This window comes from Enterococcus sp. AZ167 (assembly GCF_051714025.1).
Lineage (GTDB): Bacteria > Bacillota > Bacilli > Lactobacillales > Enterococcaceae > Enterococcus_D > Enterococcus_D casseliflavus.
Genome location: NZ_JBIORB010000001.1, coordinates 2405001 through 2459956, shown reverse-complemented (window position 1 = coordinate 2459956; position 54956 = coordinate 2405001). Strand labels below are relative to the sequence as shown.

At 45.3% G+C, this 54956-nt stretch carries 54 protein-coding genes and 1 riboswitch (1 of these 55 only partly in view); of the genes, 9 read left to right on the top strand and 45 right to left on the bottom strand.

The window, feature by feature from the left end:
• Positions 1 to 7: 7 nt before the first annotated feature.
• From menA to pplA, 3 genes are all read right to left on the bottom strand, one after another.
• A complete protein-coding gene (gene menA, locus IGJ05_RS11585) occupies positions 8 to 961 on the bottom strand; it encodes a 1,4-dihydroxy-2-naphthoate polyprenyltransferase (RefSeq protein ID WP_015510612.1) in 954 nt (317 codons plus the stop codon).
• A gap of 12 nt (positions 962 to 973) precedes the next feature.
• The gene (locus IGJ05_RS11580; protein ID WP_005230331.1) at positions 974 to 2050 is read right to left on the bottom strand and encodes an FAD:protein FMN transferase; all 1077 of its coding nucleotides are present in this window, start codon (positions 2048 to 2050) and stop codon (positions 974 to 976) included.
• Positions 2051 to 2314: 264 nt separating this feature from the next.
• A complete protein-coding gene (gene pplA / locus IGJ05_RS11575; protein ID WP_016608361.1) occupies positions 2315 to 3253 on the bottom strand; it encodes an extracellular electron transfer flavoprotein PplA in 939 nt (312 codons plus the stop codon).
• A 270-nt stretch (positions 3254 to 3523) separates the two neighbouring features.
• Between pplA and IGJ05_RS11570 the strand changes: the two genes are divergently transcribed.
• The 4 genes from IGJ05_RS11570 to IGJ05_RS11555 all read left to right on the top strand — a co-directional run bounded on the left by IGJ05_RS11570 (position 3524) and on the right by IGJ05_RS11555 (position 7647).
• Positions 3524 to 5464: an NAD(P)/FAD-dependent oxidoreductase gene (locus IGJ05_RS11570; protein ID WP_005230327.1), complete on the top strand. Its 1941-nt coding sequence runs from the start codon at positions 3524 to 3526 to the stop codon at positions 5462 to 5464.
• A 206-nt stretch (positions 5465 to 5670) separates the two neighbouring features.
• Positions 5671 to 6078, top strand: coding sequence for a NusG domain II-containing protein (locus IGJ05_RS11565; RefSeq protein ID WP_010748871.1), 408 nt, complete (start codon positions 5671 to 5673; stop codon positions 6076 to 6078).
• Between the two features lie 10 nt (positions 6079 to 6088).
• The gene (locus IGJ05_RS11560; RefSeq protein ID WP_005232987.1) at positions 6089 to 6649 is read left to right on the top strand and encodes a Gx transporter family protein; all 561 of its coding nucleotides are present in this window, start codon (positions 6089 to 6091) and stop codon (positions 6647 to 6649) included.
• Between the two features lie 11 nt (positions 6650 to 6660).
• Positions 6661 to 7647, top strand: a complete 987-nt coding sequence (locus tag IGJ05_RS11555) for a polyprenyl synthetase family protein (RefSeq protein ID WP_081117091.1) — start codon at positions 6661 to 6663, stop codon at positions 7645 to 7647.
• 162 nt (positions 7648 to 7809) lie between these two features.
• Here IGJ05_RS11555 and gor read toward each other — a convergent pair whose 3' ends face one another.
• The 18 genes from gor to IGJ05_RS11465 all read right to left on the bottom strand — a co-directional run bounded on the left by gor (position 7810) and on the right by IGJ05_RS11465 (position 27881).
• Positions 7810 to 9156 carry a glutathione-disulfide reductase gene (gene gor / locus IGJ05_RS11550; protein WP_081117090.1) on the bottom strand — a complete coding sequence of 449 codons (1347 nt, stop codon included), beginning with the start codon at positions 9154 to 9156 and terminating at the stop codon, positions 7810 to 7812.
• A gap of 93 nt (positions 9157 to 9249) precedes the next feature.
• Positions 9250 to 10491, bottom strand: a complete 1242-nt coding sequence (locus IGJ05_RS11545; RefSeq protein ID WP_008381725.1) for a peptidase U32 family protein — start codon at positions 10489 to 10491, stop codon at positions 9250 to 9252.
• Between the two features lie 13 nt (positions 10492 to 10504).
• The gene (locus tag IGJ05_RS11540) at positions 10505 to 11425 is read right to left on the bottom strand and encodes a peptidase U32 family protein (RefSeq protein ID WP_081117089.1); all 921 of its coding nucleotides are present in this window, start codon (positions 11423 to 11425) and stop codon (positions 10505 to 10507) included.
• Between the two features lie 269 nt (positions 11426 to 11694).
• A complete protein-coding gene (locus IGJ05_RS11535; protein ID WP_266166721.1) occupies positions 11695 to 14175 on the bottom strand; it encodes an ATP-dependent Clp protease ATP-binding subunit in 2481 nt (826 codons plus the stop codon).
• A gap of 5 nt (positions 14176 to 14180) precedes the next feature.
• A complete protein-coding gene (locus IGJ05_RS11530) occupies positions 14181 to 14648 on the bottom strand; it encodes a CtsR family transcriptional regulator (RefSeq protein WP_005230319.1) in 468 nt (155 codons plus the stop codon).
• Between the two features lie 229 nt (positions 14649 to 14877).
• Positions 14878 to 16881: a Stk1 family PASTA domain-containing Ser/Thr kinase gene (gene pknB / locus IGJ05_RS11525; RefSeq protein WP_317756295.1), complete on the bottom strand. Its 2004-nt coding sequence runs from the start codon at positions 16879 to 16881 to the stop codon at positions 14878 to 14880.
• A complete protein-coding gene (locus IGJ05_RS11520) occupies positions 16878 to 17618 on the bottom strand; it encodes a Stp1/IreP family PP2C-type Ser/Thr phosphatase (protein WP_005230317.1) in 741 nt (246 codons plus the stop codon). Before IGJ05_RS11520 ends, pknB begins: the two co-directional genes overlap by 4 nt.
• Before the next feature lie 14 nt (positions 17619 to 17632).
• Entirely contained in the window at positions 17633 to 18991 is a 1359-nt protein-coding gene (gene rsmB, locus IGJ05_RS11515; protein ID WP_208788518.1) for a 16S rRNA (cytosine(967)-C(5))-methyltransferase RsmB, read from the bottom strand.
• Positions 18981 to 19934: a methionyl-tRNA formyltransferase gene (fmt, locus tag IGJ05_RS11510; protein WP_086338833.1), complete on the bottom strand. Its 954-nt coding sequence runs from the start codon at positions 19932 to 19934 to the stop codon at positions 18981 to 18983. Before fmt ends, rsmB begins: the two co-directional genes overlap by 11 nt.
• The gene (def, locus tag IGJ05_RS11505; RefSeq protein ID WP_005230314.1) at positions 19927 to 20418 is read right to left on the bottom strand and encodes a peptide deformylase; all 492 of its coding nucleotides are present in this window, start codon (positions 20416 to 20418) and stop codon (positions 19927 to 19929) included. The genes fmt and def overlap by 8 nt, the downstream gene beginning before the upstream one ends.
• 10 nt (positions 20419 to 20428) lie before the next feature.
• A complete protein-coding gene (gene priA / locus IGJ05_RS11500) occupies positions 20429 to 22831 on the bottom strand; it encodes a primosomal protein N' (protein ID WP_081117084.1) in 2403 nt (800 codons plus the stop codon).
• 128 nt (positions 22832 to 22959) lie between these two features.
• The gene (rpoZ, locus tag IGJ05_RS11495) at positions 22960 to 23265 is read right to left on the bottom strand and encodes a DNA-directed RNA polymerase subunit omega (protein WP_005232977.1); all 306 of its coding nucleotides are present in this window, start codon (positions 23263 to 23265) and stop codon (positions 22960 to 22962) included.
• A gap of 5 nt (positions 23266 to 23270) precedes the next feature.
• The gene (gene gmk / locus IGJ05_RS11490) at positions 23271 to 23885 is read right to left on the bottom strand and encodes a guanylate kinase (RefSeq protein ID WP_005230308.1); all 615 of its coding nucleotides are present in this window, start codon (positions 23883 to 23885) and stop codon (positions 23271 to 23273) included.
• A gap of 124 nt (positions 23886 to 24009) precedes the next feature.
• Complete coding sequence (locus tag IGJ05_RS11485) at positions 24010 to 24291, bottom strand: hypothetical protein (RefSeq protein ID WP_005230307.1); 282 nt, start codon at positions 24289 to 24291, stop codon at positions 24010 to 24012.
• A 13-nt stretch (positions 24292 to 24304) separates the two neighbouring features.
• On the bottom strand, positions 24305 to 25189 hold the full coding sequence (locus tag IGJ05_RS11480; protein ID WP_081117083.1) for a YicC/YloC family endoribonuclease: 885 nt from the start codon (positions 25187 to 25189) through the stop codon (positions 24305 to 24307).
• A gap of 27 nt (positions 25190 to 25216) precedes the next feature.
• Positions 25217 to 25432, bottom strand: a complete 216-nt coding sequence (locus tag IGJ05_RS11475; protein ID WP_005230288.1) for a YdbC family protein — start codon at positions 25430 to 25432, stop codon at positions 25217 to 25219.
• Positions 25425 to 27089, bottom strand: coding sequence for a patatin-like phospholipase family protein (locus IGJ05_RS11470; protein ID WP_208788519.1), 1665 nt, complete (start codon positions 27087 to 27089; stop codon positions 25425 to 25427). The genes IGJ05_RS11475 and IGJ05_RS11470 overlap by 8 nt, the downstream gene beginning before the upstream one ends.
• 75 nt (positions 27090 to 27164) lie before the next feature.
• Positions 27165 to 27881, bottom strand: coding sequence for a class A sortase (locus IGJ05_RS11465; protein ID WP_005230283.1), 717 nt, complete (start codon positions 27879 to 27881; stop codon positions 27165 to 27167).
• 231 nt (positions 27882 to 28112) lie between these two features.
• Between IGJ05_RS11465 and IGJ05_RS11460 the strand changes: the two genes are divergently transcribed.
• Positions 28113 to 28901 carry a hypothetical protein gene (locus tag IGJ05_RS11460; protein ID WP_081117081.1) on the top strand — a complete coding sequence of 263 codons (789 nt, stop codon included), beginning with the start codon at positions 28113 to 28115 and terminating at the stop codon, positions 28899 to 28901.
• Between the two features lie 55 nt (positions 28902 to 28956).
• Here IGJ05_RS11460 and thiT read toward each other — a convergent pair whose 3' ends face one another.
• The 7 genes from thiT to IGJ05_RS11425 form a co-directional block, all read right to left on the bottom strand.
• Positions 28957 to 29529, bottom strand: a complete 573-nt coding sequence (gene thiT / locus IGJ05_RS11455; RefSeq protein WP_081117080.1) for an energy-coupled thiamine transporter ThiT — start codon at positions 29527 to 29529, stop codon at positions 28957 to 28959.
• A 52-nt stretch (positions 29530 to 29581) separates the two neighbouring features.
• Positions 29582 to 29683: riboswitch (TPP riboswitch) on the bottom strand.
• 182 nt (positions 29684 to 29865) lie between these two features.
• A complete protein-coding gene (locus tag IGJ05_RS11450; RefSeq protein WP_005230276.1) occupies positions 29866 to 30840 on the bottom strand; it encodes a ribose-phosphate diphosphokinase in 975 nt (324 codons plus the stop codon).
• A gap of 115 nt (positions 30841 to 30955) precedes the next feature.
• Positions 30956 to 32329 carry a bifunctional UDP-N-acetylglucosamine diphosphorylase/glucosamine-1-phosphate N-acetyltransferase GlmU gene (gene glmU, locus IGJ05_RS11445; protein ID WP_266166725.1) on the bottom strand — a complete coding sequence of 458 codons (1374 nt, stop codon included), beginning with the start codon at positions 32327 to 32329 and terminating at the stop codon, positions 30956 to 30958.
• 179 nt (positions 32330 to 32508) lie between these two features.
• Positions 32509 to 33333, bottom strand: a complete 825-nt coding sequence (purR, locus tag IGJ05_RS11440; protein WP_005230273.1) for a pur operon repressor — start codon at positions 33331 to 33333, stop codon at positions 32509 to 32511.
• Between the two features lie 151 nt (positions 33334 to 33484).
• The gene (locus tag IGJ05_RS11435) at positions 33485 to 34315 is read right to left on the bottom strand and encodes a metal ABC transporter permease (RefSeq protein WP_005230272.1); all 831 of its coding nucleotides are present in this window, start codon (positions 34313 to 34315) and stop codon (positions 33485 to 33487) included.
• Positions 34288 to 34968: a metal ABC transporter ATP-binding protein gene (locus IGJ05_RS11430; RefSeq protein ID WP_005232967.1), complete on the bottom strand. Its 681-nt coding sequence runs from the start codon at positions 34966 to 34968 to the stop codon at positions 34288 to 34290. The genes IGJ05_RS11435 and IGJ05_RS11430 overlap by 28 nt, the downstream gene beginning before the upstream one ends.
• A 12-nt stretch (positions 34969 to 34980) precedes the next feature.
• A complete protein-coding gene (locus IGJ05_RS11425) occupies positions 34981 to 35940 on the bottom strand; it encodes a metal ABC transporter substrate-binding protein (protein WP_034696266.1) in 960 nt (319 codons plus the stop codon).
• Positions 35941 to 36246: 306 nt separating this feature from the next.
• On the opposite strand from IGJ05_RS11425, the gene IGJ05_RS11420 reads away from it, so the two are divergent.
• Complete coding sequence (locus tag IGJ05_RS11420; RefSeq protein ID WP_081117078.1) at positions 36247 to 36426, top strand: hypothetical protein; 180 nt, start codon at positions 36247 to 36249, stop codon at positions 36424 to 36426.
• A gap of 171 nt (positions 36427 to 36597) precedes the next feature.
• On the opposite strand, the gene ispE is transcribed toward IGJ05_RS11420, so the two are convergent.
• Positions 36598 to 37449 carry a 4-(cytidine 5'-diphospho)-2-C-methyl-D-erythritol kinase gene (gene ispE, locus IGJ05_RS11415; protein ID WP_081117077.1) on the bottom strand — a complete coding sequence of 284 codons (852 nt, stop codon included), beginning with the start codon at positions 37447 to 37449 and terminating at the stop codon, positions 36598 to 36600.
• A 174-nt stretch (positions 37450 to 37623) separates the two neighbouring features.
• Here ispE and IGJ05_RS11410 point away from each other — a divergent pair, with 174 nt between their 5' ends.
• The gene (locus tag IGJ05_RS11410; protein WP_005230267.1) at positions 37624 to 38031 is read left to right on the top strand and encodes an Hsp20/alpha crystallin family protein; all 408 of its coding nucleotides are present in this window, start codon (positions 37624 to 37626) and stop codon (positions 38029 to 38031) included.
• 55 nt (positions 38032 to 38086) lie between these two features.
• Here IGJ05_RS11410 and IGJ05_RS11405 read toward each other — a convergent pair whose 3' ends face one another.
• From IGJ05_RS11405 to IGJ05_RS11395, 3 genes are all read right to left on the bottom strand, one after another.
• Positions 38087 to 38842: a DUF6681 family protein gene (locus IGJ05_RS11405; RefSeq protein ID WP_081117076.1), complete on the bottom strand. Its 756-nt coding sequence runs from the start codon at positions 38840 to 38842 to the stop codon at positions 38087 to 38089.
• Positions 38843 to 38850: 8 nt separating this feature from the next.
• Positions 38851 to 39294, bottom strand: coding sequence for a hypothetical protein (locus IGJ05_RS11400; protein ID WP_060791861.1), 444 nt, complete (start codon positions 39292 to 39294; stop codon positions 38851 to 38853).
• A 182-nt stretch (positions 39295 to 39476) separates the two neighbouring features.
• Entirely contained in the window at positions 39477 to 40028 is a 552-nt protein-coding gene (locus IGJ05_RS11395; protein ID WP_081117075.1) for a hypothetical protein, read from the bottom strand.
• Positions 40029 to 40152: 124 nt separating this feature from the next.
• On the opposite strand from IGJ05_RS11395, the gene IGJ05_RS11390 reads away from it, so the two are divergent.
• A complete protein-coding gene (locus IGJ05_RS11390; protein ID WP_081117074.1) occupies positions 40153 to 40665 on the top strand; it encodes a type 1 glutamine amidotransferase domain-containing protein in 513 nt (170 codons plus the stop codon).
• A 135-nt stretch (positions 40666 to 40800) separates the two neighbouring features.
• Here the strand turns inward: IGJ05_RS11390 and IGJ05_RS11385 are convergent, their stop codons facing one another.
• The 13 genes from IGJ05_RS11385 to rsgA form a co-directional block, all read right to left on the bottom strand.
• Entirely contained in the window at positions 40801 to 41100 is a 300-nt protein-coding gene (locus IGJ05_RS11385; RefSeq protein WP_015510628.1) for a hypothetical protein, read from the bottom strand.
• A 175-nt stretch (positions 41101 to 41275) separates the two neighbouring features.
• Positions 41276 to 42424 (bottom strand): mannitol-1-phosphate 5-dehydrogenase, encoded by a 1149-nt coding sequence (locus tag IGJ05_RS11380; RefSeq protein ID WP_081117072.1) that lies wholly within the window; start codon positions 42422 to 42424, stop codon positions 41276 to 41278.
• 22 nt (positions 42425 to 42446) lie between these two features.
• A complete protein-coding gene (locus IGJ05_RS11375; protein WP_008381683.1) occupies positions 42447 to 42884 on the bottom strand; it encodes a PTS sugar transporter subunit IIA in 438 nt (145 codons plus the stop codon).
• 15 nt (positions 42885 to 42899) lie between these two features.
• Positions 42900 to 44672, bottom strand: a complete 1773-nt coding sequence (locus IGJ05_RS11370; protein ID WP_005230247.1) for a PTS mannitol transporter subunit IICBA — start codon at positions 44670 to 44672, stop codon at positions 42900 to 42902.
• 312 nt (positions 44673 to 44984) lie between these two features.
• Positions 44985 to 45419 carry a PTS sugar transporter subunit IIA gene (locus IGJ05_RS11365; RefSeq protein ID WP_081117071.1) on the bottom strand — a complete coding sequence of 145 codons (435 nt, stop codon included), beginning with the start codon at positions 45417 to 45419 and terminating at the stop codon, positions 44985 to 44987.
• 12 nt (positions 45420 to 45431) lie between these two features.
• Positions 45432 to 47462, bottom strand: a complete 2031-nt coding sequence (locus tag IGJ05_RS11360; RefSeq protein WP_081117070.1) for a BglG family transcription antiterminator — start codon at positions 47460 to 47462, stop codon at positions 45432 to 45434.
• Positions 47443 to 49191: a PTS sugar transporter gene (locus IGJ05_RS11355; protein WP_306569688.1), complete on the bottom strand. Its 1749-nt coding sequence runs from the start codon at positions 49189 to 49191 to the stop codon at positions 47443 to 47445. Before IGJ05_RS11355 ends, IGJ05_RS11360 begins: the two co-directional genes overlap by 20 nt.
• Positions 49192 to 49260: 69 nt before the next feature.
• Positions 49261 to 50568, bottom strand: a complete 1308-nt coding sequence (locus IGJ05_RS11350; RefSeq protein ID WP_266166727.1) for a C40 family peptidase — start codon at positions 50566 to 50568, stop codon at positions 49261 to 49263.
• A 186-nt stretch (positions 50569 to 50754) separates the two neighbouring features.
• On the bottom strand, positions 50755 to 51264 hold the full coding sequence (gene mreD / locus IGJ05_RS11345; RefSeq protein WP_010748845.1) for a rod shape-determining protein MreD: 510 nt from the start codon (positions 51262 to 51264) through the stop codon (positions 50755 to 50757).
• Between the two features lie 2 nt (positions 51265 to 51266).
• Positions 51267 to 52124, bottom strand: a complete 858-nt coding sequence (mreC, locus tag IGJ05_RS11340; protein ID WP_010748844.1) for a rod shape-determining protein MreC — start codon at positions 52122 to 52124, stop codon at positions 51267 to 51269.
• A 142-nt stretch (positions 52125 to 52266) separates the two neighbouring features.
• Positions 52267 to 52899, bottom strand: a complete 633-nt coding sequence (locus IGJ05_RS11335; RefSeq protein ID WP_081117068.1) for a thiamine diphosphokinase — start codon at positions 52897 to 52899, stop codon at positions 52267 to 52269.
• The gene (gene rpe, locus IGJ05_RS11330) at positions 52900 to 53553 is read right to left on the bottom strand and encodes a ribulose-phosphate 3-epimerase (protein WP_081117067.1); all 654 of its coding nucleotides are present in this window, start codon (positions 53551 to 53553) and stop codon (positions 52900 to 52902) included.
• 9 nt (positions 53554 to 53562) lie between these two features.
• On the bottom strand, positions 53563 to 54447 hold the full coding sequence (gene rsgA, locus IGJ05_RS11325) for a ribosome small subunit-dependent GTPase A (RefSeq protein ID WP_015510635.1): 885 nt from the start codon (positions 54445 to 54447) through the stop codon (positions 53563 to 53565).
• A gap of 175 nt (positions 54448 to 54622) precedes the next feature.
• Between rsgA and IGJ05_RS11320 the strand changes: the two genes are divergently transcribed.
• Positions 54623 to 54956, top strand: partial view of an ISL3-like element ISEfa11 family transposase gene (locus IGJ05_RS11320; protein WP_438725054.1) — the 5' end (the start) only. The gene runs 962 nt beyond the window's last position; only the first 334 of its 1296 coding nucleotides appear in the window; it begins with the start codon at positions 54623 to 54625; its stop codon lies off the right edge, out of view.

Genomic DNA, 54956 nt, shown 5'->3' with positions numbered 1-54956 from the left:
TTTTCTTTTACAGCAATTGCCACAGCAGGCACAAAAGCAAGCCCAAGGCATAGCTGCTGTTGAATAAAATCATGTTTTTAATCGAATAGCCGAAGCTACGTGGGTGCGGCAGGCTGGCTTGATGTTCTTTCAAGTTTTGGCGGATTTTTGGCAGTGTCAGAAACACGAGCAATATCGGCCATTGAAAGAGTCCAAACAAGAGGCCCAATAAAATAGCGGCATAAGACGCCAACATCATGCCTTGAAACAGACGGATACCTGCTTCGCGACCGATGTAGTACACCAGCGTATAGCGATGGTTTTCGATATCAGCTTCCAGATCCCGTAAATTATTGGCTAACATGATGTCAGCAATCGTGAAAATCAACGGCAAGGATGCCAACACGATGGCGCACACGGCCCAGAGGTTCCCCACTAAGCCAAAGGTTCCGTTCGCAAAATCCAGTGCCAGATAAAACACTTTTTGATCAATGGTATTGATATAGATCGTGATGGCAAAAATCCCTAATCCCATCGTTACACCGCTGAATACCTCGCCTAAAGGCATCCGCGATAACGGAATGGGGCCAAAGGTATAAAAGACCCCGATAAAACAAACCACCAGCCCCATCACTAGCAGCAGCCAGCCGGTAACAAAGGTCAAGTAAAGACCGATCAGTAAGGTTCCTGCCAGCATCGCAAAAATCAGATTGCGAACAGTAGCTTCTGAGATGTTTTCGCGCCCGATCACATTGTGCTGGTATTTGTAGGTCTCTGATTTGGCTTTTTTGAAATCCATATAATTGTTGATGGACGTCGTCGTCAAATCAAACAGCAGCATCCCCAGAAAAAAAATCACAGTATTCAACGGATGAAATTCATGAAAATACACCAACGAGAACAACACACCCATAATGAAGGGGAAGACACTCGCCACCTTGGTGCGGATCTCCACCACTTCTAAAAACACTGAAAGAGACATCTTTCACTCCTCCTATTCTAAATCAGCACGATCACCCATCGTGTAGCCTGATTCCTCTGAAAGCTCAAAGGTATCTTTGATGCCGTCTGTTACGTACACTTTATCTTCTTTTGTGATAAAGATCGCATCGGTTCCCTTTTCGGTATGCTGTTCGATATAAGCCAAGCCTTCTTTGACTCCTTTATCAAACGCCACCGTAGTCAACCCGTCACCATCGATGGATTTGTCAGTGATCACAGTCACACTTGCTACATCGCTATCGTAAGGATAGCCAGTCTCAGAATCAAAAATATGGTGATACGTTTTGCCGTCTACTTCTAAGTAGCGTTCGTAGATCCCTGAAGTAACTACTGTTTTATTGGTTTCTTTGATACTGCCGATAATCGAGCCGCGAGATTTGTTTGGATCTTGGATTCCGACATTCCATGGCTCATCTGCACCGCGGTTGCTATGACCTAACACATAGACATTCCCGCCCAAATCGACGATCGCGGAAGTCACGCCATTGTCCTTCAGCACTTTGACGACTTCATCCGTGATGTAGCCTTTGGCGATCGCCCCAAGGTCAAGGATCATGTCCTTGTCTTTTAAATACACCGTGTGGTCTTCGTCGTTAAACTCGACTTGTTCATAATTGATATGTTTCAACGCTTCATCGATCTCAGATTGTTCTGGCTTGCGGGCATCATCAAAGCCGATTCGCCACAATTGGGTGATCGCACCGATGGCCATATTAAAGCCGCCTTCTGATTTCACACTATAATCATAGGCTTCTTTCAACAAATAATAGATATCATCTGAGACCTTCACTGGCTTGATGCCAGCTTGCGCATTGATTTCATCGATCTCTGACCCTGCTTGGTTGATGGTGATTTTATCGCCTAACTCTCTGATGCGGTCAAAGGCAGGCTTCATAGCGTCCTCTTTGCCTTCATCATAAATGCGAATCCGAGTATACGTGCCTAATAAAAATTCTTCTTGAAAATATGGTTCTTCGCGCAGCGTCGTTGCTTCCTGATCACTGCCACAGGCTGCCAACATTGTGCCTAAAAAAACAAACATCAGAAAAAACGTTACTTTCTTTTTCATGATTTTCCTCTTTTCTATTGTCTTCAACCTTCATATAATAGCCTTTTTTTGGCAGAATGAAAAGGGGCATTCCGTGATTCCTCAACGTATTTTAGGAATCCTTAATCGAACCTTTTCTTCTTTGTAAAAAACAGTTCTTTTTTTAAAAAACCTTCCCACCAGATTGCTTCCTTTTGCACGAACTTGCTTTTGTGACCTTGTTGCCCACGAAAAAAGGACAGCACTCAAAACGAATGCTGTCCTCTTCATGGAAAGAAGTTGTGATTATTCAGTAACGAAGTTATCCACTTCGATTGTTGTTTGGTCGCCTTTTTCAGCGGCATTCAACAATTGTTGTGCATAGATAACAAAGCTGTGGAAGCTGTGGGTTGCCCCTGAAACAACATCCATGTCTGCCACAGAGCCGTCTTCGGCATTGACTGCAGAAACAAAGGCTTCATTGAAGTTTGGAATGAACTCTTCTGGACTTGTACCAGATTTTGCTTCCATGTTTTCGTTGTATGATGCATCATCTTTTTTCGACTCGCCTGCTTCGTTTAGGTAGTCGTAGTTTGATTCAGAGATTTTGCCGTCAGCTACAGTCATTGAGAAGACTACGCGGTAACCGTTTGAGTAGTTCTTTTCTTCTAATGTATAGGTTCCGTCTTTCAAGTCGGCACCATTGTCGATTTCAATGGTTTCCGTGTTGCCTGCTTGCGCCGCTTGAATCAATTGTTGTGCATAGTTTTGGAAGGAATCAAAGGAATGAGTCGCGCCAGAAACTACTTCGATTGAAGAAGGGCTTTGTGCGGCAACTAACTCTTCATTGAATTTAGGAATAAATTCTTCTGGGCTGATGCCTGCTTTTTCTTTCATTGTTTCATTGTATTCAGTGTTTTCTGTTTTTGATTCGCCATCCGCATTGACGTTGTCATATTTTGATTCAACGATTTTGCCGTCTTTGACTGTGATCTCAAATGTGACACGGTAGTCGTTTTTATAGTTCTTTTCTTCTAAACGATACGTACCATCTTGCATTGGCTCGCCTGCAACGACGGTTGCTTCTGAGCTTTCTGTAGTTGCAGAATCGCTTGCAGAAGTTTGTGATGTACTTTCACTAGTTGACGAAGAACCTGTATTGTTGTCGTCTGCTCCGCATCCCCCTAACAATAATGCTGCGAATGAAAATACCGCCATACCTACAATCAATTTCTTTGCTTTCATAATTATCCACCTTTTACTTGTTTATTTTCCCCACAAAAAAGTTTGTGATACATCTAACATTGTAAAGTAAATTTACGAGATGTCAACCGCTTCCTTTCCGCTTTTTCAATAAAAAATGACTTATTTTTTGATTTTCGCAAGTTTTCACGAATTTCAGGAAATATGCGTTTTTTTCATCAGAATCGTTAGACAAATGAACCATTTGTCTATATAATAGGAACGATTGTGTAATTATTATCATAGATTATTTTTATTAAGGAGAGATTTGCAATGGCAAAGAAAAACATTGTCGTTGTCGGTGCCGGTTATGCAGGCGTTTCTGCTACGAAGTACATGGCAAAGAAATTGAAAAAAGACAATGATGTTGAGATAACATTGATCGACCGTCACTCTTATCATACGATGATGACTGAACTGCATGAAGTCGCTGGAGGACGTGTAGAACCTACCGCAATTCAATATGACTTGCAGCGCTTGTTCTCACGCAAGAAAAATGTTCGTTTAGTAACCGATACAGTAACTGGGATCGATAAAGAAAATAAAACCGTCCAAACAAAATTAGGCAGCTATTCATTTGACTACTTGATCTTAGGGATGGGTGGCGAACCGAATGACTTCGGTACACCTGGTGTCAAAGAAAATGGCTTTACTCTATGGTCATTTGACGATGCTGTCCGCATTCGCGAACACATTGAAAAAACTGTCGCAAAAGCAGCGATCGAACCAGATGCAGCATTACGTAAAGCAATGTTGACGTTTGTCGTTTGTGGTTCTGGATTTACTGGGATCGAAATGATCGGTGAACTGATCGATTGGAAAGATCGTTTAGCTTCCGATTATAAATTGGACCCAAGTGAAATCAGCTTGAAAGTCGTTGAAGCAATGCCAACGATCTTAAACATGCTTGATCGTAACGATGCAGCCAAAGCAGAACGTTACTTGAAGAAAAACAATGTTGATCTTGTCTTGAATGCACCAATCGTTGAAGTGGCACCTGACCACATCAAACTAAAAGATGGTTCAACGATCCCAACCCACACATTGATCTGGACTGCCGGCGTCAAAGGAACTAGCGATGCTGCTGATTTCGGTTTAGAAACCGCTCGTGGTTTCCGTCTAGTTGCCAATGAGTACATGGAAGCAAAAGGCTACGAAGACAAAAACATCTATATTATTGGTGACTTGGTTTACTTCGAAGAATTCCCGAACACACCAACACCACAAATCGTGCAAGCAGCTGAACAAACTGGGCACACTGCAGCAACGAATATCGTTTCAGCCATCAAAGGCGGCGAAAAACATAAATTCAAAGGAAACTACCAAGGATTTATGGTTTCCATCGGTGCCAAATGGGGCGTGGCGAACTTATTCAATAAGATTCACCTGAGCGGTTTCTTAGCGATCATTATGAAACATATCGTTAACTTGAAATACTTCTTTGATATTCGTTCTGGTTACTACATGTTCCAATACTTGATGCATGAAATCTTCCACATCAAAGATGACCGGACAGTCGCTCGTGGTCATACGTCTCGTTACGGAAACGTCTTGTGGAGTGTTCCGCTTCGTATTTTCTATGGTCTTGTCTGGTTCGTTGAAGCCTTCAAGAAAATTTTGGGTACGAATGGGGAAGTCTTCAAACCTGGTACTTGGTTCGGTGAAGGTTCTTGGTTCCAAGGCAACAGCGTTTTCCCTTGGACTTGGGAATACCAAACAGTCGCTGATGCAGCAAGTGGTGCTAGTGAAGCAGCCGATGCAGCAAGTGCCGCTAGTGGTGCCGGTGAAGCAGCCGATGCAGCGACACAAGCCGCACACTTCGGTTTGAGCTATGCCTACGGTGAGCAACCAATGATCGTGATTGAAAAATCACCTGACTGGTTCACAAAAGTTATGCAATTTATCATGCCAAACAACGACGTTGCAATGTTCTTCCAAAAATTCATGGTCTTCTTTGAAATTGCTTTAGCTCTTGCATTGATGGCTGGTCTCTTCACTTGGTTAGTAAACGCAACGACTATCGTTTTAGTGTTGACTTTCTGTATGTCTGGTATGTTCTACTGGGTAAACATCTGGTTCATTCCAGTTGCATTTGCCTTGATGAACGGTTCAGGACGCGCAGTCGGTTTAGACCGTTGGGTAATCCCATGGTTGCAACGTACCCTTGGAAAATGGTGGTACGGTACCCCTCGCTCCTTATATGGCAATAAATAAGCCAGCAAAATAGAATACCTTTACGACTTCATGAGACTAAGACATTCTGATTTTCAATCAGTGTCTTGGTCTCTTTCCAAGTACAGAACTTTTTCTTGATCGTCCTTGCACAGAAATCGGTGGATTATTGAGGATTCAGCTAGTAGAATCTTGTCTTCTTATGCTAGAATGAGACACATCACATGAAAGAACAGGAGTCTTTTTTGATGAAATTAAAAGAATTTATCCGCGATGCCCATTTAAAACCATGGGATGGCGTCATCATACTTGTTTTGATCCTCAGCTCTTTTTTACCGATTTTTATTTTTGGCCAGACGCAAACAGCGGACAAAGAAGCCGTCTTGCGGGTCGATGGGACAGAAATCAAACGTTTTGACTTAGTTGAAGGTCAAAAAACGTACACCTATCTTTATGAAGATGAAGATGGCGATACCAATTTACTGGAGATCGAAGGGGATCGGATCCGAATCAAGGAAGCCGATTGCGGCGACCAGATTTGTGTCCGCCGTGGCTGGGCCAGTAAAAATGGGGAAACCATCGTCTGTCTGCCTCATAAATTGGTGATCGAAATCCAAGCCGCAGATGGGAGTGAGACCGACGATCTAATCTATTGATCGTTTGCTTATGAGTCGATTACAACGAATAATTTTCATCTCACTGCTGGTCGCCCAAGGGGTCGTGATTGGTTTAGTTGAAAATATGATCCCTTATCCATTTGCCTTTGCGCCTGGTGCGAAACTAGGTTTGGCAAATTTAATTACCATTATTGCTTTGTTCACCATGCCAAAAAAAGACAGCTTTCTCTTGATTTGGCTAAGACTGATCTTAACGACGTTACTAGGAGGAACGGTTTCGACCTTCTTATATAGTATGAGCGGTTCCTTACTGAGCTACTTTGGGATGTCTTTGGTGAAACAGTTGGGGCCTAAGCGTGTCAGTATCATCGGCATTAGTGCGGCCGGCGGGTTCTTACACAACGTCGGACAGTTGATCACTGCCTCATGGATCGCTCAATCCTGGAGCGTGATGCTCTACTTGCCGGTCCTGTCTTTCTTTGGGATCTTGTCCGGGATCGCTATCGGGATCGCCGCCAACTACTTGCTGCGCCGTGTCGAAACACTGCGCCGTTTTCAAATTGATTATGAACGCCAGACCAAAGTCAAATGGCGCTCGGATTCAGAATAAAGGAGTTAATTATGAAACTTCATTCCATGTGGCAAGAGTATCCAGCACTGCAAGCTGACTTATCTGCCTCCTTGCAATTGATGGAAAAATCATTAAAACTAAAAAACAAAGAGGTCGAACAAGCGATCCTGTCCATGATCCATTCAGGTGGGAAACTGCTGCGTCCTGCTTATCAGCTGCTCTTTTCTGCTTATGGCAGCGACAAAGATCGCGAAAAAGCCGTCGCATTGGCGGCCTCGATCGAAATGCTCCACACTGCCTCGTTGATCCACGACGATATCGTCGATCATGCGGACACCCGCCGCAAGCTGCCGACCATTCGTTCCGAATTTGGCAACGATGTCGCTGTCTATGCTGGTGATTACCTCTTCGTCTGCTGCTTTAAATTGATGGCCGATTATGCCAGCTCCATGAAAAGCTTGCAGATGAATTCCCGTAGTATGGAAAAAATCCTGGCCGGCGAATTAGGACAAATGAGCAAACGATACGATTTGTCCGTCACTGTCGAGGATTACTTAGAAAACATTCGCGGCAAAACCGCTGAGTTGTTTGCTTTAAGCTGCTTCATCGGGGCTTACGAAAGCGGCACCTCCTTGCGCTTTGCCAATCAAGCCCGTGAGATCGGTGAAGCCATTGGTCTTGCCTTTCAAATCATGGATGACGTCTTGGATTACAGCCAAGATGCGGCTGCTTTAGGGAAACCAGTATTGGAAGATGTTCGGCAAGGCGTCTATTCCCTGCCGCTGTTAATGGCACTGAAAAGTGACCGCCAACAGCTGCTCCCATTGTTGGAAAAACAAGACGCTATGACGGACACCGACACCCACGAAATCTATCGGATCGTCCAAGAAAGTGCTGGGATCGAGGAAGCCAAGAAACTCGCAGCCGACTATACGAAAAAAGCTTTGCAGGCGATCCAGAAATTACCTGAGACCAAAGATGAAACCAAAACGTATCTTTACCAGATCACTGCTCAGATCCTTGGGCGTCAGAACTGATCAAGGATCTAGCAAAAGCCTAGCAGCTGGAATCATACTGAAATAAGTCCCCAAGGTTAGATTTTTGATCTACCTTTGGGGGCTTTTTAGTTGATAGATAAAATTTTATACGCAAAAAAAGCCTCAACTGACAAATCATCTGTCAGTTGAGGTTTTTTTCTTTTAACGCATCGTCACAAATTCTTCTGACCCTGTCGGATGAATGGCAACGGTTTGATCAAAGTCTGCTTTTGTAGCACCCATTTTGATGGCTACAGCGAAGCCTTGCAGCATTTCATCGACACCGATCCCGATGCCGTGCAGACCGATGATTTTTTCTTCTTCTCCTAAGCACACCAATTTCATCTCACATTTTTGGCGATACTCATTTAAAGCAAAGTACATCGGTGTAAAGCGCGAGCGATACACCTTTATCTGCTCTTGGCCGTATTTTGCCAAGGCTGCTTCTTCGGATAAACCAATCGTGGCAATCGGTGGATGAGTAAAGATGACCGTCGGTACTAAGTGATAATCCAAGTACGCATCGCTTTGACCGTTGAACAAGCGTTCAGACAAGCGACGACCGGCGGCGATCGCAACCGGGGTTAAATCCAGTTTTCCGATGACATCGCCCACCGCAAAAATCGAGTCAGCTGTGGTATTTTGATATTTGTCCACAATGATAAACCCTTTTTCATCCAATTGGACATCGGTGTTTTCCAGACCTAACTTATCCGTATTCGGCACACGACCACCAGCAAAAAGGACGCAATCGCCGGTCAAGGTTTCGCCATTTTCAAAGTGAACGATATACTCGTCACCTTCTTTAATGATACGAGAGGCCACGTAGCCTGCATAAGTTTCGATTCCTGATTCTTGGTACATCTCCACGAGATTATCCGCAAGCATCCTGTCAAAGGTTCGTAATGGCCGCTCTTTGCGGTACGCCCAAGCCACTTGGCTGCCCAGCTGTTGGCTGACACCGCTGATTTCGGCTGCGATGTAGCCTGCCCCTAAGACGACCATACGCTTTGGTGCTTCTCGCAACGCAAAAAAACCATTCGAGTCAATGGCGTACTCACCGCCGGGAATATTCATCGCGCTAGGTTTTCCACCGGTGGCAATCAAAATCTTTGCTGCATGGTAGTTTTCCCCATTGACGGTAACCGTGTGGTTATCCACAAACTGTGCATAACCGTGGATAACTTCTACGTTGTTGCTGTCTAAGCCTTTTTGATAGGCTGTGTGTAAAAAATCAATGTATTTTTCACGGTTATCCACAAGCTCGGTAAAATTAAATTTATCCACATGTGGATAAATGCCGTAGCTAGTTGCGTCCCGTTTGATCATTTCTAACATCTCACTAGCTTGCCACATGACTTTTTTCGGTACACAACCGACATTGACACAGGTGCCGCCTAATTCATTGCCTTCGATCAATAATACTTTGGCGCCGTGCATCCCTGCCCGATTGGCTGAGGCGATTCCTCCGCTGCCGCCACCAATTACTATGTAGTCGTATGTTTCCATATTTGTTGTTTCCTCCTTAAGATTGTCTATGTTCTCATCGATCCTTTTTGGCTGGATTGATTCAACAAAAAAAGCCGAGAGAAACTCTCGACCTTATTTTTTCTTCCGAATCATGTCTCCGACTTCCACCGGTTCTTTGACCGGCATCGTCAGCAGCATCATAGGATTTGGTGCACGATCGATGGATTCACCGTCTTCATTATACATGACTTCGACGGTTTGGTGAAAGTGATGGAATCCGGGACCGTAAAATTCGATTTCATCGCCGACGGAAAAGTGGTTCCGTTGCCGAATCGTAGCTGTTTTTGTTGCCGGATCATACGCCATGACTTCCCCAATAAATTTGTATTGCGGAATTTTCCGACGTGGACCAAACAACTGCTCATTTTCACTCGGGGTATCGTAGTAAAAGCCTGAGGCAAGCTCGCGCTGCGCAACTTTCCACAGTTCATCGATCCATTCTTGTTTGCAGACATAGTTCTCTGGATCGGCCATGTAACTGTCCACGGCTGCTTTATAAACGTTCGCCACGGTTGAAACATAGTGGATCGATTTCATGCGGCCTTCGATTTTGAAACTATCCACGCCGTTTTCAATCAAATCAGGGATATGTTCGATCATCGACATATCCACAGCACTCATGGAAAACTCTTCTTCCACTGTCCCATTTTTAGTCAAACTGTTTCGTTCCGTTGCAAAGGGCATGTCAAACAGATCATATTTCCAGCGGCAAGATTGCGAACAGCCGCCGCGATTGGCGTCTCGCATCGACATATGATTGGACAAAGTACAACGGCCAGAATAAGAAATACACATGGCGCCATGAATAAAGGCTTCGATCTCCACGCTAGTATTTTTGCGGATCTCAGCGACTTCCTCCATGGACACTTCTCGGGCGAGAACGACCCGTTCTAGACCTTCTTCCCGCCAAAATTCCAATGTTTCATAGTTCGTGGCACTGGCTTGGGTGGACAAATGGATCGGTAGACCTGGCGCTTCTGTTGCGCAGATCTGGATCAAAGCGGGATCAGAAACGATCACTGCCGAAATACCGACATCTCGCAATTCCCGAAAGAATTCCCCTGCACCTTCTTGATTGCCCTCGTGGGTCACCATGTTGGCTGCTACATAGACTTTTGCGTTGTGGGCTTTGGCAAAAGCCACCCCTTCCGCCATTTCTTCATAGGTAAAGTTTCCCGCGCGACTCCGTAGACCATAGGCATTGCCGCCGATATAGACAGCGTCAGCGCCATAGTGGATCGCTGTTTTTAATTTTTCTAACGTACCAGCTGGTGCTAACACTTCTGGTCGTTTCAATGCTTGTTTAACGGTCATTTGTTCTTGCTCCTTACTTGATATCGTCAGGATTGATGGCATAAAATCCAGTGTCCAACCCACGTTCTGCTGGATGAAGTTGGGCAACTTGTTCACTGAGCACAGTTGCTTGCTCTGCTTGCCACTTCCCACTTTCTACAAGGGTCTTGGCTTGGGCAAACAGCTTAGCAATTGCCACAAAGGCAGCCCCTCGTGTATAGATTCCGTCCAGCTTCCAGGTTTGAAAGCCTGTTGCGGCTAATTCCCCCAGCTGCAGCATCAGATTGATGTCGTTATTGGCAAAAATGTGCGTGCCGTGGCTATCTTCATAAATGGAATAGTGGGTTTCTTCTTTTTTCGGTTCGGATAAAAATAACCCACGATCGTGGTTCTTTTCTTCCGATTGTTGGGTATAGTTATAATAATTTTGTAAAAGCGGACGCTTCGATTGGTGAATGCAGGTCGCACCATAAACCAATACTTCCACAGGAATATTTAGTTGTGGTGCCATGATTTTCATTTCCTCGAAAGGAACTTCTCGCGCTAAAACAGCTGCCTTTGCTCCTTTTTGTCCCCAAAAATTGATTTGACGAGCGCTCGTTACTAAGGTTTCCCCTGCATAGATAAATGGCAAGGCACATTCTGGATTTTGCTTCATGCGGTAAATGATTCCAGGATCTCCGAGAGCGATTTGATCGGCTTGATTGGTCTTCAGAAATGCTAGGTATTCTGGAATCCGCTTCATTTTTTCTGGATGCATGATGCCATTGACCGCGATCGTCACTTTCTTTCCAGCTTCGTGGGCCATGTCGATCAGTCTGATTTGCTCTTCACGAGAAAAAGAGGCCGGTAGGCGCAGCCCGAATGTCTCTTCTCCAAAAAACAATGTATCAACATAAGGGATGAGCTGCTGTGCTTGCTCGATCGATTCCACCGTGGCGATAATCTCAACCATAATACTCCTCCTTTTTTCAACTCATTCATAGTATCACACAGCAGGATTCTTTCCAAGAGGTCTCGTTACTCTTTTTTTCACGAATCATGCTTTTTTCATTAATAAATCGTTGCCATAAAGCTATTTAGAAGGATATTTTTTTGTGAATCATCAATCATAATTAATAGAGATCACTTGATCACTACTAGACATAGCAAGACAAAAAAGCGACGTTTCTATGGATGCCGATTACTCGACCATAGAAACGCCGCTGCCATTATTGGCTCGACTTACACTTGTTGCAAGACCCGTGCTTGTCCCTCTTTGACATTGAGGGTGATCGATCCTTTGGAAGCACCAATCGTCACTTTGTCACCTAAATGAATTTGTCCTGATAGGAGTGCTTCACTTAAACGGTCTTCGACTTCTTTTTGCAATGCTCGACGAATCGGCCGTGCCCCATATTCTGGATCAAAACCAGCTTTACCGATCACATCGATGGCAGATGGCGTGATCTTCAATTGGATGTCTTGGTTGCTTAACCGTTTGATGATCGCTTTGCTCATAATCTTCACGATCTCATGGATCTCCCCTTCACCTAAGGATTGGAAGACCACTGTTTCATCCACACGGTTCAAGAACTCTGGACGGAAGGCTTTTTTCAGCTCTTCTAAGATCCGTTTTTGCATCGCTTGGTGATCTTTCGTTAAATCAGTGACATTGAATCCAACGCTTTTTTCTTCGCGGATTTGTTGGGCACCGATATTAGAGGTCATGATCAAAATCGTGTTGCGGAAATCGACCTTCCGACCTTTGCCATCCGTCAAATGTCCATCATCTAGCACTTGCAAGAGGATATTGAAGACATCGGGATGGGCTTTTTCCACCTCGTCCAATAAGATGACGGAGTAAGGTTTTGAACGGATTTTTTCCGTCAATTGCCCACCTTCGTCATAGCCGACATAGCCTGGCGGTGAACCGATCAAACGGCTCGTGCTGTATTTTTCCATAAATTCGGACATATCGACACGAACCAAGGCATCTTCACTACCAAACATCGCTTCCGCTAAGGCTTTAGCAAGCTCGGTTTTCCCGACACCAGTCGGGCCTAAGAACATGAAGGAACCAATTGGGCGGTTGGGGTCTTTCAACCCACTGCGGGCTCGGCGGATCGAACGAGCGACTGCTTTGACCGCTTCTTCTTGGCCAACTACCCGTTGATGCAAGATCTTTTCAAGATCCAACAAGCGTTCGCTTTCTTTTTTCTCCATCTGTTGCAAAGGTACACCAGTCCATTGAGAAACGACCGTAGCAACATCTTCTGCAGTAACACTATCGGCATAGCCTGACGCTTCTTTGACTTCCATAAACGCCACTTCCGTCAATTGTTGGGTCAATTTCTTTTCCTTGATCCGCAGACGAGCTGCTGCTTCAAAATCTTGCTGGCGAATGGCTGCTTCTTTTTCTTCGATCAAGTTAGCGATCTCGTTTTGTAGCTCTGCCAATTCCGAACTTTCATCGGTTTTGTCTAGACGCACTTTGGCTGCTGATTCATCCATCAAATCGATGGCTTTATCTGGTAACTGGCGCGAATTGATGTAACGTACGGACAATTGCACAGCGGCGTGTAACGCATCATCAGAAATTTCCACCCCATGATGTTCTTCATAACGAGGACGCAAGCCCCGCAAAATTTCTTCCGCTTCTTCTGGTGTTGGTTCGTCGACTTGCACTCGGGCAAAACGGCGTTCTAACGCAGAATCTTTTTCAATGTATTTTTGATACTCATCTAATGTCGTGGCACCGATGGTTTGCAATTCTCCACGGGCTAAGGCTGGTTTCAGAATATTCGAGGCATCAATCGCCCCTTCGGCTCCGCCGGCCCCAATCAGTGTATGCAATTCATCAATGAATAAGATGATTTGACCATCTTGATAGATCTCATCGATGATTTTTTTCATTCGGTCCTCAAATTCTCCACGGTATTTCGTTCCAGCAACTAAAGCCCCCATGTCCAGCATCATCAAACGTTTGTTTTGCATGTCTTCTGGGACTTCCCCATTGATGATTTTTTGGGCTAAGCCTTCGGCGATCGCGGTTTTCCCAACACCAGGTTCCCCAACGAGAACAGGGTTGTTTTTGGTCCGACGGCTAAGGATCTGGATCAGCCGTTTGACTTCTTTGGCACGACCGACAACAGGATCTAGCCGTTTTTCACGAGCTAATTTGGTCAAATCACGGGCTAAGGAATCCAAGGTTGGTGTTCCTTGCTGCGCTTTGGCTTGGGCTGGACGACGACGACCAGCACTTCCGTTGGTTTTGCTTTCATTGAAGCCCATTTTTTTCTTCAAAAGCTGACGCATTTTTGCGAGACTCAAGCCGAGATTCAGCATGATTCGTGAAGCCAAAATGTCTTCGTCTCTTAATAAGCCTAATAATAGATGTTCGGTACCGATCTGTGGTGCCCCTAAACGCTTGGCTTCATCCCCTGCATAAGCAAATGTATGTTTTGCTCGTGGTGAATACGCGAGATAGGCGTTTTCTGGGTATTGACGAACGGTGCCATACCCTGTTAAATGTTCGATTTCTTCACGAATATCGTTTTCTGTGATATTCATTTCCCGTAACGTTTTGCCAGCGATCCCGTTTTGTTCAATGACCAGTGCCAATAGAATATGTTCAGAACCTACCGCTTGGTGCTTAAAGTATTTTGCTTCTTCTTGGGCGATAGCCAAAACGGCTTTCGCGCGTTGGGTGAATAATTCATCCATCTCTTTCACTTCCTGTCTTCGTAACTTAATCGTTCTAGAATTGCATGGAGCAAATCTGCTCGTGTTCTATTTTCATAAGGAGAACGTCCTAGAACTGCTTTCGCGATGACGGTCAACAATAAATTGCCTTCTCGCTTGGACAGGATTCCTTCCTCATAAAGTTTCTGGATTATTGCATACGCATCTTTTTCCGAGATGGTTTCATCGAATAATTGATTCATTTCTTTTAAGTAGTGGTGGCTGTCAGTAATTTTGACTTTCTCGATCCGAATATAGCCGCCCCCGCCGCGTTTACTTTCAACCGCATAGCCTCTTTGAACGGTAAAGCGGGTATTGATCACGTAATTTATTTGTGAGGGCACGCAGTTGAACAAATTTGCCATTTCTGCGCGACGAATCTCAATGGTTTCACTGTCTTCAAGAATTTTCTTCAAATATGCTTCAATCAAATCGGAAGTGTTGTGATGACTCAATTCATTCCCTCCCTTGACTAATTCTGACCTTCATTATACCCAATTTTTGAATCCTTGGAAAGATGTACGCTTGCACAAAAGGAAGGTCTAAAGGAAATTTTAAAGACACTTATCCCTCGCTTCAGCTTTTTTAGCTACAAAAAGAAACAAGCAGCTCGTCGGTGAACAAAAAGAAAATTCTTTGGTCCCCGAAGGCTGCTTGGTTAAAATATTGGGTTTTAGCTAGTTTCTAATCACTTTCGGAACTGCTTTCGCTCGTAGCCGTTGAATCCGAGGAATCCTCTGAACTACTGCTTGGCGTCGATGAGGACGAATCATCTGGTTCAGGTCCTCTAGAGATTGTGACCGTTACAGTAGAGCCAACTTCGACGGAGGTTCCAGCACCTGGAGAGACACGGACAACATGTCCAGCTGGCACCGAATCATTATAGCCGTCCTCTTCCTCAAAAGTTGAGTCTAATCCTGCTTCATTCAAGTCTGCTTCTGCATCGGCTTGGCTTTTGCCAACGATTCTCGGTACATTGACCATTTCCTGCCCACTGCTGACCGTCAAAGTGATGGTCGTTTGTGAAGTCACCACTGTTTCACCTGTTGCTGGTGCTTGAGCGATGATCGTGCCTGATGGTTGACTGCTGGATTGATAGTTTACTTCGATCTGTGATCGGTCGACACCGCGAGAAGTTAATGCTGCTCGTGCATCTGCCTCTGTCATGCCATAATAGTTGTCCATTGCGAAGCTATCTGGTCCGGAGCTGACCTTAAAGGTGATTTCGTCTTCTGCTGGGGAAACTTCCCGCCCTGCTGCTGGTGATTGACTGATAATATCCCCTTCATCGACATCATCTGACGACTCTAGCTCTTCTTTGATTCTGTCTTCATCAAAGCCCAAATCGATCAACTCTTTTTTGACATCATCAAAGGAACGACCTTCATAATCATCAAGAGTGATTTTCTTGGTCCCACTGCTGATATAAAGAGTCACGACGGAATTCTTTTTGACTTCATTGCCTTCTGGCGGATCGGTCTTGACGACATTGCCTGCTTCGACTTCATCGTCTTCGATTTCTTCTACCTCGTCTGCCACTTGCAAACCAGCAGCTTCCAGCTCGGCACGGGCAGCTGCTTCTGTTTGACCACTGACTTCAGGAATTGCCACATCTCCCCGACCACCGCCGAATAGGAAGTAACTGCCTATGCCTAGCAGTGCGATCACCATAATGATGGGCAGCAGCAGCCACCGTTTGCGTTTTTTCTTTTTCGGCTGCGCTGGTTCTTCAGCTTGATCCGCAACCTTATCTTCTACGGGTTCTTCTACTGGCGGCGTTTCGACTTGGGCTGCTTCCACAGTAGTCAGCACTCTCGTTTCATCCATCAGGGCATGAGGTTCCCATCTCGGTTCATTGAGTCGGTCAGGAGACAACACGGTATCAAGGTCCGCTCGCATTTCATCGGCAGTTTTGTACCGATCCGCCGGTTCTTTGGCGGTCGCCTTCAATACGACGTTTTCCAGCGATTGCGGAACATTTTTGTCATAGATCCGAATCGAAGGGATCTCATCTTGGAAATGTTTCAAGGCGATCGTTACGGCTGATTCGCCATCAAAGGGTACTTTGCCCGTTAAAATTTCATAGAGAATGATCCCAATCGCATAAATATCTGATTGATTGGTCGCCATACTGCCTCGTGCTTGTTCTGGTGAAAGATAATGCACCGAGCCTAGCATCGAGTTGGTTTGGGTGATCGATGTTTCTGATAAGGCGATCGCGATCCCAAAATCGGTGATTTTCACCACACCGTCTTCATTGATCAGCACATTCTGGGGCTTTAGGTCCCGGTGAATGATGCGGTGTTGATGGGCCAATGCCACCGCTGATAATATTTGTTGGATGATATCAACGATCTGCAAATAAGGTACGGGATAGTGCGTTTGGATATAGCGCTTGAGATCCATCCCTTTGACATATTCCATCACCAAAAACTGCATGCCGTCTTCTTCGCCGACATCATAAACGGTTACGATGTTTGGATGAACCAGCTCAGTCGCCGCCAAGGCTTCTCGTTGAAAGCGCCGAATCGCACTTTGGTCGTTTTGGAAGTCAAAACGAAGCACTTTGATTGCCACTTCACGGTCTAAGATCAAGTCATGCGCCAAAAACACATTTGCCATTCCGCCGCTGCCGATATTGCCGATGATTTTGTATCGGCCGTTTATCTTCTTCCCAATTTCGATCATGGGCGCTCTCCTCCAACTTTAATCAATAATACCGTGATATTGTCGACACCACCGCGTTCGTTGGCTTGATCGATCAATGATTGCACTGCTTCTTCCAGCACAGGGGTTTCTTGGATCGTTGCTGTGATCTCTTCATCTGAGACCATGTTGGTCAATCCATCTGAACACAGCAGCAAATAATCCCCGTCTGCAATAAAGTGGATCGCCACATCGACTTCGACTTCGCTTGGCATACCGATCGAGCGGGTCAAAACGTTTTTGCGAGGATGATTCAAGGCCATTTCTGCCGTGATTTGTCCCGACTTCACCAATTCATTGACCAGTGAATGGTCCTCTGTGATTTGAGTCAGCACTTGATTGCGTAAAAGATAGGCACGGCTGTCCCCGACATTGGCGATCGTAAACTGGTCGCCTAATAAGGCCACAGCAATGATCGTGGTGCCCATGCCGCTAAGTTCTTCTTGTTCTTGTCCTTTTTGGAAAATCACTTGGCTTTCCGCTTGGATTTTTTGGATCAGCCATTGGGCAGTTTTTTCACTGTCTGTCAGCTCTGTCTGTTCCCAAGCGGTGCCGATCTCACTGACTGCTTGACGGCTAGCGACATCTCCGGCCCGGTGGCCCCCCATGCCATCGGCAAGCAAGGCCAATGTCACATTGGCTTTATTTACATAGGTTGCTGCAAAATCTTGGTTTGTGTTGCGACGTTTGCCGACATCTGTTTGAAAACGAATCTCCAATTTCTTTCACCTCGTTACTTTTTGCGTAGACAACTGATAAAAAAGCCATCTGTCATAAAATCTTGCGGATAGATCGTCAACATATCCTCTTGAACCGCTTCGGCTGCCAGCGGTCCTACCGCAAGAGGCATTTGCTCAAATTCAGGATGGTCAGCGAGAAACGCTGCCACGACTTGTTGATTTTCTTCCGCTAGAATCGTGCATGTGCTGTAGACCATTATACCCGATTTTTTCAGGGTTGGGGCGGCACTTTCCAAAATCTCTCGCTGAATCTGCGGCAAGCGTTGGAAATCGGCTTCCGTCTTGCTGTATTTGATGTCCGGTTTACGGCGCATCAACCCTAATCCAGAACAAGGGGCATCCACTAAGATACGATCAAATTGTTCGGGTACAAAGGTTTGAGCCGTCTCCCGCGCATCCATCACGCGGGTCTCCACAACTGCTTCGACGCCTAAACGTTGGGCATTTTGCTGAATCAGCTTAACCTTATGGGCATGGATATCCAATGCTGTCACTTTGCCGCCCTCTGCGGCAGACAAGAAGGCAGCGATATGGGTCGTTTTGCCTCCTGGTGCTGCGCAGGCATCCAGTACTTGATGGTCTCGGGCTACTTGTAAAACGGGGGCAACCAGCATCGAACTTTCATCTTGGATCGTCAGTAAACCTTCTTTGTAGAGGGACGAGCCCGCCATAAAGCCTTTGTCAGCCACAACCCCATAGGGGGAAAGCTCACTTGGTCGTGCGTCGATGCCTTCTTCTTGTAGCCGTTCGATCGCTGCTGCTTGCGAGATGCGCTGCAGATCGATACGACCACTGGCATGATTGGGTTCAAATAGGGCATAGCCCAGCTCACTGGTTTCTTCGATCCCAATTTGTTTGACTAGTTTCTTCGTTAGCCACAGGGGCAAACTGATTTCCGTTGCTAAACGTTCCATTGGGTCTTTGATCAATGCCAAGTCTGGCACTCCTTGTCGTTGGATCGTGCGCAGGACGCCATTGACGAATTTTCCAGTTCCCGGATTGCCTTTGGCTTTCGCAATATCCACGGCTTCATGAATGATGGCATGGGCGGGTACTTTATCGAGATACAGCATCTGATACAAGGAAAGCCGCAGCAGCGTTTTGACCCACGGGTCAACTTTGCGGGCATTTTTAATAAACCGATCCAAATAATAATCCAATAAAAGCTGACGACTGATGGTGCCGTACACCAATTCAGTCAATAAGCGACCGTCTTTGTCATTTAAACGCCCTTGATTCATCAATTCCCGCAGCAGTAGATTGGAATAAGCGCCGCCTTTTTCGATTCGCAACAACGCTTCTAGTGCCACAAAGCGCACTGTATATTGTATGTCTCCAAGATTACGCTTCATAGGTACCTACCTGATCCCCTTTTTGAATCTGTTGTCCACTGCCGTTTAAGAATGCGGCAATGTCTTGTCGGCCTTTTCCAGCTGGCTGCAATTCATCGATAGCCAATACCGTGCCTTCCCCACAAGCGATCAGCAACGTTTTTTTCGTCCGTTCAATGATCGTTCCTGGTTCGGCTGTCGTCGTTTGCTCCAGCGGTGTTACTTGCCAAAGTTTCCAGCGGTTGCCATTTTGTGTCGTAAAGGCGATCGGCCATGGTCGCATGCCTCGGACTTGGGCATCGATTTGCACCGCCGTTTTCTGCCAGTCGATGGCTTCTTGTTCACGGCTGATATTTGGTGAAAAGGTGACTTTTGCTTCTTCTTGCGGGACAGGCTGCAGCTCTCCTGACAAGATTTTCGGCACAGTTTCCAGCAGCAAGTCTTTGCCTAATAGGCTCAACTTATCAAACATCGTCCCCACATCATCTTGGGCCGTGATCGGCAAACGAGCTTGAGCAAAAATACCGCCAGCATCCATTTTTTTGATCATTTCCATGATGGTTACACCCGTTTCTTGCTCCCCTTCCATGATGGCATAATGCACAGGAGCCCCGCCACGGTATTTCGGTAGTAGGGATGCATGAACGTTGATAGCGCCATGCTTTGGTACTTCTAGTAACGCACTAGGTAAAAATTGGCCGAAAGCTGCCGTGATCAGCAGGTCAGGTGCTAAAGCTTGAATCTGCTCCATTTCTGGTGACCCACTGATTTTTTCTGGTTGTAAAACCAACAAGCCATGCTTCATCGCCGCTTCTTTAACGGGGGTCGGAGTGATGGTTTTTTTGCGACCGACGGGACGATCCGGCTGGGTCACGACTGCTGCCACTTCATAGCCAGCTTCAAGCAAGCCTTCTAAAATTGGGACGGAAAACGCCGGGGTACCCATAAAGACGATTTTAGTCATTTTCATGTTCCTCCATATACTTTTCTAAGTCTTCTTCAGGAATGCGTTCGACGAGCTTGTCGACAAACAGCACGCCATTTAAATGATCGATCTCATGCTGCATCGCACGCGCCAAGTAGCCGAATGCTTCCACTTCCATTTCCTCTCCTTCTCGGTCGAAATAGCGGACAGTGATCTCGTCTGCTCGTTTGACGGTCCCAAAGGTGTGGGGAATACTCAGGCAGCCTTCCACATCAAGGGATTCACCAGAAGAAGCGATGATCTCAGGGTTGATCATTTCAAAGCGGTCGTCTTCTTCGACTTCCACGATCGCCACTTGCAGGTTTTTGCCGACTTGCGGTGCGGCAATACCGATCCCGTCGTGGGCGACCATCGTTTCATAAAGGTCGTCTAGTAGCTGAACGAGCTCATCGGTAATTACTTTGACGGGTTTTGCTTGCCGACGAAGACGTTCATCGGGGGTGATAATAATAGGATAACGCATATTTTCTCCTCTAAATAAAATTCAACGGCTCTTGGTCAATCGACACGTACAATCCTTTGCGCTGATCGATTTGACTTTGATCCAACAGACGGGTCAACAAAGCAGGTAGCTGCGGTTCATTTTTGTATTTAATGATCAATTGGTAGTAATAACGGTTTTTCACCCGTAAAATCGCACTGGGTGCCGGACCCAACAAAATACTTTGCGGTGACAGCTCCTGCTGCAGATCCCGCGCGATCGCAAACATCTTCTGAGCTGCGACTTGCTCTTCGGGATGACTGCAGGTGATTTTGACGGTGAAATAATACGGTGGATAGCCGCTTTGGTGCCGCATCCACATCTCTTTTTGATAGAAATCTTCGTAATCTTGCGACTGCGCCAATTGGATAGCGTAGTGCTCAGGGTTGAATGTTTGAATCACCACTTCGCCGGTTTTTTCTGCCCGACCTGCCCGACCACTGACCTGAGTCAACAGCTGGAACGTCCGTTCACTCGAACGAAAATCTGGCAAATTCAAGGCGGTATCGGCATTCAAGACCCCTACCAGTGTGATATCAGGGAAATCCAAGCCTTTGGCGATCATTTGAGTCCCTAACAAAATATCCGCTTTTTTCTCCCCAAACAAGGTCAAGATTTTTTCATGGGCGCCTTTTTTGCGGGTGGTATCGACATCCATCCGTAAGACCCGCGCTTCGGGAAACAGTTCTTTCAACTCTTCTTCCACTTTTTGCGTGCCCGTTCCGTAATACCGAATCTTGTCTGCATTGCAGTTGGGGCAACGATGGGGGATGTGTTCTTCATGTCCGCAATAATGACAGCGCATCGTTTTGGTATCCATATGCAGCGTCAAGGAGATGTCGCAATTTGGGCAAGGCAAAACATACCCACAATCGCGGCACATCACGAAGGAAGAGTAGCCGCGCCGATTCAGCAGCAAGACGATCTGTTCTTTGCGGGCCAAGCGGTCTGTGATTTTTTCCTGTAACGGACGAGAAAAGGTTTGATACTTTTTATTGGCAAATTCGGTACGCATATCCACGACTTCGATCTGCGGTAATTGCGCACTGGTTTTTGCCCGCTGATTCAATTTCAATAAGCGGTAGACCTCTTTTTGCGCCCGGGCACGAGATTCCAATGACGGCGTCGCACTGCCTAACACCACTGGACAGTGATGGTACTGGCTGCGCCAAATCGCTAAATCTCTCGCATGGTAACGAGGGGCTTCATCTTGCTTGTAGGAGGCTTCGTGCTCCTCATCGACGATGATGCCCCCGATGTTTTTCAACGGAGCAAAAATCGCCGAGCGGGCGCCAACCACCACCTGAGCCTCCCCACGTTCGATCTTACGCCATTCATCGTATTTTTCACCTTGGGACAAGCCGCTGTGTAAAACAGCCACTGCGTCGCCGAGACGGCTTTTAAAGCGTTCGACCATTTGCGGAGTCAACGCGATCTCTGGCACGAGCATGATCGCGGTTTTGCCTTGTTTCAGCAATTGGGCGATCGCTTGCAGATAGACTTCTGTTTTTCCACTGCCGGTGATCCCTTCCAGTAAAAAAGTCTGTGCCTCTTGGTTATCCGCACAAGCAGTGATTTGCGCTACTGCAGCTGCCTGTTCTTCATTTAATTCAAGCGGGACCGTTTTTTGAAATTGACGGTCTTTGTAAGGATCACGGTAGGCTTCAACTTCCGTAAAGGTCAGCCAACCAGCTTCTTGCGCTTGGTTCAAAGCCGCGGTGGAAATCCCTTGTTCGGTAAAAAAGGAAACCGGCAAGCGGGCTTCCTCTGTCAAAATCTGTAAGATTTCCAGCTTGCGTTTGGCTCCTTTGCGCAGCTGTTGCTGGACGGCGGGGATTTCTGCTGGATCGATCTTGCGTTCAATGTAACGGGTCATTTTCGCTTTGTTTTTATTTTTCACGAGATACTGCAATTCAACTACTGCGGCTTCCCGCAAAGGCTTCAACTGCGGCAACAGCCCTGCACTTTCGGCGTCTTGCCAGCTGAGGATGCCGTTTTCGGGAAAATATTCTTTGATGGGATGATTTCCTTCCAGCAAAACGATCTGCTTTTGGTACTCGGCTTTCATCACACTAGGCAGCATCGTCTGCAAGCAAGTGATCTTAAAGGCAAAGGTCGTTTCCTTCATGTAGTCGGCTAATTGGAGAAGTTCTTCATTGACGACAGGCGACAAATCCAACAAACGAACGATTGGTTTTAAGGTCTGCTGCGGTTCGGCAACTTCTGAAAGGCCGACGACGAACCCTTGGATATGGCGGTCGCCCTTGCCAAATGGCACTTCGACCCGCATCCCTGTCTCAATGGCGGCTTGTAATTCTGATGGGATCAGATAGGTAAAAGGCTGATCGGTCTGCATCGTGGGAACATCCACGATCACTTCTGCTATGTACGCCATTTCTTCTCCTCCTTTTAGGTTCTATTTTACTAAATGGGTGGGGGTTTGTCTGTACCCCTTACAAAAATTTAACCATCATCATTCAAAAGAAAAAGCCAGAACACAGGCGTGCTCTAGCTTGCTTTTGTCTATAGCTTTTGTTCGTCGCGGATACGCGCTTCTAATTCTTTTTGTTCTTGGTCTTTTTGCGCTTTGCGCTCTTCTTGTTCCATTTTCAAGCGGGCACGCTTGATTTCTGGATGCGGATCATTAACGACTAATTCCGCTTCGATTTCTTCAAGTGCTTGACCCACGCTTTTCACTGAATCAAAGTTTTCTAGTGTTGCTTGCGCACCGGCATCAAGTTCATGCGCCCGTTTGCTTGCTAAGATCACTAATGAATATTTTGAATTGACACGATCCAACAAAGAATCGATTGAAGGTTTTAACATCATATTTCTTACAGCTCCTCTAACATTTTGATATAGGTTCCGATCACTCGGTCAACGCGAAAATGTTCACTCGAAATAATTTCGCGAATTCGTTGGACTGCCTTAGGTACTTCATCATTGACAACGGCATAATCATATAAAGCCATCATTTCGATTTCTTCACGGGCGACACGCATCCGTTCATCGATCACTTCGGCAGAGTCGGTTCCTCTTCCTGTAATACGAGAGCGTAATTCTGCCAGATCAGGTGGCGTCAGAAAAATAAACACACCATCGGGAACTTTGTCTTTTACTTGTTTTGCCCCTTGCACTTCGATCTCTAAAAACACATCTTTTCCTTGATCCAGTGTCTGTTGGACATAAGATAATGGGGTTCCATAATAATTGCCGACATATTCGGCGTATTCCAGCATTTCACCGGCTTCGATCAAGGCTTCAAATTCTTCACGCGTGCGGAAATAGTAATCGACCCCTTCCACTTCCCCCTCGCGTTTTTGACGAGTGGTCATTGAAACGGAATATTGAAAATCGTTGTCGTCACTCTCAAAAATTGCTTTGCGCACGGTCCCTTTCCCTACTCCGGAAGGTCCTGATAAAACTATAAGTAATCCTCGCTCTGACATAATGACGTCCTTTCACTGACATTTGCTTAACGTCTATTTTGCACTTTTTTTCAGCAACTTTCAAGAACTACTTTATTATAATGGGAATTTCATGAAATTGCTAGTCTACACTTTGGCCGCTTTCTTAAAAGCCCATGTTGCTTAAGGTATTGATGACCCCTGCCAATTCGTCTTTAGCGGTGATCGCTTTTTCAGTAGGATCCGTCACTTCTTGGCAATCGATACGTACGATGTACCGACGATTTAAAGAAACAGCTACGCCATCAACTAATAGATGGAGAAAATCTGGCTCGATGGCTACGCAAGCATCTTCCCACGCAGAGAAATTCTCTTTGTCAGAAGGAATACTGCGCTTAATGACATTTTTTCCGCTTAGTTCGTGAAAGGTGATATCGTAATATTTCATTGGTTCATTCCTCCTACTCGATGTTTTGAACTTGTTCTCTGATTTTTTCAATGATCGTCTTCATTTGGACGACACTGTTTTTGATTTGGATCGGACTTGATTTTGAGCCAATCGTATTGACTTCTCGGTTCATCTCTTGGATCAAGAAATCCAGCTCTCGACCTATCGGTGTCTCAGCTGCCAGCAGCTCCGTCATCGTCGTTAAATGGATACTTAAACGATCCAGTTCTTCGTGGATATCGCCGCGTTCTAATAAAATCGCCAACTCTGTCAGTAAACGATCGCGATCGACTTCTTCCCCTAAATAAGCAGTCAGTTTCTTTTCAAAGCGTTCTTGGTAGTCCGCCTCATAGAGGGCCACGAATTGTTTGAGTTCTGTCAGCTTTTCCTGCAGCTGTCGCTGGTTTTCTTGCAAGATCTGCAAAATGCCTTGCCCTTCCACCCAGCGGCTTTGATCGATCGCTGCCAGCGCTTGATCTAATGCTTCCATCACGCCATCGGCCAAGGTGCTTTCTTCTGGCTCTTGATCAGAGATCGTTAGAAAGGCCTCATGGAGCAAGAATTGTTCCAGCAATGCTGCTTTTGGTAGCTCTGCTAGGTCAAAACGGTCTTTGGCTTCGCTATCGATCTCCTGCATGAAACGTTCCAGCAAGTCCCATTGGATCTCGATCTGTTTCGTATTTGCGGTTTTTTCTTTTAACGTCACATACAATTCGATTCGTCCTCGCTGGAGGGTCTGCTTGATCGACTGCCGTAAAGCACCTTCTAGAGGATTCAATTGTTTGGGCATTCGCAGCTGCAGGTCCAAAAAGCGCTGATTGACACTTTTGATCTCAATTTCGATCTGCACATCTGGTGTTTCTGCACTGCCTTTGCCAAAACCAGTCATACTTTTCATTTGATCACTCCTCACCGTTTTGCTTTCTTACATGGAAAGCAGGGCTTTTTTAAGTTCTGCAAATTCTTCATTGGATAAGGTCACGCCTTTGCCCATCTTCTCGTGCTCTGGGCCCCAATCTCTCAGATCAAATTTTGGCGGGCGCCCATTCCAGCTCACCAAATTCAATTCTTTGCGCCAGCCTCTTTGATTTTCCGAAAGCACGGCGATCTCTTCAACGATTTCATACGAAAATTTATCCATTTTCTGCTCCTTTCAAAAGATAGTGACTATACGCTGCCATTAAAGCAGTCAGTGGGTAACGCCGCCGAATCTGCTGAAGGGCGGGCAGATTCAATTGCTGCGTCCGATAAAAAAAGAAAAAGCGGTTTTGCTCGGACAAGACAAAAAAACGGTCGCGATAATAGCTCAGCCACTCGGTGATCGACCAGGCATCGGCTTCTTCCACTGCCTTTAGCGCAATTTTTTCAGCTAAAGCCGTTAGAATCGTTTCCTGCTCATAAATCACTGTAGGCGCTAGATACAATACTTTCGCGGTACACTCTATCAGTATACGCCCCCACTGCTCAAATGGCACATCCTGTTGATAGAATTTACGCATTTTTTTCCAAAATTCTTTTTTCTTTAGTTCCTGATAAAGCAGCGGGTCTGTCTGGCGCAGCTCTTTCAAAAAGCCCCGCCATAACGGCTGAAAATCAACCGTCCTTTCAAAGGTATACCAATGGCCTTGGTATTTGCCGAACACTTTCAAGGTTTCCAAATAGCCTAAGGTCATATTATCCAGCGAACGCTGGGCATCAAAAACCAAAAAGCTGCCTAAGGACCAAGGAGACCCCAACGAAAGCTGCGCAGTTTCTTCCGTCACAACCGTCCTTTTATTGATGCCAGGTCCTTGGACATCCACGGTGATACATTCCGTTGCCCCTTGCTGGACAGCGACATCGATGGGCAGGTTGTTGCGATAGCCGCCATCGATGTAATAAGCGTCGTTAATTTTTTGCGCCTGCATCGCTGGATAAAATGAAGCGGATGCCAACAACCAATGCAGATTTTCCTCTACTGCGGATGGATCAAAGGCATAAACCGTCTCCTTGAAATCGGGCAGACGAGTCGTACAGATCAGCAAACGACAAGCAGTTTGGCTGAATTTTTCTTGATCAAAGGTCTTTTGCAAAAGCTTTGCCAACGGTTCGGTACTGGCACCGTTGCTTTTGACCGCTTCGCGGACCAGTGAATTGGCTTGATTCATCAAATCTCGCAGTGTTTGGGCACGTACCGAAGCAAGCGGATAGTGCAATACTTGCTCGTTAGAGATATTTGCCCATAAATCGACGGCCGCTTCCACATCGTTCATTAAAATCAAGGCGCCATTCAAGGCACCGACGGAAGTTCCCGTGATCCATTCAAAGGTGATGCCCCGTTCTTGCAGCGCTTGCCAAACACCGATTTGATATGCCCCGTGAGCACCGCCACCTCCTAAAACCAGCGCCGTCTGATAAGCTAGCGCTTTTTGATACCCTTGAGGGACCACCTGATACCCTTGCTGGATAAACCACTCAGCCAAGGGGGGCCGATGAGGAAGCTGCCACAAGACAGCTGCTACAAAACGACTGCGGGCAAAGCTTTCTGTCACGGCTAGCAGTTGTTTCCAAGTAAAATCGGCGGCCGCTTCCACCAGCAGATTGGTGATAGTCAGTGTCTTTTGGTCAAAATCAAACTGCCCAGCAAGGTAAAAACGTCCGTAACGGCTGTCGATCTGCCAGCCCCGCTGCGCTATATCGGCTAGAAAGGCTCGTCGCGCTTTTGAATGCGACTCAAAAAAGGAAAAGACGAGTCGGCTTTCTTGAAACCCTGCCCTTTGTGCAAGAAAATCGATCGAAGTCAGTTTTTTCACTTTCATCAAGACACCTCCTTAAGCAAAAAAGAATAGACGAATGACACGCCAGCTGCCGTACCACTCGAGCTATTCTTTTGATTAAAATGTTCGTTGTGCCATGTTGAATGCCGCCAGCATCTCATCCGTTGCTTCGTCGACAGGCGTTACAGATTCCAGATCACCTTGGATCACACGACGGGTGACACCGCCCATTTCGCCACAGGTGATCAGCGTGATCATTTTACGGCCTTCCACTTCGTCAAGCAAATAGACATCGGTCGGGTCGACCCGTACAGAAGAAGTCGCGGTATACGTGTAAATATTTTCCAGATCGGTCACATAGATAGCCGCCCCGATGGCGACATCATCCAATGGCGTAAACAAAAGCTCTGGCGATTGAGCGCGATGGCTAGCTAGTGCGTAATTGCCTTCCCCCATTTTTTGGGTGGGACTTAACGTACCAGCACCATACAGCAAGGCCTCGTTGGCCAAGCCTTTAAAAATCGGCAGATTGATCCCTACACTAGGAACCGCCACGCCGCCGATCACTGGCAAGGCTTTGTTGCTCAGCTGCGCCCGTAAGACTGCTTCTGAACTCGCCGGCTCCACGGCATCAAAATCAAAGGTCGCTTCCGCTTCCATATTTTTTTCCACATCACTGCGATCAATGGTGCCGACTGCGTATGCTTCACCTGTTTGTTTAATAAAATAATTTTTGATTTGATTATTAAAAATCAATGCTAAACCAATCAATAACAGCAAAAGCAAAAAGAGATTGCTCAGCCAATTCGAAAGTCTGCGTTTCTTTTTTCTCATAGGTTTTCGTCTCCATTAGTTTCTTCTTTTATCATACCAAAATCCTCATAAAGACGCCAATTTTGGCCAGTTTTTTTACGAAAAGACAAGATTTGCCTTTTTTTGTCGAAAAAGGGAACTTAAAAATTGTTTTTTCTGTTATTTTGTAATATAACTTTAAACGAAAAGATACAAGCAATTTTCAGCGCTTTGTTGTAGAATGAACTTAGTATATAGGAGGGATCGATCGGCATGTCTAACACGATTTACGTACATATTGATACAACCAGCAATGCCGTCTTGACCCGCGGGCTTGCCCCCCAAGATTTTAACAAGAGCATCGTCCATCAGCCCAAGAATTTGCTCTTGCTTGATCCTTCCAGTGATTTCGGCGAATTCGACGGTCATACAGGCTTAAAAGTGATACGCGGAATGGAAGACGTCCAACTGTTTTTTCAGCAGATCAACAAAGGTCGTGTTGCCGAAGAAATGAAGTGGATCGATTTTAATGATTACGAGATGGTCAAAGAATTGACGCCTTTAGAGATCTCCGAGTTGTTATATTTTGGCCACATGAAGACACACCTCCACTCCCCTTTCTTTTACAAACTGCAAAATAACTTTGTTTTCTTTGACTTAAAAGATGCACGTTCCCGCGTTTATTATCGCTATTTAGATGAATATTATCGGATCTTGGCGGATCGGATCACCCGCATCGTCTTAGAAAAAATCAATGATCGCCTCTCCTTTTTTAAAAAAGCAACACCGGTGGAAAAGCTCGATTTTAATTTGCTGAAAGAATTGCGGGGAATCATGCAAGAAGGCATCGTCTTTTGTCTAACACAAGAACAATTGATCGACAGAACCTATACGGTCCCGATCTATCTGTCAGAAGATGCTGGCTTAAAAAACACGCTGGTCAATCAAAAAGAGCTGGATCAAATCGCTGTTTTACGCTATTCAGCCAGCAAAAAAAGCTGGTCGTTGGAAATCGACCAAGAAGATCTAGCGTTTGGCTTTATCGACAAAAAAATGTCTTGATGCTTCTCTTTCTCAAAGAGCATCAAGACATTTTTTGATGGTTCCATTTCTAAAACTAAGCTTTCGGGACAAATAATTTCGGGGCTGCCTTGACTAAGAGACCTAGGACGACCCCTACATAAACGATATTGATAATGACCGATGTCCCATTGAAGATCAAGGAATACAGATACGGACTTTGTCCTTTCGGTGCGTACATTCCCCAGACAAAGACCCCAGCCCAATAATGCCAAAACCAACGGCTGATCACCGCCACGATGCCCCCTAAGACGACATACCACGTAACGGTTTTGCTGTTTTGACGGATCGCTTGCTGGATTTTATTAGCAAACAAGCCGCCCATCCCGCCAAAAGCAAAGGCAAAGGGGTATTCAAAGATGATCTGTGGAACGGTGATAAAGTTACGCATGGCGCTACCAATCAAAATATTCAGCAAGCCCCACATAAATCCAGCTGTCATTCCCGGCAGCACTCCGCGACGATACGAATACAAGACCAAGGGCACGAGACCTAGAGACAAGTCGATACTGGAATTGGCTGTCTGGATCGGGATATACGACAAGACGACCCCAATCGCAGCGATCATCGTTCCTTCCGTCCAGACCTGCAGCGACATTTTTCGTTTCAAAAAAAACTCCTCCTTTAGAATCATCACAATTCACAAAGGAGAAGTGTTGGACACTTCAACTCGTCACAATTCCTACGTTCGCATGATCGAAACAGGTACGAAGGGTTTAGAGTACTCTCATTCTCAGCCTTTGCAGACTCCCCTTTGTGATTAGATTCTATTTTATTTTTTGCTTGCATTTCGCAAGTCACTTTCAAGAATACCATAAATTGGTGAAAAGAAACATGACTGCGATCGTTTTTTCTAAAAACATCCTGAAACTCCTCAGAAAAAAAACAGCCAATGAGGGGCTAAAGACCGACCATTGGCTGTTGTTCTCATGCTTATGAGACACGATTAAATTGATAATTTTGATTCAAACAGTGGACTGACTGGTTTGTTCTCATGGATTCGTTTGATCGCTTCGCCCATCAAGGCACCGACACTGATCTCATCGATTTTTTTCGACTTGCGGTCTTCTGGCAAGTGAATCGAATCTGTCACAACTAGATGCTCAATGGCAGAATCTTCGATCCGTTCCAAGGCAGGTCCTGACAAGACAGGGTGGGTACATGAGGCGTAAACACTTTTAGCACCTGCTTGTTTCAACGCATTCGCAGCCAATGTGATGGTACCAGCAGTATCGATCATGTCGTCGATCAAGACACAAGTTTTGCCCTCAACATGACCAATGATATTCATGACTTCTGCTACGTTGGCTTTCGGACGACGTTTGTCGATGATCGCGATTGGTGACTTAAGAAACTCAGCTAATTTACGGGCACGAGTCACGCCCCCGTGGTCTGGTGAAACGACGACGACGTCATCGCCTTGAATGCCTCTTTCCAAGAAGTAGTTGGCGATCAATGGTGCACCCATCAAGTGGTCAACTGGGATATCAAAGAACCCTTGAATCTGTGAGGCATGCAAATCCAGTGTAACCATGCGGTTCGCACCGGCTTTTTCGATCATGTTTGCCACAAGTTTTGCGGTGATTGGTTCTCTTGATCGCGCTTTGCGGTCTTGTCTTGCATAACCATAATAAGGCATTACTACATTGATCGTCTTCGCACTGGCGCGCTTCAAAGCATCGATCATGATCAGCAATTCCATTAAGTTATCGTTTACAGGGCTGCTGGTTGATTGAATCACGTAGACGTGGGCACCACGAATACTTTCTTCAATATTCACTTGGATTTCACCATCGCTAAATTGTTTGACTGAACACTTACCTAATTCAACACCTACTGCAGCTGCGATTTTTTCCGCCAAAGGACGATTTGAGTTCAGAGAAAAAATCTTCAATCTTGGATCAAAATAATGATTTGACATGAGAACCTCCACTTTCTTTGCGTTCATCTAGAAAAAAATGACTCCTTTTACTAGAATCTTCTTCCTAATAAATAGTAGTCATTTTTCCTTAAGAAATCAAGTCATTTCGCTATTTCTAATTTAGATAAGGCAACTTTTTCGCGTAATCCGCTTTATTTTCCTGACGGGCGCGGGCAATCGCCATACTGTGTTTAGGAATATCTTTGGTGATCGTTGAGCCAGCAGCGATCATCGTTTCCTCTTCGATGGTCAATGGCGCAACTAGATTGGAGCCAGAGCCGATAAAGCAATTGTCGCCGACAGTCGTTTTGAATTTGCTCTTGCCGTCATAATTAACAAAGACTACGCCGCAACCGACATTGATGTTTTTGCCTAAGGTCGCATCGCCAACATAAGACAAGTGTCCGACTTTGCTGCCTTCACCAATCGTCGCATTTTTGACCTCCACAAAGTTCCCGATATGGGCATGGGCCAAAATTTCCGCATTAGGACGAAGATGGGCATTGGGACCGACATCGGCGCCATCATGAATGATGCTCTCCTCGATCGTCGATGCCTTGATCGTCACTTGGTTGCCGATCTTGCTGTCTTCTATTTCAGAAGCTGCCGTAATGACACAGTCTTCTCCGATCGTCGTCTTCCCTTTGATGGTGACACCGGCTTCGATCAGAGTATCTGAGCCGATCACAACACCTTCGTCGATATAAGTCGTTGCCGGATCGATCAAGGTCACGCCATTTTGCATGTGCTGACGATTGATCCGCTGACGCATCAAGCGATTGGCTTCGGCTAAGGCGATGCGGTCATTGACTCCTAATGATTCATGAAAATCTTCGGTTTGATAAGCAGCGATGATTTTGCCGTCTTCCTTTAAGATCTCGATGATATCAGTCAAGTAGTACTCCCCTTGGGCATTGTCCGTATCTAATTTTGCCAAGGCGTCAAATAACAATTCATTGTCGAAGCAATACGTCCCTGTATTGATTTCTTGGATCAGCGCTTCTTCGATCGATGCATCTTTTTGCTCAACGATTTTCTCCACGATACCGACACGATCCCGCACGATTCGGCCATAGCCTGTTGGGTCTGCCGCTTGCGCCGTTAAGATCGTCGCCGACGCATTTTTCTCTTGGTGGTAATCGAACAAGTTATTCAAGGTTTCCGTCGTCAATAACGGTGTATCCCCACTGATCACTAAGGTCGTCCCTTTTTTGCCTTTTAAAAACGATTCGGCTTGAACGACGGCATGGCCAGTACCCAATTGTTCGGCTTGTAAGGCATAGTTGGTGCGATCCCCCAGCTGCTCTTTGACCATTTCTGCCCCGTGACCGACGATCGTCACGATCTCTTCAGGATTTGTTTCCACCACTCGATTCATGATGTGCTCCACCATTGGTTTGCCACAAACAGGATGTAACACTTTATATAACTTCGATTTCATGCGCGTGCCTTTTCCAGCCGCTAAAATTATTGCAAAACGTGCGTCCACGTATTCCACTCCTATCAATCTGAACGATTTTTGTTCATTGAATTTCCTATAAACAGTTTAGCCCAAGTACTTGTAAATTTCAACGATTTAAGGAATCCCCACCTAGACCAATCAAAAAAAAGACTGGCGGCCGCCGTTTAAAAAACAGCTGCTTGCGCCAGTCTAAGAGCCACAAAAAATCAGGCTTTTTTCTCAAAGTAATTTCCCGGTACTACCGAGATCGTTTTGGTCTGGGTATCGACATCTTCAACATACAGCAGAGAACTGTAATCGCTGATGGCCCGCTTGCCTTTGAATTTCGTTTCGGCAAAAACCGTAATACCGACTAATTCGGCTTCAAATTCTTCAATCAAGCTCTTCATCCCATTGACCGTGCCGCCGCCTTTCATAAAGTCATCGACCACCAATACTCTAGAGCCGCGCTTTAAGCTGCGCTTGGATAATTCCATTTTTTCGATGCGCTCTGAAGAACCAGAGACATAATTGACACTCACGGTCGAGCCTTCAGTGATCTTGGAATCACGACGCACGATCACGAAGGGAACATTCAAGTAGTAAGAGACTGCTTGAGCGATCGGCACTCCTTTAGTAGCAACGGTCATCACCGCATCGATTTGTTCGCCTAAATATTTGGAAGCGATGATGCGGCCGACTTGGCGCAGCAATTCCGGTTCGCCTAATAAGTCAGATAGATAAACATAGCCGCCAGGCAACAAACGGTCTTGCTCAGACAAGCGTTCTGCCAGCCCTTCGACGTACGCATACGCTTCTTCTTCAGAAATTTCAGGCACAAAAAAAACACCGCCAGCAGCGCCTGGCACGGTATCAAGAATGCCTGTTCCTCGTTCTTTAAAGGTCTTTTTGATAATAGATAAATCTTCGCTAATCGATGATTTTGCAGAGGCATATCGTTTAGAAAAGAAGGACAATGAAATCAATTCATGTGGATGATTCAACAAGTAATGTGTCATATCGATCAGTCGTTCACTTCGACGTATTTTCACACCGGACAACTCCTTTAGTTTATTCGCCTTATTATAAGGCTTTTTCGGGATAAATGCGAGCATTATCTAAAATATTGCTTATATTGTTCGGTTTTGATTAGAGTTTAAAAAAAAGAAACGAAAATTCTTCGTTTCTTTTTCATAAAGCCCTTTATTTTAGGCGTTGTTTTCGTTGGACGAGGATCACGATGCGTTTGATCAAATTGATCACTAAGAAAAGAGCGATAAAAACCAGCGTGATCGTCGCACCCGGTGGTGTGTCCAAATAAAAGGAACTGGTCAAACCAGACATCATCCCAATCATGCCGATCACGACACTGATCAAAATCACGGCATTGAAGCTCTTGCCTAAACGCATACTGATGGCAGCTGGTAAAACCATGATCGCAGAGATCAACAATGCACCCGCAATCGGGATCATCATGGCGATTGCCACCCCCGTCAAGACATTAAAGAGCATCGACATCACTCGCACAGGCAAGCCATCGACATGGGCGGTATCTTCATCAAAGGTCAAAATGTACATGGGCCGTTTGAATAAGAAGAATAAAGCAAAAACGACTAAAAACAAAAAGCCTAAGATCCAGACTTGTTCTTGTGTGATCGTAACGATCGACCCAAACAAATACGATTGGATACTCGTTGCGGAGTTCCCCCCGCTAAGGTTCATCAAGACGAGGGCTAACGCTAAGCCGCCAGACATCAAAATGGCGATCGAGATCTCTGAATAACTGCGGTACAGTGTTCGCAAGTATTCCAAAATGATTGCGGCAATGACTACGATCAATAGCGTCGTCAAACTCGGATTTAGATTTAGAAAGAAGCCCAGTGCCACCCCTGCTAAAGAGACATGGGACAGCGTATCAGCCATCAATGACTGTCGCCGAATCACTAGAAAGACCCCCAGCATCGGTGCGATACCAGCAATAAAAATTGCCGCAAGAAAAGCTCTTCTCATGAATTCATATGAAAGCAACGCCATGGTGAATCCTCCTTCCGCACTAAACGGATCTGACGGTCCGCGTATTCTTTGATATCTTCGTGATCATGGGTGATCATCAAAATCGACTTGCCGTGGTCATGAGCATTGTGCCGTAGCAGTTCATAAAACAGATTGCGGGATTGTTCATCCATCCCCGTAGTCGGTTCATCTAAAATAAATAAATCAGGGTCCGTGGCAAAGACCCGTGCCAAGCTGATCCGCTGCTTTTGGCCACCGGACAACTCGCCGATCCGTTTATGACGCACGTCCCACATCCCGACAGCATCTAATGCACGGCGGACATGTTCATGGTCTCGTTTCGTCAAGCGCTTGAACCAGCGATCTCTTGGGTAGCGGCCCGATTGGACCAATTCCAAAACGGTGCTGGGGAACCCGACGTTAAAGGAAGCAATCTGCTGAGGAATGTAGCCGATGCTTAATTTTTCACCAGCAGCATTTTTGGTCGCCAAGGTGACTGCTCCTTTAGAAGGTTTCAACAAACCAAGGGTTGCTTTGATCAAAGTAGATTTTGCCGCCCCATTTTCGCCAGTCAAAATCACGAATTCGCCGTCTTCGACAAAGTAGGAAATGTCTTCCAAGACGGGCTCATCATCATAATAAAAGGTCAAATCTTTTACATCGATATAACGCACGCAGGCGCCTCCTTAGTGAATACTTTTTTGTAATGCTGCCAAATTGTCTTCCATTACAGACAGGTATGTTTCGCCGTTATCCATCTGCTCTTGCGTCAAGCTTTCTAATGGATTCAAGACCGCCAGCTCCACTCCTGTTTCAGACGCTAAGGTCTCAGCCACCTTCGATGACGCGTTTTCTTCAAAATAGATAACTTTGACTTGTTTTTCTTCTACATATTCTTTCAGCTCAGCCAACCGACTTGGTGTTGGTTCTTGATCGGGTGAAATGCCCGAAATCGATTCTTCGACTAAATCATACTGCCGTGCCAAATAGCCAAAGGCTGCGTGCTGCGTAACGAAGGTTCGTTGGGTCGCATCCTTTAACGCCGCTTGGTAGGCTTCATCTAGAGCAGAAAGCTTTTCGATATAGGCAGCTGCATTTTCCGTGAAAGTTGCCTTTTGCTCAGGAAACTTCGCAATCAAGTCATCGCGGATCGTTTCTACTTCTTGGATCGCTAAGACTGGGTCGGTCCAAACATGAGGATCGTACGTATGATCATGGCCTTCATGGCTGTCTTCGCTTTCGTGATCATGCGCGTCATGATCTTCCTCCTCTGTGCCTTCCACCAACTGAATGTTTTTGGCTGCTTCAATCACGGCTGTTTGCTCAGGATCGACGGAATCCGTCAAACTAGCGACCCAAGTTTCTAGCTCAGGACTATTGTAGACAAAGGCATCTGCATCCATGATTTTGGTCATATCTTTGGCACTTGGCTCATAGTCATGGGGTTCGGTTCCTGCAGGGATCAACAAGGAGACCTCTGCTGCGTCGCCTACGACTTCTTTCGTAAATTCGTACATTGGATAAAACGTCGTGACGATCGACAGCTTCTCTGTGTCACTCGATTGGCTTGTCGCTTCTTGCTGCCCACAAGCGCCAAGAAGCACGCCCCCTAAAAGGAGTGCTGTAGTAAGTAAGATTTTTTTCATCGGGATTTCCCCTTCCATTTGCTGGCTCTTCTTTTTATTTTAAAACGGAACAACTCCGTTTTGTTAGCAAAAGTTACTCTATCAAATGATTTCCGGTTCGTCAAGACAAATCGTACGTTTTACGATTTAAAACTTTTATTTCGAGATAAATCGGAAAACATAGGAGAAAACGTTCATTTGAAGCGGATTCTTCACTCAGGAACTTAGCCATATTTTACACCATTCGCCATGCGCCCCTGCTGTACCAGCTTGAAAAATTAGAGAGTATGTAGGATAATAACCTAAAAGCACTTGGAGGAAACGAAGATGAACAAATTTGTAACTGTGCCGCCAACTGTAAACAACAGCGACTTGTTGACTCGAATCGTCTTACCAGAAGATCCTGCATCGCAGCAAACCGAAGAAATCCGCAAAACGATCGACAAACCATTGTATGAAGAAGACAAAAAGAAAAAATCCGCAAAGAAGCAGCACCAAAAAGAATAGCCTTTGCTTTACGTAAAGAATCAGACCCCGACGCCTTATTTTCGTCGGGGACTTTTGTGTAGGGCAGCTTCTAGATGCTTCCTTCCCCACTTCAGCTGCCTTTTTCTTTACCATTGAAATAGAAGGCATACAAAAAAACACAGGCGAATTCAGCCTGTGTCCTTGACTCATTCATTTCAATGTACGTACAAGATAAACCTCATCGCAGAATCCTTTTAAGGCATTATAGACCCGCTGTGCCCGCGAATATTTTTGACAAAGAGCAAAGACAGTCGGTCCGCTGCCGGTCATCAAGGCAACATCGGCACCATATTTCATCATGCGATCTTTGATCTGTTGGACGATCGGATACTTCGGGATCGTGATGGCTTCTAGGCTATTGCCCATGGCAGCGATCATTGCTGGATAATCTTCGGCTAAGACGGCGGCCGACAATGCTGCGATATCTGGATGGTGCAGTTGGTCTAGCTCGACTTCTTGAAAGATTTTCCCCGTTGAAACGCTCAAACGAGGTTTAACCAAGATGACCCAACATTGCGGCATCGGCCGCAGCGGCGTCACCAGCTCCCCTTTTCCTGCAATATGGGAAGTGGTCCCATAAAGACAATAGGGAACATCGGTGCCGACTTCCATACCAATATCGATCAGCTCTGCCATGGAAAGGTCTAAATGCCACAGGCGAACCATCCCCCGCAGCGCTGCCGCACAATCCGTACTGCCCCCACCTAACCCAGCTGCCACCGGGATATTCTTGGTGATGCGGATACGGATGCCTGTTTTTATGCCGTAGCGTTTTTTTAAGATACTGGCGGCTTGATAGACATTATTGCGTTTGTCGATCGGCAAAAAGGCTTTGTTGGTTTCTATAATGATCTTATCTTCTGCTATCTCTTCCATTATCAGACGGTCGGCTAGATCAACACTAGACATCACCATTTCCAACTCATGGTAGCCGTCTGTTCTTTTCTCTAACACATCGAGACCGAGGTTGATCTTAGCTGGCGCTTTTTCAATAATCTCCATCTTCATTCATCCAATCATCTGATAGTTATTTAGTTCTATCATAGCAGATTCTTATAAGATAGTTGAGTGATTTCTCTTGTTTTTATGATTGTTGCCATTTTGGTTGCCCTTTGGCTTGGTTCCTCGTAAAATAGAAGTACCAACTCAATAGATAAAAGAAAGCGGGGGAACCACATGGCAAATTTGATTCCAAGAGATTTCGCAGGCGGCGAAGAACTATTAGGCAAATTAATGAACAGTTTTTGGCAAGAACGGCAAATGAATACGGACATTAAAGAGTACGAAGACAAGTATCTCGTTCAAGCAGATTTACCCGGCATCAAGAAAGAAAACATCCGCGTCAGTTACGTCAACAACACGCTGACGATTTCAGCGGCTCAAACAGAGACCACGGAAACCGAGGAGGATTTCGGACATTATTTGCGCAAAGAACGCTCTAGCAGTGCCTATCAACGGACCTTCACCATCACAGACATTGATGACGAGTCCATTAAAGCAGTGTTTGAAGACGGCGTTTTGACCCTGACGTTACCAAAAGCCAGCTACAAAGATGCACCCGCAAAAAATATCCCGATCGAATAACCGAGATACCAAAAAGGCAGTCCCTTCAGAGAACGCTCTTGGGGACTGCCTTTTCCTATTTGCGTGCTTGTCGTCGATACGCCTGTCTTGAGGTCTGTGGTTCTTCTTCAGAAATCTCTTTTTTGACGTACAATTTCAAACTGTATGGTTCATGGTATTTCACATCATTTTTGATAAAATCACCGCCAGTGATAAATAAGCCCACTGGCTCTAAGGGCTGTTTGCCTGTCCATTGGATCGTGCCGACTTTCGTCATCTCCGTGTAGCTAGTACCGATCTGTAATGCGTACTCATTTTCCCCTTGCTGTTTGACAAAATAGTAAGGATACAAGGTGTTTTTCGGGATCGTAAAGCCGTTGGATGACAGTTTGATCGCCAATTCTTCTTGAGCGATCAAGGTCTGCAAATGATTCGCCAATACCAGCTGATAGTCTTCTTCAAAATGGATCACCGCTTTTTCAGTCGTCAAACGATCAATGTCGGTGGTGCTGATGGTTTCTCCTTCAATATTGAAGACTTCGTCTGGTAAAACTTTGACAAAGGCCTGAGTGACATCGAACTTCATATTTTTGTTTAAGAAATAATAGAAGATATTCAGTACCCAGAAGTAGACTAAGACCAAAAAGCCGACCGTATAAAGGATCGCTTGAAAATAGTTTTGGTTCGCAAACATCCCGTAGACGATCCGCAAAATATACGCCGTTGGAATGATACTGAGGATGGTATAGGCACGGTTCAAATATTTAGGACTGATATCGAGATAGCCCAAAAATTTATGGATGCCGTTGATTAAATCTAAAATAAGCGTCATTTTCTCACCTACTCATTTCCTTGATTCTCATCCATGATCCCTTGTGGATCTGGCGTGGTCTCTTCACTTGAAGAAGGTGTTTCCTGATTGTTTTCCGATGGTGCTGGTGAAACATTGGCATCGCTTGATGGCGTCGTTTCTGCAGGCACCGAAGAAGACGGAGTCGTTGCTGGTGTTGCTGGTTCACTGCTGGATGACGGTGTTGTCTGCTGGTCATCGTTCGTCGGTTGTGAGTCCGTGCTAGCAGGTGTCTGATTTTGACTGTCTTCTGTCATCGAAGAGGGTGTGCTTTCACTCGGTGCTTGTTCGGTCGTTTCTGTCGTCTCTGTCGTTTCCGTCGCACGACTTGGTTGGCGGTAGCTGCCTGAATTCACCACGCCGGTGGCAGTGGCAATAATCGTTGATATCGTTAAAAGTGCAATTGGTTTTAAAATAGGCGGGACTTTTCGCATGATTCTCATCCTTTTCTTACCCGATGTTGCCCATTGGCATCCTCGGTTCCTTCAGCCTCTTCTTACCTTTATAATCGTTTCTGACAAAAGGGTCAAGATTCCAGAGGCTTCTGTCGCAGGATTTAAAAAAAACTAAACATGTAACTGTTTTCACAAAAAAACAACGACGGCAGTTGCCGCCGCTACACAAGGTATTCATAAAACTTTTCAAAGGTCAGCCGCAACGTGCCATGGTAATCCCGTAAAAGGGCGGGCAAAGCGATCACTTCTTCATGTTGGATCGGGGCATCGATTTGGATCACCGCTTCTTCCTCATCCAGATAATAAGAACTAAACAGTTCATCATCAGCAACTTCTTCTAGCTGATTGGTCAGCTCTTCATAAAACTTTTCTACGATCGGTTCTGCCAACTCATCAAAGACTGGCTGCAAGGCTGCCTCTACAGCTGGAAACGGCTGCGCGAGTAATTGCTGTCCGCTGAGGGAATGGCGGGTATTCTCATAGGTCAAATAAAGCAGGTCGAAATAATCCTCTTCTTCCCCGATCGCTTCTAGCGTCAAAAGGGCTTTTTCTACCAATGAAACCAAGGCCGAGGATACCTCTTGATGCATCACCGCATCAACTTTTTCAAATAATTGCTGTTTCTCGATGACAAATGTTTCTTCCATAAAAGTGAATTCCGCTTTTTCAAAGCAAAGGGGGGTATCAGAGATAAATAGTTGGATCGTTGCCATGGCGTTGCCTTCTTTCTTTTTCAAGCTGCGGACAAACAGATGATTTGTCAACAGCGAAAATCTTCGTTAGCATAAATAATAGCAGGTGAACAAATTGTTCATCAAGTAATAAGGAGGAGATCGAATGAGTAAAGTTGCTGTTATTGTCACTGATCTAGTTGAAGATGTTGAGTTGACGTCACCAAAAGAAGCACTGGAAGCGGCTGGACACGAAGTAGTCGTTATTAGTAATGAAGGCGCCGAGACCGTCGAAGGCAAACAAGGTGGAACATTTACCGTCGATGCGGACATTGATACGATCGATCCTGCAAGTTTTGATGCTTTGTTGATCCCAGGCGGTTTCTCCCCTGACCAATTACGGACCGATGAGCGCTATGTGTCATTGACGAAAGACTTTTTGACATCTGATCGTCCTGTCTTTGCCATTTGCCACGGCCCACAACTGTTTATCCAAACAGGACTGACGAAAGATTTGACCTTGACGGCTTATGATTCTGTGCGACCAGATTTAGCCTACGCAGGTGCCACCGTCAAAGATGAGCCCGTCGTGATCGACGAAACCTATCGGTTGATCACCAGCCGAAACCCAGATGACTTAGATGCCTTCAATCAAGCCATTACCGAGGCATTGAACTAACCACGAATAAGACTTGGTTTCTTAGAGAAAAAAAGCCGCCAGTTGCAGCGTTCGATCCTTCGTATCGATCGAGCTGCAGCTGAGCGGTTTTTTCTTGCGTAGCTTTTCAGTTTTCAGTGAATGGCTCTTTCCCCGTTACTCGTCAGAGGGCAGCTCAAAACCATCGAAAGTCTCGCCATCATAGTAGCGCAATAATTCTTCCGTCGATAATAAGGAAGACGTCATTTCTTCCTGTGTCTCATTGGCCTCTCGAAGTTGGGCAAGGTAAGCCGCATAGGCTTCTGCCAACTGCCGATAAACAGCTTGCCGCGAAGTTCCTTCTGCTTGGATCGTCGGCAATTCACGGATAAAGGCCCGATAGACGGGGCGGTTTTCCTGCCATTCGATCGGCAATTCAATTACTTGAAGCTGGGCTTCTTCAAACCATCGTTCCATCGCTCTCCCTCATTTCTTTTCTTATTATCGTCAAGTTAGTAGCAAAGGTCAATCGGTGAGCAAAAAAACACAGAACAAGCGTTGAAAGAAATTGCCACATCCGAAAAAGCTCGCTTGTTGGGCTAGCTTTTACGGATGCGGCAATTTATCTGCTTGTTCTGTGTGTTACTCGTTTTTATGCGGCAACATACGCATATTTTTCAATGTTTTGTCGGATCGTTTCAATCATGTCTTCATCTTGTAAGCCAGTGATTTCTGCAATAACTTCCGGTAGTGATTTTTCATCCAAAAGTGCTTGTAACTGTTGGCTTTGCTCATCTTCAGGGTCTTTGTAGTTGAAGATCATGCCAATCGTTTCATAGAGATGATCTGGCTGCATGTTGCGTTTTTCTAACTCAAGGACTGGTCGGATAAAGCGTTCTTCGGTCCCTAATTTGCGGACAGGTGTCCGTGCCACCCGAGTGATAGCATCGGAAATGTGTTTGTTTTTAAAGCGTTGGATGATTTTTTCGATATACCGTTCATGTTCTTCGGGATCAAAGGCCCACTTCTCAATTAAAAGCCGCCCAGTTTCTTCGAGAACGGATTTTAATTGGATCACCACTAAATGGTCCTGCATCGCTTCATCGATCGTCTGATAGCCTTGGAGGGCGCCTGTGTACGCTACCGTAGCATGACCCGTATTGACACTGAATAATTTCCGTTCAATATACGGTTCCAGGTCCGCCACATAATGGACCCCTTGCAGACGGATCGAGGATTTCATTCCTGACTCTTGGATCACCCATTCGCAAAAAGGTTCTACTTGAACGAATAAAGGATCTTCATGGTGCTGCAGCGGTACGATGCGATCCACCGCTGCATCTGGAAAACCAACCGTCGCTTCCAATGCTGACCAATCCGCAACGTATTTTTGCACTTCGCTTTTTAAAAAGGTCGATCCGCCGATCATGTTCTCACATGCGATCACATCAATGGCTGGCTTGTCTGAGTGTTGCTGACGTGCTTCTAAGCCTTTGGCGATCAGCTCAGCGATATGCGGCAAAATGTTGGGACCAATGGCGGTCGTAAGGATGTCTGCCTCGGCGATCGCTTGGATCACCGCTTCTGGTTCTTTGGCATTGTTCAATCCCGTCACATGCTCGATGTGGATCTGTTCTTGGGTCTCATCGGCTAATTCGATGGTATACCCTTGTCTTGCTTTTAAGGCGTCAATGATCGTTTCATTGACATCAATAAACGTGATTTCAAAGTTGTTGGCAGCCAATATTTCGCCGATAAAGCCGCGACCAATATTACCTGCACCAAAGTGAACTGCCTTCATGTCTTGTCTCCTCCTTAAATGCTTATGCTACGGTCAAACTTTGGGCGATTTCTTCTTTATCTAAGGCATCCGCCAATTCGACAACGTTATCGATATCGCTGCAAAAGAGGGCGATTTGTTGGACCAATTGCAGGTGATCTTCCCCTTTGCCCGCGATGCCGAAAAGGACGGTGACGATTTTTTCTTCGTCCGCTGTACCGAAATTCACGCCATCAGGCACTTGCACGATACAGATACCTGATTTCTTGACGTATTTTTTGGCTTCATCCGTGCCGTGAGGAATCGCAATAAAGTTCCCCATATAGACTGAGAGCATCTCGTCACGCTCAAGCATGGCTTCGACGTATTCTTCTTCCACACAGCCTGCCGCCAGCAATTTTTCGCCGCAGTAACGAATGGCTTCTTCTTTGGTCGCAAATTGTTTGTTCAATTCAATCATGTCTTTTTCTAATACTTGCATTCGGCTCATCCTTTCTTAATTCGCTGCTTTGATCGATGCCACGATCCGTTGATAGTTCGTCGTGCCCATCAAATTATTGACAGATAGGTGGATCGCTTCTGGCGCTGACGTTTGCGCTTGCGGCGTTAGGGCTTCTTTTGTGATCACCAGTGAAGAGGCGTTGGCATGGAGATCATTGATATGGCTTTTTCTGATCGGCATCGTCAGAGCTTCTTTGGCTAAAAGATCTTGGAAAACTTTCTGAGCCATCGTTGCCGAACCTTTGCGATCATCATGGGCCAAAATGATTTCGCTGACTTGCTTAAGGTCATTGGCGGAAGGAACATCTACCTGGTTGCCTGCTTCAGACTTTTTTGCTGACTCCCCCGCTGTCTTAGTCCCTGACAATGTGGCTACGATTTCATCGTACCGTGGAGAGTTCAGGAAATTCTCAACCGCAACGAAGGTCGCATTTGGCGCTTTTTGTTTGGCACGTTCTTGCAATTCTTCTTGAGTGACGATCAGCGTATTGGCATCGTCCGTCAAATTATTGATGGCGGAATTCGAGACATTTTGTGGAAGACCGGCTTCTTTGACTTTTTTCCGTAAGATCGATGCCCCCATAGCACTGGAGCCCATGCCTGCATCACATGCGAAGATGATACGATTGATGCCAGTCATTGGTTGAGCCGCCAAGCCTTTTGAGCTAAGTTTTGCTGCTTGCGTTTGTTGTACTTTTTCTTCAAAATTATCCACCGTATCCTTCGCATCCGCTTTCAAGATCGCGGCAGCGACGATAAAGGATACGCCTGCTCCTACGGCAATTCCCGCTAAGACAGAAACGACACTCATCACCGAGTTGAATGGCGTCATTGCTAAGATCGCAATGATCGAACCTGGTGAAGCAGGTGCCCGTAAGCCTGCACCTAGTAATTGGAAGGTAAAGCTTCCTGATACACCGCCGGCAATCACTGCTAAGAACATCAATGGTTTCATCATGACGTATGGGAAGTAGATCTCATGGATCCCACCGATAAAGTGAATGATGATCGCTCCAGGTGCCGAAGATTTCGCTGCTCCTTTTCCGAAGAAAGTGAAGGCTAGCAAGACTCCTAAACCAGGTCCAGGATTGGCTTCTAACAAGTAAAGAATCGATTTCCCAAATTCGCTGACTTGCTCAGTGCCTAGTGGTGTCAAAATTCCATGGTTGATAGCATTGTTTAAGAATAAGATTTTTGCTGGTTCAATAAAGATATTGGCTAATGGAATCAAGTGGGCATTGACGATCACTTCGACCCCTGCTGCCATTGCTTCTGTCAAGGTGTTCACAACTGGCCCGATTGCTACAAAGCCCAGTAATGCTAAGGCAAAACCGATCAAACCTGATGAAAAGTTGTTGACCAACATTTCAAAGCCAGCGCGAACTTTGTCTTGGAAGATCTCGTCAAATTTCTTGATGACCCAACCGCCTAAAGGACCCATGATCATCGCACCCAATAGCATTGGGATATCCGTTCCGACGATGACCCCCATCGTTGCGATCGCCCCAACTACGGCTCCGCGGTCACCAGCAATCACTTTCCCGCCAGTATACCCGATCAAGATTGGGATCAAATACGTTAGCATTGGACCGACCATCGTTGCAAAGGCTTCATTTGGTAAATACCCATCTGGAATAAATAATGCCGTTAATACACCCCATGCAATCAATGCGCCGATATTCGGCATCACCATACTCGACAACGTACTGCCTAATTTTTGAACTTTTGCTTTGACTGATGATTTGGCTGCTTTTTGTGTCTGTTCCATTTTTTTCTCTCCTCTCGTCTGCTTACACCCTTATTGTAGGCGCTTCCCAAAAAGCTCGAAAGTCGTACTTTGGCACAAAAAACTGTGCCAAAACTTGTAGCCAAACGGATAGGACAAAAAAAGGCGAGCAGCCCCTGCACTCGCTTATTTTCGTTATGTTTCACGTGAAGCATTTTTTTGGATTTTGCCAAAACACAAAAAAAACGTGTACCCGCTCCTTCTACACAAGGTAGAAAGAGCAAGTACACGGAGGCAGCTCATTCATTTATTTCGTTCGCTGCTCTTGTTGCAAGCCAGCCTGCTGCTGATCGCTTATTCTTCTGCCAGCAAAATCTGTTGGATCTCTTCAACCGATTCGGCATCACTAAGCACCCGAACATTCTGCATATCAGAACAAAAAAAGGCGATTTCTTGCAAAACAGCTAATTGCTGCTCTTTTAGGACGACTACGAAAAGGATCGTAGCGATTTTAGGCTGCTCCTTCGTGCCGAAGTCGACGCCATCAGGCACTTGGATCAAAAAGAGTCCTTCTTCCTTGATCCATTGCTGGGCTTCTTCTTCCGCATGGGGCAATGCCACAAAGTTACCGATGTAAACACCTGTTTTTTGATGGCGCCGCAAAAGGCTTTTGACATAGGGGAAGGAAACGATCTCCTGGTTGACTAAGTACTCGCCAATTTTTGTCAGAGCCTCTGTGGCATCGGTAAAGTGTTGATCCAACAAAATCCGCTCCTGTGGAATATACATCGCTGATCCCTCCTATTGTTTTACTTCTTCAATCAAGAGCGAAGAGAGTAACTGATAAATAATCGAATCATTGCCCGAATTAAAAATCTCCGTATTTAGATCATTCATAATGATCGAACCACTGATTTTTCCTAACATCTGAGAGCTTGTTTCATTGATAGGATACGGCGCCAACATGACTAATAAACGGGTAACAGCGATTTCTTTTTTATCCATCGCTAAAAGGGGCAAAGGTTGTTTCAAGTCGAAAATACGAAAAACTGGTTGCAAGATCGCCGAGCTCGCCGCGTGAAACAAGGCAAAGTGAGTGTCAGGAATGCCCACTGGCGCTTGGAAGTAGCGCCGTAAGAGACGATCAACGACTTTCTCACGATCCAAAACAACATGTTCATCAAAAGACGTCAGCACCAGCTGCAACGTTTCTTCCAAGTCCGCTGGGTTATCAAGGGCTTGCACTTGAAACAGCGCCAATAGCTGGTTAATGGCTTCGATAAAAGCCAAGACCGCTTCATAGGATTCCTCTTTGACCAAAGCAGAGGGTGCCTTTTTTGCGGAACGTTTTTTCTGACTAATGGCTTGGAAGGCCTTCTTCAACTCTTGAATATCTTCTTCTAGCAGGATCGGTGAAACGAGTTTGTACTCTCCTTGATACCCTGGCAGCAAGGAAGTCGAGATCACCAAGTCATAGGTCTCCTCGATATTTTCCCGTTTGACATCTCCCACTCGAAAGAAGGTGATTTGATTGATAAAGGGAAAATGTTTCCGCAGCTGCATCTCTAATAAACTGATGGAGGCTAATCCGCTAGGAGAGATCCCTGCAATATTGACTTCTAACACTTTCGGATTTTTTTCCAACGAATTGGCAAAATGCAGGACCATATAGGCGATTTCTTCTTCCGAGAACTGCTGCTGCGGAAAGACCTGCGGCAGATGATTGCGAATCCCGCTGGCGATCTCGACATACTGGTTCATGATTTTTTCTAGGATAGGGTTGTTCAAATGATCTTCTTCTAAAATCGCCCGCGTCATCACTCCTGAGATATGGGTCAGCAGCATTTTATACAAGTTCGTATCTTCATAAAACGCCACTTCCGTTTGCTCACTGACCAATTCGATCAAGCGTTTCACACGATAAGCCAAGTCAGTATCAAAATTGTCATCAAAAAAATCACGATCAAAGGAATTAGCAAAATCACCTAGTAACACGGCAAAAAAGACGATTTCGTTGATGGAATAAAGCAGTTTCGTCTTTTCGGCGATCTGAGCAAAAATCTTTTTCGCCACCTTCAGCAAGTCTTTGTTGATCTGACTCGGGTACGTCTCTTCTTCCACCGTGTAGCCCAAAGCTACCCGATCCATGGCTAGCGCCAGCATCAAGACGATAAACGCCAATTTGCGGTCACTAAGTTCCTTGAACTGCGGCTCGATGGTTTCTCGAATCAGCCGCTGGGCTAGCAATAGATGGTCACGGGACAGAAATTGAAAAATAAACGGGGCTTCATCATCGGTTTCCAGTAAATGGAAAAATTGGTACTCATTGATCTCCATCACTAGTGTATTGGCTGTGATCAACCGCCGATATTTTTCGGAGCCTTCGATCTCATACCCTTGATTGCGCACGATCCTTAACGGCAGCCGTGCGAGACTTTCTTCTAGCTGTTTGATATCTGAAAAAAACGTCGTATTGCTGATTTGGTAGCGATCCAAGAAGAAATGACTAGATACAGGCTTCGTGGCGGTAGTCAGTTGCAGCAAAATACGATGTTGTCGCTCACTAGCCGCGAATTCTTGATCGGTATCTGCCATAATGGCTTCTTGCAATTGGCGAATGCTCGTTTCTGATGCAAAAATTTGGAAATGACCACGACCGACCTTCTCTAAGGTAGCTCCTACTGTTTCCAGCGATTTTTCTAGATTAGCCAGTTCACGGTACACCGTTCGTTTACTGACTTTTAAGACTTGCATCATGCGATCTAAAGAAACTGGACCGGTACTATTCATCAATTCCGTTAATAAAAGTGTTTCACGATTGGTCAAAAACATAGTCGACTCCTTCTGTCAGTAACTGACGATACGCATCTGTCGTCAATAAATCATCCACCACCAGCAAAGGAACATCTGGGATCAGGCACTTTTCTGCAAGTTCTTTCGGGAGGATATAGATTGCCGTAGGGTCAAGAGCTTGTCCTTCATACGCCATTTTTTTTATGGTCAAAGACAGCGCTTGTTGGCGGGCCATTTTTCTTAGTATCTCCACTGCCATCGTTTGTGAACCGCGTTTTTTTCCAGTATACAAAAAGATGATCGTTGAAAATCCTAGCGAACTTGCTGCCTCGTTTTGCAGCGATTTTTGCGGATCCTGTTCTCTTTTTTGTAATTCTTGGATCAGCGGGGCATACTCATCTGCCGCCAAAAAATTATCTAACACATAATGCTGTGCGTGTGGTGTCTGCTTTTGGGCAATAGCTGCTAATTCCCGTTGGGTGATCACCAAAAGCGCGGGATCATCGATCACACGATAAATCGATTGATAGCGGACAGGAAACGTTAGCTGGGCTTCTTGTAATTGTTTTTTTAGTATGCTGGCACCAATCGCACTGGACCCCATCCCTGCGTCACAGGCCACGACGATCTCCGTGACTTTCTTCATTTTCGGCATCTTACGCTCCTCATTTTCTGTATTGGACTTCCGTTTTAACAGCACACTAGCGATCGCAAACGATACGACCGTACTGACGACAATCCCAGCTAAGACACCTAGGATCATAGACGGCGGTGTATTGAGTAAAATCGCTAAGATCGAGCCCGGAGACGCAGGCGCTCTTAAGCCTACCCCTAAAAATTGGAAGATCAGCGTGCCACTGAAACCACCAACGATCGGACCGAGCAACACCCAAGGATCGAGCAGAACAAACGGGAAATACACTTCATGAATCCCACCAATAGCCTGCACAAAAACGGATGCTGCGGCATTCGTTCGGTTTCGCTTTGAACCAAAAAAAAGATACGCCGCTAAGACCCCTAATCCTGGACCGGGGTTAGCCTCGATCAAAAATAAAACCGACTGACCATTGAGTGCCGCTGCTTCGATCCCTAGCGGTGTAAATAGACCATGGTTGACAATATTATTAAAAAACAAAACCTTCAATGGTTCTACAATGATATGAATAAAGGGCAAAACGTTTTGCTGAACAAAATAATCAACCAGCTGATAGCTGCCGAGACTGAACCAATTAAAAAGCGGCGCCAATAGGAAGTAACTGCCTAAAAAGAGGAGTCCGCCAAACGCACCTGCAATAAAATTGCGCACCAGCATCTCATAGCCACTTTTGACTTTGCTCACGATCGAATCACTGCGGTACAATAGCCAGCCCGCTAGCGGTCCCAGCAGCATCGCCCCAAAGACCTGGGGAATATCGGTTGCGAGAATAGCCCCTAAGACCGCCACTGCTCCTACGACCCCACCTCGTTCAGGCGCCAACATCTGCCCACCTGTATAGGCGATCATGAGGGGCAGCAGCACAGTCAAGACTCCTTGTTCCATTTTCTGGATCACTTGTTGATCGACTGAGAAAAAAGGCAGCAGGAATGAAATCAGCATCCACGCAATAAAAATACTTAAATTCGGCATCATCATGCGAGAAAGATAATTCGTATAAAACTTAACCGTTATCATTTTTTCTCTGGAAGACGAGGTCTTGTTCATTTTATCCGCTTCCTTTCTCTTCTCTATTATAAGATGTTCTGGCAAGACTGAAAACAAAAAAAGCATACGTTTTTTAAAACAGAAATCAAAAAAAGCTGACGTAAAACGCCAGCTTTTGAAATAGCTTCAATTGATTTAGTTTACGCGTACCGCGAAATCTGGTGAGTAATAAGAGTAACTGCTAACAGAAACATTTTGACCTGGTGTTGGTGCATGAACGTATTGTCCGTTACCCATAGCGATCGCCACGTGGTGTGTGCTTCCGCGGCTACCCCAGAATAACAAGTCACCAGCTTTTGCTTCATTGATCGAAATCACCGTACCAGAAAATTCTTGTGCGTAAGTTACCCGTGGTAATGAGATCCCAACTTTAGCAAATACATATTGTGTAAAGCCAGAACAGTCAAAGCCGTCTGGTGTCGTACCACCCCATACATAAGGAGTACCAATGTATTTCATTGCTTCGGCTACGATTGCTGAACCGTTGACCGTTTGTGCGGGTGCAGGAGTATTGCTTGCACCATTGCCGCTATTGTTCGATCCTTGGTTGTTATTGCTATTGTTATTGTTGGCAGGAGTCGATGGTGTCGTATTTGTTGAACCGCCACCTTGTGATGAACTGCCTTGCGTAGTATCAGTCGTCGTACTAGAATTTGTTGTTGAGTTTGATGTCGTTGAATTCGACGTTGAAGACTCGCTTGATGCTGCTTCCTGAGTAGCTGCTTCAGCTGCTGCCGCTTCTTCTGCAGCGATGCGTGCTTGTTCTGCTTCGTATTCTTCTTTTTGTTTTTCTAAATCAGCTTTTTCATCTTCTTTAGATGCTTGTTGAACAGCCAATTCCGCTTGTAAAACATTTAAATCGGCTTGTTTGGCTTGTAGATCCCCTAATTGTGTTTCTAGCTCAAATTGGTTCGCTGCGATTTCTGCCAATTTATCGTCGTTTTCCGCTTTTTTCGCTTCAACTGCTTCTTGGTCTGCTTTTTGTTGATCCACAAGATCTTTGTTAGCATTGACGATCGTCGTCATTGCTTGCACACGGCCAATAGCATCTGTTAAAGAGTCAGCTTCTAATACTGCATCAATAAAGTTCGTGCTTTGACCATTGACTTGAACGTCACGGGCTTGTTTTTGGATCGCTTCTTCACGCTTTTCGATCCTGACTTTCAAATCAGCAATTTCTTGCTTCAACTTTTCAGAATCCGCACGCAAATCACCTTGTTGTTGCAACAAAGTTTGGGCTTTTTCATTGATTGCAGCCACGTCGCTTTCAAGTGCTGCTACTTGTGACTGGATGCTCGCTTGCTGGTTTTGCAAGTCAGAGATCTCTTTATTTTTTTCTTCAATTTTATTGTCAAAATCTGATGCAAAGACAAGTGTCGGTGCTGCTGCAGAAGTAAGAACAATTGAACTTACTAACAATAAAGATAAAATTCGCTTTTTCACTCTTCATTCCTCCGGCTGTTGCTTCCCCTAATATGGTTTTTTTATGTATAAATGCTTAAGAATACCTAAAGTCCTTCACGATAGTGTGATTGTAACACAGCCGTATGTCAGAGAGATAAAAGGAATATTACAAAAACATTTCAATCGCTGTTATTTTTATACAGTCAAACGCAAAAAAAAATGAAGCTATTCGTCTTTGAATAGCTTCATGAATGGAACGACTAAAAGGATAAACAAAATGATGTTCAATAAAAGCGTAGGTGCTAGAAAGCGGGAAACAAAGAATGACGTGCTAACTGAGGCGATCTTAAATAGCAACTGGACGCCCAACGTCACAACTTCTAAGCTTGTAACAAAGATGATCATTCCGAAAAACATGGTAAATACATTTTGATAAAGCGTATTTTGCAAAATATACATGATCCACACGATCAAGGGAAACGCCACCGTGTAGATGCCGATCACACCGACATAATACACGTCATAGAGGCAGCCGATCACAAGCGCCGTGGTGATCAAAAAGTTTTTCGGCAAATACTTCGCGCCACATAAAAGGGCGATCAATAAAAGATGCGCACTGGCGATATAATTGTCTTGGGTCCATTTTTCTAAAAAACGCGTCAGTTGTCCATCTGCCAACATCATCAAAAAGAAGACGCCCGCTGCCAGGTATTTGATGTAGTCATGCTTTTTCATGGCTATTCCTCACCTGCCAAGCGTTTGATAATCGTTACTGCTTGAATATCATACATTTGGGCATACGGTTTTACAAACACTTGGGTATCAAGACCAAACTCATCTTTGGTGGTACGGATCACTGTTCCGATCGCTAAGTCGGCAGGTGAGTTTCCTCCTAATCCAGAGGTCTGCACGACATCGCCTTCCTTCAGCTCATTGTCCCCTGTCAACTGGGTAATGACCAAGGAACGTTCTTTTTGATCGTAACTACTTAGAATCCCAAAGTTTGACCCATCTTCGCCGCTGATCCGAACCGGATAGTGGTTAGAATTCTGGTTTTCAGAAGTCAAAAGTTCAATTTTAGAAGAAGCTGCATTGACTTCTATCACACGACCAATCAAGCCTTTTTGCGACATGACCGCCATGTTGACCTCAACGCCGTCTCTTGAGCCTCGATCCACGATCAGCATATCTTGCCAAGTATCAGGTGACCGATTGATGACATTGGCGGAGATCCGTTCATAATTCGTCAAGGTCGCATTCAGCTCTAGCTCTTCTTTCAAGGCATCGATTTCTCTTTGCGCATTGTCCTTCGCTTGTTCCAATTCATCAAAACTGTCCAATTTCTCTTTTAAACGTTCATTTTCTTCATACGTCACAAACAAGTTTTTGACTGAATTCGCACCATTTTCGATCCAACGAAAAGGCGCCGTAATCACTTTATCGATAAAGCCAACGGAGTCATTGACCGTTGATTGCACAACATTGGTGGAGTTTCCCGCAGCTCTGCGGGCGATCGTCACGCTTAATACGGTGACAACTAAAATCACAATAATCAATGTGATGATAATATTTTTATTAGGATTAAACTTTTTCACAAAGACACCTCAAATAATTCCAAACTGTAGTTCCAATTTTACCATTAATACCCTGCAAACAAAAGCTAAGTTGACCGTCTTAATGTTTTTTTTGTAATTAAGTTTCTGAAATTTTCAACAAAAAAAAGAGACGTTTCGTCTCTTAATCACAACTTTGAATGACTGCTATCATCCCGCTGCTAAAGGAAAAACCTGCTGTTTGTGTCAGAAATTCATTGCTGGCATAAGAAGTTGGGTACGGCACTTGGACGTTTTCTAATAAATACTTGCTACCTATCAACGTCAAATCTGTTACCGGCGTCAAACAGCAATACGCCAAATACTGCATCTCGGGTTCTTTTTCTAATTGATAGGTGCCTGGTAAAAAGAACTGAACGACATTTTGACGATCTAAAAAACGCAGATTTGGGGCAAATGGACGAAATCGATCTTCTAAAGGCAGCCATAGATTGGCTAAAAGATGGTCGAGACGTCCTCCTGTTGCACCAATCAAGTCGATTTGCGCTTTTGGATAGCGACGCAACGTCTCCACCAATGCCAATTGGGTATCTGTATCATCTTTTTCAGCAGGAGCTTGGATCACTGTGTTGACTTGTTGTTTGACTGCTTGCAGTTCGCCTGCGGTCAAAGAGTCGAAATCACCAATCGCTAGATCGACTGGCCGTTGGTGCTGAAGCAAAAACAATGCCCCGCGATCAATCCCAATGTATTTGTCATACGTCATCAGCGGTGGCCAATTTTCAGGGCGCCCCCCTGCTGCTAACAAAATCTTCATTTATTGCAAAGCTTCTTTCAAGGCTCTGATTTGTGCTACAGGTTCATCGGCATCGTAAATATAGCTTCCTGCTACGAAGACATTTGCACCTGCTTCCAGGCAACGTTTGGCTGTCTCAGGAACGATCCCGCCATCTACCTCGATATCATAATGGTAGCCTTTTTCTTCTTTTAAAGCAGCCAGTACCGCAATTTTTTCTAGTGATTCTTCAATAAAGGATTGCCCACCAAACCCTGGATTGACCGTCATGACTAACACTTGATCACACATGGATAAAACATGTTCAATGGCTGATACTGGTGTGCCTGGGTTGATGACGATTTCTGCTTTGACATTTTCTGCCACAATCATTTGGATCGCACGATGGATATGAGGTGTTGCTTCCGCGTGGATCCCAATGATATCTGCCCCAGCTTCTGCGAAGGCATGGATATACTTTTCTGGTTCGGTGATCATTAGGTGAACATCCAACGGCAGTTTGGTAACTGGGCGAATCGCTTTAACGATATTTGGGCCTAAGGTAATATTAGGGACGAAATGACCGTCCATCACGTCTACGTGAATATAATCTGCGCCATGGCGCTCTACCAACTCAATGTCTCTTTGAAGATTTGCAAAATCGGCACTTAAAATAGATGGTGCTAGTTTTATCATGCTTTTCCCTCACCTTTTCTTCTTTTTATAAACCGGACGTCGGTTTTCAATCTCTTCTAAAAATTGCACGTAATTCTTATAACGAGTCTCGGCAATCTCATTTGCTGCAACCCCCTGCTTAACTGCACAATCAGGTTCATTAAGGTGCCTACATTCCCTAAAACGACAGTTGGCAGCTACCGCTAAAAAGTCAGGAAATAGTTTGGGTAACTCCACCGCTTCGATTTCCAAAAAGTCGATCGAACTAAATCCTGGTGTATCGGCAACCAATCCATCACAAATCGGCAAGAGCTCCACATGACGGGTCGTATGTTTCCCCCGCCCGAGAGATTCTGAGATCACTCCTGTTTCCAATGCCAATTCTGGGACGATCCGATTCAGCAATGTCGACTTTCCAGCACCGGATTGTCCCATAAAGACGGTGATCCGCTCAGGAAAGTACCGTTGAAGTTCCAATAGATCTTCGCCTTCTGCTTTTGACGTGATCACGTGGTAGCCAATTGCTTGATAGGTCTCCTCAATTGCTTTCATTGCGGCAAGATCTTTCACAAGATCCGCTTTTGTCAAAAAGATGATCGGTTCGATCCCCTCATACTCTAACGTCACTAAAAAGCGATCCAATAGATTATAGGAGAAGTTCGGCTCAACTAGACTTGTCACGACCACCCCTTGATCCACATTTGCGACTGGCGGTCGAACTAGCTCATTTTTTCGCGGCAAGATCTCTAAAAGATAACCGTCTGTTTGATTGCTGCTTTCAAAGATCACTTCATCCCCCACCAAAGGAGTGATTTTTCGATTCCGAAAATTTCCTCGAGCGCGGGTTTGAAAGATTTCATCTTCTGATGCCACATAATAAAATCCGCTTAGCGCTTTGATGATTTTTCCCTTCAAACAATTTCCTCCTCGTTTTTTACTATTGTATCATATTTTGGCTCTATAATTTATGGGACTGATGAATCAGAATTGATTCTTCAGCCCCATTTTCATTTTAGGTATTAAAAAACATATCGTTCTCTAGTATGATTAAATCACCACAAAATAAACAACTGAGAGGACGATATGCTATATGAATGATTCTATCAAAAAAATGCTGAGAATAATAGAGAAAGATTTGATGATTACAGAGGTCTCTTACGAGACCCTTCAGAAGAAAAAGACGTTGGTCGTCGATGCTGTTCTCTCGCCTACTCCTCGTGCTTGTAGAAGTTGTGGTTCTACTGTGGTAGATGGAAACGGGAAAGCAATTATAGTGAAAAATGGGAAGAAGGAAACGATTGTCCGTTTTGAACAATACAATCATATGCCTTTGGTTATGCGCCTAAAAAAGCAGCGCTATACCTGTAAAAACTGTCGCACCCATTGGACTGCTCAAAGTTATTTTGTCCAACCCAGACATTCAA

Excerpts from the sequence above, each read along its gene's own strand:
- menA (WP_015510612.1), bottom strand. The coding sequence starts at position 961 with ATGTCTCTTTCAGTGTTTTTAGAAGTGGTGGAGATCCGCACCAAGGTG.
- IGJ05_RS11580 (WP_005230331.1), bottom strand. The coding sequence starts at position 2,050 with ATGAAAAAGAAAGTAACGTTTTTTCTGATGTTTGTTTTTTTAGGCACA.
- pplA (WP_016608361.1), bottom strand. The coding sequence starts at position 3,253 with ATGAAAGCAAAGAAATTGATTGTAGGTATGGCGGTATTTTCATTCGCA.
- IGJ05_RS11570 (WP_005230327.1), top strand. The coding sequence starts at position 3,524 with ATGGCAAAGAAAAACATTGTCGTTGTCGGTGCCGGTTATGCAGGCGTT.
- IGJ05_RS11565 (WP_010748871.1), top strand. The coding sequence starts at position 5,671 with ATGAAATTAAAAGAATTTATCCGCGATGCCCATTTAAAACCATGGGAT.
- IGJ05_RS11560 (WP_005232987.1), top strand. The coding sequence starts at position 6,089 with ATGAGTCGATTACAACGAATAATTTTCATCTCACTGCTGGTCGCCCAA.
- IGJ05_RS11555 (WP_081117091.1), top strand. The coding sequence starts at position 6,661 with ATGAAACTTCATTCCATGTGGCAAGAGTATCCAGCACTGCAAGCTGAC.
- gor (WP_081117090.1), bottom strand. The coding sequence starts at position 9,156 with ATGGAAACATACGACTACATAGTAATTGGTGGCGGCAGCGGAGGAATC.
- IGJ05_RS11545 (WP_008381725.1), bottom strand. The coding sequence starts at position 10,491 with ATGACCGTTAAACAAGCATTGAAACGACCAGAAGTGTTAGCACCAGCT.
- IGJ05_RS11540 (WP_081117089.1), bottom strand. The coding sequence starts at position 11,425 with ATGGTTGAGATTATCGCCACGGTGGAATCGATCGAGCAAGCACAGCAG.
- IGJ05_RS11535 (WP_266166721.1), bottom strand. The coding sequence starts at position 14,175 with ATGGATGAATTATTCACCCAACGCGCGAAAGCCGTTTTGGCTATCGCC.
- pknB (WP_317756295.1), bottom strand. The coding sequence starts at position 16,881 with ATGATCGAAATTGGGAAGAAGATAAACGGCCGATACAAAATCATCGGC.
- rsmB (WP_208788518.1), bottom strand. The coding sequence starts at position 18,991 with ATGAAGCGTAATCTTGGAGACATACAATATACAGTGCGCTTTGTGGCA.
- fmt (WP_086338833.1), bottom strand. The coding sequence starts at position 19,934 with ATGACTAAAATCGTCTTTATGGGTACCCCGGCGTTTTCCGTCCCAATT.
- def (WP_005230314.1), bottom strand. The coding sequence starts at position 20,418 with ATGCGTTATCCTATTATTATCACCCCCGATGAACGTCTTCGTCGGCAA.
- priA (WP_081117084.1), bottom strand. The coding sequence starts at position 22,831 with ATGGCGTACATAGCAGAAGTGATCGTGGATGTTCCCACGATGCAGACC.
- rpoZ (WP_005232977.1), bottom strand. The coding sequence starts at position 23,265 with ATGATGTTAAAACCTTCAATCGATTCTTTGTTGGATCGTGTCAATTCA.
- gmk (WP_005230308.1), bottom strand. The coding sequence starts at position 23,885 with ATGTCAGAGCGAGGATTACTTATAGTTTTATCAGGACCTTCCGGAGTA.
- IGJ05_RS11485 (WP_005230307.1), bottom strand. The coding sequence starts at position 24,291 with ATGAAATATTACGATATCACCTTTCACGAACTAAGCGGAAAAAATGTC.
- IGJ05_RS11480 (WP_081117083.1), bottom strand. The coding sequence starts at position 25,189 with ATGAAAAGTATGACTGGTTTTGGCAAAGGCAGTGCAGAAACACCAGAT.
- IGJ05_RS11475 (WP_005230288.1), bottom strand. The coding sequence starts at position 25,432 with ATGGATAAATTTTCGTATGAAATCGTTGAAGAGATCGCCGTGCTTTCG.
- IGJ05_RS11470 (WP_208788519.1), bottom strand. The coding sequence starts at position 27,089 with ATGAAAGTGAAAAAACTGACTTCGATCGATTTTCTTGCACAAAGGGCA.
- IGJ05_RS11465 (WP_005230283.1), bottom strand. The coding sequence starts at position 27,881 with ATGAGAAAAAAGAAACGCAGACTTTCGAATTGGCTGAGCAATCTCTTT.
- IGJ05_RS11460 (WP_081117081.1), top strand. The coding sequence starts at position 28,113 with ATGTCTAACACGATTTACGTACATATTGATACAACCAGCAATGCCGTC.
- IGJ05_RS11450 (WP_005230276.1), bottom strand. The coding sequence starts at position 30,840 with ATGTCAAATCATTATTTTGATCCAAGATTGAAGATTTTTTCTCTGAAC.
- IGJ05_RS11435 (WP_005230272.1), bottom strand. The coding sequence starts at position 34,315 with ATGGCGTTGCTTTCATATGAATTCATGAGAAGAGCTTTTCTTGCGGCA.
- IGJ05_RS11425 (WP_034696266.1), bottom strand. The coding sequence starts at position 35,940 with ATGAAAAAAATCTTACTTACTACAGCACTCCTTTTAGGGGGCGTGCTT.
- IGJ05_RS11420 (WP_081117078.1), top strand. The coding sequence starts at position 36,247 with ATGAACAAATTTGTAACTGTGCCGCCAACTGTAAACAACAGCGACTTG.
- ispE (WP_081117077.1), bottom strand. The coding sequence starts at position 37,449 with ATGGAGATTATTGAAAAAGCGCCAGCTAAGATCAACCTCGGTCTCGAT.
- IGJ05_RS11410 (WP_005230267.1), top strand. The coding sequence starts at position 37,624 with ATGGCAAATTTGATTCCAAGAGATTTCGCAGGCGGCGAAGAACTATTA.
- IGJ05_RS11405 (WP_081117076.1), bottom strand. The coding sequence starts at position 38,842 with ATGACGCTTATTTTAGATTTAATCAACGGCATCCATAAATTTTTGGGC.
- IGJ05_RS11400 (WP_060791861.1), bottom strand. The coding sequence starts at position 39,294 with ATGCGAAAAGTCCCGCCTATTTTAAAACCAATTGCACTTTTAACGATA.
- IGJ05_RS11395 (WP_081117075.1), bottom strand. The coding sequence starts at position 40,028 with ATGGCAACGATCCAACTATTTATCTCTGATACCCCCCTTTGCTTTGAA.
- IGJ05_RS11390 (WP_081117074.1), top strand. The coding sequence starts at position 40,153 with ATGAGTAAAGTTGCTGTTATTGTCACTGATCTAGTTGAAGATGTTGAG.
- IGJ05_RS11385 (WP_015510628.1), bottom strand. The coding sequence starts at position 41,100 with ATGGAACGATGGTTTGAAGAAGCCCAGCTTCAAGTAATTGAATTGCCG.
- IGJ05_RS11380 (WP_081117072.1), bottom strand. The coding sequence starts at position 42,424 with ATGAAGGCAGTTCACTTTGGTGCAGGTAATATTGGTCGCGGCTTTATC.
- IGJ05_RS11375 (WP_008381683.1), bottom strand. The coding sequence starts at position 42,884 with ATGCAAGTATTAGAAAAAGACATGATTGAATTGAACAAACAATTTGCG.
- IGJ05_RS11370 (WP_005230247.1), bottom strand. The coding sequence starts at position 44,672 with ATGGAACAGACACAAAAAGCAGCCAAATCATCAGTCAAAGCAAAAGTT.
- IGJ05_RS11365 (WP_081117071.1), bottom strand. The coding sequence starts at position 45,419 with ATGTATATTCCACAGGAGCGGATTTTGTTGGATCAACACTTTACCGAT.
- IGJ05_RS11360 (WP_081117070.1), bottom strand. The coding sequence starts at position 47,462 with ATGTTTTTGACCAATCGTGAAACACTTTTATTAACGGAATTGATGAAT.
- IGJ05_RS11355 (WP_306569688.1), bottom strand. The coding sequence starts at position 49,191 with ATGCTTTTTTTGTTTTCAGTCTTGCCAGAACATCTTATAATAGAGAAG.
- mreD (WP_010748845.1), bottom strand. The coding sequence starts at position 51,264 with ATGAAAAAGCATGACTACATCAAATACCTGGCAGCGGGCGTCTTCTTT.
- IGJ05_RS11335 (WP_081117068.1), bottom strand. The coding sequence starts at position 52,899 with ATGAAGATTTTGTTAGCAGCAGGGGGGCGCCCTGAAAATTGGCCACCG.
- rpe (WP_081117067.1), bottom strand. The coding sequence starts at position 53,553 with ATGATAAAACTAGCACCATCTATTTTAAGTGCCGATTTTGCAAATCTT.